Annotated in this window: 51 protein-coding genes and 1 pseudogene (1 of these 52 cut by a window edge); 22 read left to right on the forward strand and 30 right to left on the reverse strand. The window is 64.1% G+C overall.

All coding sequences use genetic code 11. The annotated features are described in order from the left end of the window. Together HYN69_RS06760 and HYN69_RS06765 are read right to left on the reverse strand one after the other, a co-directional pair. Positions 1-1557, reverse strand: partial view of a 7TM-DISM domain-containing protein gene (locus tag HYN69_RS06760; RefSeq protein WP_108435067.1) — the 5' portion only. Its footprint begins 342 nt before the window's first position; the window shows 1557 of its 1899 coding nt (coding positions 1-1557); it begins with the start codon at positions 1555-1557; the stop codon falls past the left edge of the window. A 119-nt stretch (positions 1558-1676) separates the two neighbouring features. Then, positions 1677-2768, reverse strand: coding sequence for an LLM class flavin-dependent oxidoreductase (locus HYN69_RS06765; protein ID WP_108435068.1), 1092 nt, complete (start codon positions 2766-2768; stop codon positions 1677-1679). Between the two features lie 119 nt (positions 2769-2887). Here HYN69_RS06765 and HYN69_RS06770 point away from each other — a divergent pair, with 119 nt between their 5' ends. The 8 genes from HYN69_RS06770 (at position 2888) to HYN69_RS06805 (ending at position 13792) form a co-directional block, all read left to right on the forward strand. Then, on the forward strand, positions 2888-3442 hold the full coding sequence (locus HYN69_RS06770; RefSeq protein WP_108435069.1) for a winged helix DNA-binding protein: 555 nt from the start codon (positions 2888-2890) through the stop codon (positions 3440-3442). A gap of 161 nt (positions 3443-3603) precedes the next feature. Further along, on the forward strand, positions 3604-4971 hold the full coding sequence (locus tag HYN69_RS06775) for an NAD(P)-binding domain-containing protein (RefSeq protein ID WP_108435070.1): 1368 nt from the start codon (positions 3604-3606) through the stop codon (positions 4969-4971). A gap of 386 nt (positions 4972-5357) precedes the next feature. Next, positions 5358-7124, forward strand: coding sequence for an APC family permease (locus tag HYN69_RS06780; RefSeq protein ID WP_108435071.1), 1767 nt, complete (start codon positions 5358-5360; stop codon positions 7122-7124). A 427-nt stretch (positions 7125-7551) separates the two neighbouring features. Further along, a complete protein-coding gene (locus HYN69_RS06785) occupies positions 7552-8688 on the forward strand; it encodes an aminomethyltransferase family protein (RefSeq protein WP_108437074.1) in 1137 nt (378 codons plus the stop codon). A gap of 80 nt (positions 8689-8768) precedes the next feature. Continuing rightward, a complete protein-coding gene (locus HYN69_RS06790) occupies positions 8769-9389 on the forward strand; it encodes a dimethylamine monooxygenase subunit DmmA family protein (RefSeq protein ID WP_108435072.1) in 621 nt (206 codons plus the stop codon). After that, positions 9386-10351, forward strand: coding sequence for a PDR/VanB family oxidoreductase (locus HYN69_RS06795; RefSeq protein ID WP_108435073.1), 966 nt, complete (start codon positions 9386-9388; stop codon positions 10349-10351). Before HYN69_RS06790 ends, HYN69_RS06795 begins: the two co-directional genes overlap by 4 nt. A 12-nt stretch (positions 10352-10363) precedes the next feature. After that, positions 10364-11407, forward strand: a complete 1044-nt coding sequence (locus HYN69_RS06800) for a heme-dependent oxidative N-demethylase family protein (RefSeq protein ID WP_108435074.1) — start codon at positions 10364-10366, stop codon at positions 11405-11407. 21 nt (positions 11408-11428) lie between these two features. After that, on the forward strand, positions 11429-13792 hold the full coding sequence (locus HYN69_RS06805) for a DUF1989 domain-containing protein (RefSeq protein ID WP_108435075.1): 2364 nt from the start codon (positions 11429-11431) through the stop codon (positions 13790-13792). A 4-nt stretch (positions 13793-13796) separates the two neighbouring features. Here the strand turns inward: HYN69_RS06805 and HYN69_RS06810 are convergent, their stop codons facing one another. The 8 genes from HYN69_RS06810 to HYN69_RS06845 form a co-directional block, all read right to left on the reverse strand. After that, on the reverse strand, positions 13797-14129 hold the full coding sequence (locus HYN69_RS06810) for a rhodanese-like domain-containing protein (RefSeq protein WP_108435076.1): 333 nt from the start codon (positions 14127-14129) through the stop codon (positions 13797-13799). Positions 14130-14178: 49 nt separating this feature from the next. Continuing rightward, a complete protein-coding gene (locus HYN69_RS06815; protein WP_108435077.1) occupies positions 14179-15546 on the reverse strand; it encodes an FGGY-family carbohydrate kinase in 1368 nt (455 codons plus the stop codon). Beyond that, entirely contained in the window at positions 15543-15857 is a 315-nt protein-coding gene (rhaM, locus tag HYN69_RS06820) for an L-rhamnose mutarotase (RefSeq protein WP_108435078.1), read from the reverse strand. The genes HYN69_RS06815 and rhaM overlap by 4 nt, the downstream gene beginning before the upstream one ends. Beyond that, positions 15857-16765 carry an ABC transporter permease gene (locus HYN69_RS06825; RefSeq protein ID WP_407925256.1) on the reverse strand — a complete coding sequence of 303 codons (909 nt, stop codon included), beginning with the start codon at positions 16763-16765 and terminating at the stop codon, positions 15857-15859. The genes rhaM and HYN69_RS06825 overlap by 1 nt, the downstream gene beginning before the upstream one ends. 76 nt (positions 16766-16841) lie before the next feature. Beyond that, positions 16842-17816 (reverse strand): ABC transporter permease, encoded by a 975-nt coding sequence (locus HYN69_RS06830; RefSeq protein ID WP_108435080.1) that lies wholly within the window; start codon positions 17814-17816, stop codon positions 16842-16844. After that, positions 17813-19327: a sugar ABC transporter ATP-binding protein gene (locus HYN69_RS06835; protein WP_108435081.1), complete on the reverse strand. Its 1515-nt coding sequence runs from the start codon at positions 19325-19327 to the stop codon at positions 17813-17815. The genes HYN69_RS06830 and HYN69_RS06835 overlap by 4 nt, the downstream gene beginning before the upstream one ends. Positions 19328-19393: 66 nt before the next feature. After that, positions 19394-20383, reverse strand: a complete 990-nt coding sequence (gene rhaS / locus HYN69_RS06840) for a rhamnose ABC transporter substrate-binding protein (protein ID WP_108435082.1) — start codon at positions 20381-20383, stop codon at positions 19394-19396. Positions 20384-20426: 43 nt separating this feature from the next. After that, positions 20427-21236, reverse strand: coding sequence for a DeoR/GlpR family DNA-binding transcription regulator (locus HYN69_RS06845; protein WP_108435083.1), 810 nt, complete (start codon positions 21234-21236; stop codon positions 20427-20429). Positions 21237-21417: 181 nt separating this feature from the next. Here HYN69_RS06845 and HYN69_RS06850 point away from each other — a divergent pair, with 181 nt between their 5' ends. The 5 genes from HYN69_RS06850 to HYN69_RS06870 all read left to right on the forward strand — a co-directional run bounded on the left by HYN69_RS06850 (position 21418) and on the right by HYN69_RS06870 (position 27137). Beyond that, complete coding sequence (locus HYN69_RS06850; RefSeq protein ID WP_108435084.1) at positions 21418-23520, forward strand: bifunctional rhamnulose-1-phosphate aldolase/short-chain dehydrogenase; 2103 nt, start codon at positions 21418-21420, stop codon at positions 23518-23520. A gap of 6 nt (positions 23521-23526) precedes the next feature. Beyond that, on the forward strand, positions 23527-24801 hold the full coding sequence (rhaI, locus tag HYN69_RS06855; protein WP_108435085.1) for an L-rhamnose catabolism isomerase: 1275 nt from the start codon (positions 23527-23529) through the stop codon (positions 24799-24801). A 152-nt stretch (positions 24802-24953) separates the two neighbouring features. After that, positions 24954-25718 carry a motility protein A gene (locus tag HYN69_RS06860; RefSeq protein WP_108435086.1) on the forward strand — a complete coding sequence of 255 codons (765 nt, stop codon included), beginning with the start codon at positions 24954-24956 and terminating at the stop codon, positions 25716-25718. Then, on the forward strand, positions 25718-26911 hold the full coding sequence (locus HYN69_RS06865; RefSeq protein ID WP_108435087.1) for an OmpA family protein: 1194 nt from the start codon (positions 25718-25720) through the stop codon (positions 26909-26911). Before HYN69_RS06860 ends, HYN69_RS06865 begins: the two co-directional genes overlap by 1 nt. Before the next feature lie 4 nt (positions 26912-26915). After that, positions 26916-27137, forward strand: a complete 222-nt coding sequence (locus HYN69_RS06870; protein ID WP_159082386.1) for a hypothetical protein — start codon at positions 26916-26918, stop codon at positions 27135-27137. Here the strand turns inward: HYN69_RS06870 and HYN69_RS06875 are convergent. The 5 genes and pseudogenes from HYN69_RS06875 to HYN69_RS06895 all read right to left on the reverse strand — a co-directional run bounded on the left by HYN69_RS06875 (position 27134) and on the right by HYN69_RS06895 (position 31956). Beyond that, entirely contained in the window at positions 27134-28600 is a 1467-nt protein-coding gene (locus HYN69_RS06875; protein ID WP_108435089.1) for an aldehyde dehydrogenase, read from the reverse strand. The genes HYN69_RS06870 and HYN69_RS06875 overlap by 4 nt on opposite strands. Before the next feature lie 10 nt (positions 28601-28610). After that, positions 28611-29644: pseudogene (locus tag HYN69_RS06880) on the reverse strand (LLM class flavin-dependent oxidoreductase). Beyond that, complete coding sequence (locus tag HYN69_RS06885; RefSeq protein WP_108435090.1) at positions 29641-30573, reverse strand: flavin reductase family protein; 933 nt, start codon at positions 30571-30573, stop codon at positions 29641-29643. The pseudogene HYN69_RS06880 and the gene HYN69_RS06885 overlap by 4 nt, the downstream one beginning before the upstream one ends. Further along, complete coding sequence (locus HYN69_RS06890) at positions 30570-31382, reverse strand: alpha/beta fold hydrolase (protein WP_108435091.1); 813 nt, start codon at positions 31380-31382, stop codon at positions 30570-30572. The genes HYN69_RS06885 and HYN69_RS06890 overlap by 4 nt, the downstream gene beginning before the upstream one ends. Then, a complete protein-coding gene (locus HYN69_RS06895; protein WP_108437075.1) occupies positions 31354-31956 on the reverse strand; it encodes an amino acid synthesis family protein in 603 nt (200 codons plus the stop codon). Before HYN69_RS06895 ends, HYN69_RS06890 begins: the two co-directional genes overlap by 29 nt. 100 nt (positions 31957-32056) lie before the next feature. Between HYN69_RS06895 and HYN69_RS06900 the strand changes: the two genes are divergently transcribed. Then, positions 32057-32728, forward strand: coding sequence for a GntR family transcriptional regulator (locus HYN69_RS06900; RefSeq protein ID WP_108435092.1), 672 nt, complete (start codon positions 32057-32059; stop codon positions 32726-32728). After that, complete coding sequence (locus HYN69_RS06905; protein WP_108435093.1) at positions 32728-33012, forward strand: DUF1330 domain-containing protein; 285 nt, start codon at positions 32728-32730, stop codon at positions 33010-33012. The genes HYN69_RS06900 and HYN69_RS06905 overlap by 1 nt, the downstream gene beginning before the upstream one ends. 90 nt (positions 33013-33102) lie before the next feature. Here the strand turns inward: HYN69_RS06905 and HYN69_RS06910 are convergent, their stop codons facing one another. The 10 genes from HYN69_RS06910 to HYN69_RS06950 form a co-directional block, all read right to left on the reverse strand. Beyond that, the gene (locus HYN69_RS06910; RefSeq protein ID WP_108435094.1) at positions 33103-36165 is read right to left on the reverse strand and encodes an efflux RND transporter permease subunit; all 3063 of its coding nucleotides are present in this window, start codon (positions 36163-36165) and stop codon (positions 33103-33105) included. Beyond that, positions 36162-37298 carry an efflux RND transporter periplasmic adaptor subunit gene (locus HYN69_RS06915; protein WP_108435095.1) on the reverse strand — a complete coding sequence of 379 codons (1137 nt, stop codon included), beginning with the start codon at positions 37296-37298 and terminating at the stop codon, positions 36162-36164. The genes HYN69_RS06910 and HYN69_RS06915 overlap by 4 nt, the downstream gene beginning before the upstream one ends. 106 nt (positions 37299-37404) lie before the next feature. Then, positions 37405-37797, reverse strand: a complete 393-nt coding sequence (locus HYN69_RS06920) for a TadE/TadG family type IV pilus assembly protein (RefSeq protein ID WP_108435096.1) — start codon at positions 37795-37797, stop codon at positions 37405-37407. Then, entirely contained in the window at positions 37794-38246 is a 453-nt protein-coding gene (locus HYN69_RS06925) for a TadE/TadG family type IV pilus assembly protein (protein WP_159082387.1), read from the reverse strand. The genes HYN69_RS06920 and HYN69_RS06925 overlap by 4 nt, the downstream gene beginning before the upstream one ends. Positions 38247-38250: 4 nt before the next feature. Further along, positions 38251-39492 carry an AAA family ATPase gene (locus tag HYN69_RS20520; protein WP_159082388.1) on the reverse strand — a complete coding sequence of 414 codons (1242 nt, stop codon included), beginning with the start codon at positions 39490-39492 and terminating at the stop codon, positions 38251-38253. Positions 39493-39523: 31 nt separating this feature from the next. Next, positions 39524-40336, reverse strand: coding sequence for a Flp pilus assembly protein CpaB (cpaB, locus tag HYN69_RS06930; RefSeq protein ID WP_159082389.1), 813 nt, complete (start codon positions 40334-40336; stop codon positions 39524-39526). Between the two features lie 55 nt (positions 40337-40391). After that, the gene (locus HYN69_RS06935; RefSeq protein WP_159082390.1) at positions 40392-40946 is read right to left on the reverse strand and encodes an A24 family peptidase; all 555 of its coding nucleotides are present in this window, start codon (positions 40944-40946) and stop codon (positions 40392-40394) included. 95 nt (positions 40947-41041) lie between these two features. Beyond that, the gene (locus tag HYN69_RS06940; RefSeq protein WP_108435100.1) at positions 41042-41218 is read right to left on the reverse strand and encodes a Flp family type IVb pilin; all 177 of its coding nucleotides are present in this window, start codon (positions 41216-41218) and stop codon (positions 41042-41044) included. A 192-nt stretch (positions 41219-41410) separates the two neighbouring features. Then, the gene (locus tag HYN69_RS06945) at positions 41411-43423 is read right to left on the reverse strand and encodes a hybrid sensor histidine kinase/response regulator (protein WP_108435101.1); all 2013 of its coding nucleotides are present in this window, start codon (positions 43421-43423) and stop codon (positions 41411-41413) included. 1 nt (position 43424) lies between these two features. Further along, positions 43425-44162 (reverse strand): LuxR C-terminal-related transcriptional regulator, encoded by a 738-nt coding sequence (locus tag HYN69_RS06950; protein ID WP_108435102.1) that lies wholly within the window; start codon positions 44160-44162, stop codon positions 43425-43427. A 396-nt stretch (positions 44163-44558) separates the two neighbouring features. Between HYN69_RS06950 and HYN69_RS06955 the strand changes: the two genes are divergently transcribed. The 5 genes from HYN69_RS06955 (at position 44559) to HYN69_RS06975 (ending at position 49982) form a co-directional block, all read left to right on the forward strand. Further along, positions 44559-45971, forward strand: coding sequence for a CpaF family protein (locus HYN69_RS06955; protein WP_108435103.1), 1413 nt, complete (start codon positions 44559-44561; stop codon positions 45969-45971). After that, a complete protein-coding gene (locus tag HYN69_RS06960; protein ID WP_108435104.1) occupies positions 45968-46957 on the forward strand; it encodes a type II secretion system F family protein in 990 nt (329 codons plus the stop codon). Before HYN69_RS06955 ends, HYN69_RS06960 begins: the two co-directional genes overlap by 4 nt. Positions 46958-46977: 20 nt before the next feature. Continuing rightward, entirely contained in the window at positions 46978-47913 is a 936-nt protein-coding gene (locus HYN69_RS06965) for a type II secretion system F family protein (protein WP_108435105.1), read from the forward strand. A 3-nt stretch (positions 47914-47916) separates the two neighbouring features. Then, on the forward strand, positions 47917-49233 hold the full coding sequence (locus HYN69_RS06970; protein WP_108435106.1) for a pilus assembly protein TadG-related protein: 1317 nt from the start codon (positions 47917-47919) through the stop codon (positions 49231-49233). Positions 49234-49301: 68 nt separating this feature from the next. Further along, entirely contained in the window at positions 49302-49982 is a 681-nt protein-coding gene (locus HYN69_RS06975) for a VOC family protein (protein WP_159082391.1), read from the forward strand. Here HYN69_RS06975 and gph read toward each other — a convergent pair. The 3 genes from gph to HYN69_RS06990 form a co-directional block, all read right to left on the reverse strand. Continuing rightward, positions 49975-50610, reverse strand: coding sequence for a phosphoglycolate phosphatase (gph, locus tag HYN69_RS06980; protein ID WP_108435108.1), 636 nt, complete (start codon positions 50608-50610; stop codon positions 49975-49977). The genes HYN69_RS06975 and gph overlap by 8 nt on opposite strands. An 11-nt stretch (positions 50611-50621) precedes the next feature. Beyond that, positions 50622-51986, reverse strand: a complete 1365-nt coding sequence (locus tag HYN69_RS06985) for an NAD(P)/FAD-dependent oxidoreductase (RefSeq protein WP_230426518.1) — start codon at positions 51984-51986, stop codon at positions 50622-50624. A gap of 209 nt (positions 51987-52195) precedes the next feature. Then, on the reverse strand, positions 52196-53419 hold the full coding sequence (locus HYN69_RS06990) for an acyl-CoA dehydrogenase (protein ID WP_108435109.1): 1224 nt from the start codon (positions 53417-53419) through the stop codon (positions 52196-52198). A gap of 95 nt (positions 53420-53514) precedes the next feature. On the opposite strand from HYN69_RS06990, the gene HYN69_RS06995 reads away from it, so the two are divergent. Together HYN69_RS06995 and HYN69_RS07000 are read left to right on the forward strand one after the other, a co-directional pair. Then, positions 53515-54414 carry a LysR substrate-binding domain-containing protein gene (locus tag HYN69_RS06995; RefSeq protein ID WP_108435110.1) on the forward strand — a complete coding sequence of 300 codons (900 nt, stop codon included), beginning with the start codon at positions 53515-53517 and terminating at the stop codon, positions 54412-54414. 84 nt (positions 54415-54498) lie between these two features. Then, positions 54499-55749: a tyrosine-type recombinase/integrase gene (locus HYN69_RS07000; protein ID WP_159082392.1), complete on the forward strand. Its 1251-nt coding sequence runs from the start codon at positions 54499-54501 to the stop codon at positions 55747-55749. On the opposite strand, the gene HYN69_RS07005 is transcribed toward HYN69_RS07000, so the two are convergent. Next, positions 55743-56297 (reverse strand): recombinase family protein, encoded by a 555-nt coding sequence (locus HYN69_RS07005; RefSeq protein WP_108435112.1) that lies wholly within the window; start codon positions 56295-56297, stop codon positions 55743-55745. The genes HYN69_RS07000 and HYN69_RS07005 overlap by 7 nt on opposite strands. Positions 56298-56456: 159 nt before the next feature. Next, positions 56457-56774 (reverse strand): hypothetical protein, encoded by a 318-nt coding sequence (locus HYN69_RS07010; protein ID WP_108435113.1) that lies wholly within the window; start codon positions 56772-56774, stop codon positions 56457-56459. Between the last annotated feature and the right edge of the window lie 229 nt (positions 56775-57003).

Raw genomic sequence — 57003 nt, forward strand, 5'->3', positions numbered from 1 at the left:
CGCAAGGTCGAACAGCACCCGGTCCGACCAGAGCATCATCGGCATCAACTCGAACGTCCATGTGTCGGGCGGGGCCAGCGTGGCCGCCATCTCTTGCATTGCAAGGCCGGGGTCAAAGGCTTCGCGGGTCACGTTCCAATGCCCCGCCTCTGCCCGAAAGGCAAAGAGGCACCTTTCGATCACCGCTCCGAGCGCATCGACCGACCGTTCGACCCGCGCTGCGTCGGCGCCCACCTCGCCCCCGGCCAGGGCATGCCGCGTCCGGTCTGCCACGGTGCGGGCCAGACGGTCGATGGTCTTCACCAGTTCGAGCTGTGTGTCGCGGTAGCCGCGTGCCACGGCAAGTTCGGCCGAAATGCGGGCGAGCGACACTTCGCGTTCCAGCATCCGGTCATTCGCGGCGCGGTTCTTCAGCCACAGGATCGCAAGGACCAGTGTGGCGTTGACCAAGGCAAGCGCCTCGACGCTATAGGCGTAAAGGATCGCGCTATCGACCCAACCCAGCCGCGTGCCGATGTTGGCGACCAGAGCGGCAAGATAGGGCACATAGACATAATATAGCCGATGCCGGGGAATGGCCGCGTTGCCGCGCAGCGTCAGCAGCATGGCAACAAGCATCGGAACCATCGCCAGATACACGGCATAGGCCACGCGCAACCCGGTCAAACCCGGCGCGAACACGCTCAGGAACGGAACACTTGCCGATACAAGCAGCAGCACGAAATGGGCGTGCATCAGCAGGCGCGGCGGGTCATAATCGCGCAGGAAAAGGTAGTGGAACGAGACGATGCTGAACAGCGCCACGCCGCAAAACGCAGTGTAGATCGTATCGAGCCAGAACCCGCGTTGCAGGCCGATCACCAGTGGTCCGTAGCCTGAAATCCAGTAGATATAGGCTGCAAAGATCGTGCTCATCGCGACAAAGCTGAAAGCCGCCAGCGAATGGAGCGGTTCCAGCCGTGTGAAGGCCAGAAAGATGGCGATGAATTGCAGCGCCAAAAGGCCTGCGTAGAACGCCGCCGTCCTGACGGTTTCGCGCATGTCTATGCTTGCGGGAACCGAGGTGATGGCGATCGCGGCCGCCGAAGCGGTGGTGATGCGCGCGTAATAGGTCACCGGTCCCGGCAAGGGGTCGATGTCGAAACCATACCAGCCGATGGTCTGCGACGCAGCACCCGTCGGCGTGCCAAGCTCGCCATTGCGCGATACGTGCCAGCCCCCGTCGGGCATGGGGGTGTAAAGTTCGATCAGGTCGGTCGAAAGCGGACGGAACCGCAGGTTCTGCGGCGGCGGATCGCCCCTTGGAAAGGTGATGCGGACCCAATAGGCCGCCTTGGTGAAGCCACCGCCAAAGGACGAGGCCACGGGGCGGAACAGGTACTGCTGCACATCGTCGATGGTCCGCGTACGGTCAGGGTCGACCAGCACGCCATAGGTCGGCCCGTCGGCCTGCGCCCGCGCCGGGGTGCCATGCCACAAAAGCGCGACCGCGCACAGGATCACCGCAGACGCGCAGCCCAGCCAGCCAAAGCGCCTGTCGCGACTCCTGTTTTGCATTTCGCCTCGTGACCGGAACCCGATGCCGCAGACTAACCCGTGCGGCCGGCTTTGACACCCGCGTAGTTAACCCAAGTCGCTTCGGCCCGCCCGCGCTATCGGGACGGGCCGGACCTGTCTTAACGGATGCCTGCCGCTTCCAGCTTGGGCAAGACGGTGTCGCGGAAATAGGGGAATTCCTCGACGTAATCGACAAAGGACAGCGTGGTGCCGGCAAAGCCCGTGGCATGCAGTTTCAGGATGCCTGTCGCCACCTGATCGGGCGTGCCGACAAGGGGAAAGCCGCCGTGGCCCATGGCAAACAGATGCTTGATCTGCGCCAGAAGGTCATGCGGAAAGCTGTGGGCATGGGCAAATTGCAGGTTCACCAGATTGTCCACCGCTTCGGTATCGGCATTGTCGACGGCGGTGAATTTCAGGAACTCTTGCGCCTCGGCTTCGGTCGGGCGGCAGATGACATGGGCGAATGTCAGCACATTCACCTCGCGCCCCTTGGCACGGGCCTGCGCTTTCAGCTCTGCGATCTCGTCTTTCGAGCGATTCAGGTCGATGGCAGGGGTGAACAGGAAATTGGCGTTGTCGGTGGCGAATTCGCGCCCCTGCGGGCTGCCTGCGGCGTTGATGATCGGGACCGTGCCGCGCATCGGCTTGGGGTCGCCCTTTATCTTGTGGGCCTTGAAATACTTGCCCTGCCAGTCGAAATGCTGGTCGGAGGTCCAGAGCTTCTGGACAAGGTCGAACCATTCCTGCGCATAGGCGTAGCGGCTTTCGTGGTCATCGGGCAGGGTCAGGCCAAGTGCTTCGTATTCCGGCTTGTTCCAGCCTGCGACGATGTTCAGCCCCGCCCGCCCGTGGCCGATCTGGTCGATGGTGGCGATCTGCTTGGCCACCACCGCCGGATGGTTCGCCGCCGTGTGGATCGTGGCGAAGATGGCGATGTTCTTTGTCGCGGCCAGCAGGCCCGCCGCCCATGTCATGGTTTCCAGCACGCCGCCGTGAAAATCGGTCTCGCCGCCGTAGCCGATCCAGCGGGCGATGGGCAGCATGAAGTCGATCCCCGCCTCGTCCAGCATCTTGGCGAGTTTGAGGTTGTTGTCCCATGAATTGTTCCAGCGCCCTGCGATCTTGGTCGGGGTCATACCGGACGAGCAGTTGGACGAGAACGTGCCAAGGCGAAAGCGGTCGCCCGACAGCATCGGGTGGTTTGGCATTGCGGATATCCCTGTTGGTGGAAGTTTGGTTATATTTTATGTTTGAAAGTCTATCGTAAAATCCATTTGCGTCAACGGTCCGCTGCGGTGACAGTCGCGTGGCACAAGGAGCGACGGGCATGGCGGCGAAAAGCGTTGAAACTCAATCCGATGCGGCCGTGCCGGGGATCGACTGGCACTGGCATCTCGCGGCAAGTGCGGTCGAGGTGGACACGACCGAACTGGAATTCGCGCTGATGCGGACGTTCGAGGGATTCGGTCGCTGGCAGTCGGAATGTCTGGCTTCGGTCTGTGACCTCGCGGCGACGGGGCCGGAGAATGCGCTTTTGCACATCATCCGCATGAACGAGCGGCCCAAGACGATAAAGGATCTGGCGCGGCTGACGAACCGCGACGATGTGCCCAACATCCAGTATTCGCTGCGAAAGCTGATCGGCGCGGGGCTTGTGCTGCGGCGCGGGGCAGGGCGGTCGGGTGTGACCTACGAGGTGACGGAAACCGGGCGGCAGGTGACGGAAGATTACGGCGCGCTCCGGCGGCGGCTGTTGATACAGGCGGTCGGCAACGTGCCCGGCTTTGCCGACCGTCTGGCCGAGGCGACGCGCACGCTGAACCTGCTGTCGGGCATATACGAGGAAATCGCCCGCGTCGCGGCCACGCATCGCCGCAGCTAGCCGCGCCTTCCCCTTTCGGTGCGCGCCAAGGATGCGGCCAATCCTTCGGATATTCCCTGTGCCGGAATATTACCCAAGGGAAAAATATTTGACACATAATATGTCCCCGCTCTAGCCTTATGTCCGCAAGGCAAAGCGTTTGCCGGTGGGGTGTGTCGGACATGACGAACAGAACGGAGACAGCAGTGAAGAAGCGGGTGGCGATCATCGGGGCCGGACCATCGGGTCTGGCACAGTTGCGGGCTTTCCAGTCGGCGGCGGCCAAGGGGGCCGAAATTCCCGAAATCGTGTGTTTCGAAAAGCAGGCGAACTGGGGCGGTTTGTGGAATTACACGTGGCGCACGGGACTTGATGAACACGGCGAACCCGTGCACGGGTCGATGTATCGCTACCTGTGGTCGAACGGGCCGAAAGAGGGGCTGGAATTCGCGGATTATTCCTTCGAGGAGCATTTCGGCAAGCAGATCGCCAGCTACCCGCCCCGCGCGGTGCTGTTCGACTATATCCAGGGCCGCGTCGAAAAGGCCGGTGTGCGCGACTGGATCCGGTTCTGCACTCCGGTCCGTTTCGTCAAATACGACGAGGCTTCGGGAAAGTTTACAGTCACCGCGCATGATCTGAAAAAAGACAGCATGTATGACGAGGTGTTTGACAACGTCATCGTCTGTTCGGGCCATTTCTCGACGCCGAACGTGCCGGAATACCCCGGTTTCGCGCAATTCGGTGGCCGCGTGCTGCACGCGCATGATTTCCGCGACGCGATGGAGTTCAACGGCAAGGACATCTTGATCCTCGGATCGTCCTATTCGGCGGAAGACATCGGGTCGCAGTGCTGGAAATACGGCGCGAAATCGATCACCGTCGCCTATCGCAACGCGCCGATGGGCTTTAACTGGCCCGACAACTGGAAAGAGGTTCCGGCGCTTGTGCGGGTGGACGAGACCACCGCCTATTTCAGCGATGGCACCAGCAAAAAGGTCGATGCGATCATCCTGTGCACCGGCTACAAGCACCACTTCCCCTATCTGCCCGACGATCTGCGCCTGAAAACCGCGAACCGTCTGGCCGCCGCCGACCTGTATAAAGGCGTGGCGTGGGTGCATAACCCCAAGCTGTTTTACGTCGGCATGCAGGACCAGTGGTTCACCTTTAACATGTTCGACGCGCAGGCCTGGTGGGTGCGCGATGCGATCATGGGGCGGATCGAGATCCCCAAGGACAAGGCCGTGCTGCTGGCCGATGTCGCCCGCCGCGTGGCCGAGGAAGACGCAGGCGCAGACGCGCATGACGCGATCCATTACCAGGGCGACTACGTCAAGGAGTTGATCGCCGAGACGGATTACCCGTCCTTTGATGTCGACGGCGCCTGCGAGGCTTTCTTCGAGTGGAAGGAACACAAGAAGAAGGGCATCATGACCTTCCGCGACAACGCCTACCGGTCGGTCATCACCGGCACCATGGCGCCGGTGCACCACACCCCGTGGAAGGATGCGCTGGAAGACAGCATGGAAGCCTACCTGAAAAACTGAACCGTCAGCCTGTGCAGGACAGACCATTTTGCGGGCCGCACCTTCGGGGCGGCCCGCTTTCTTTTGCGATTCGTCGCTAGCGCGATCTAAATTCCAGTCGAATCGACCCGTTGAACAGCAGGGCGACGTGCGGTCCTGCCCGCTTTCTTGGCAAGTTCGGCGCGATTTCAAGGGCCTTGGTGAAAAATTTTGCCCCTTGGTGAAAAAACGCTTTGCCGTTGGAAACTCCTCGCACAATCTGGCGCGGGGAAGCGTTCCGGGAAACCGTGGACCCGCCAATACAAAACCGTCCCGTCCGACCGGAGGGGGCAAGCACCGCAGACCTGAAGACCGGATGCAACCGGCCAGACAACTGCGGGCCAACAGGGAACAAGGGAGTTCAATATATGTCATCCGAACCGAACGCCGGTGGGTTGCACCGCGCGCTTGACTGGAAGGGCGCCTTCTGGGTCGCCGCAGGTGTGCCGCCGCTCGTGCTGTTCTCGCTCGGCGGGATCGCGGGCGTGGCGGGTCAGGCCGCCTTTGCCGTCTGGATCATCTCGATGTGCATGGGTTTTGTGCAGTCCTTTACCTATGCCGAAATGGCGGGGATGTTCGGCAATAAATCGGGCGGAACGTCAGTCTATGGCGCGACCGCATGGCTGCGCTATTCCAAGCTGATCGCGCCCTTGTCGGTGTGGTGCAACTGGTTTGCATGGTCGCCCGTGCTGTCCTTGGGCTGTGCCATCGCGGCGGGCTATATCCTGAACGCCTTGTTCCCGATTCCGGCGGCGGAAAGCCAGCTCGTGCTCGACTGGGTTGCGGCCAATCTGGCGAATTATACCGCCGAGACGGCTTCGGTCGTCGATTACATCGCGGCCAATGCCGGCACCGCTCCGGCTGACGCCATCACGGCCGTTGCCACGGCTGACGCCGTGACCGCACTCACCCCCGCCTTCCGCGTGTGGGAGGCTTTTGCGATCAACGTCCCCGGTCTGGGAACGCTGCACATCAACTCGACCTTCGTGATCGGCGTGATCATGATGTCGATCATCTTCGCGATCCAGCACAAGGGCATCGCCTCGACCGCTTCGGCGCAAAAGGTGCTGGCGATCGTGGTGCTGGTGCCGCTTCTGCTCGTCGGGATCGTGCCGATCTTCACCGGCCAGATCGACTATATGAACGTCACCGACATCGTGCCGCCGACCGCCGCCTATTCGGGCGTGAACGGCGCGTGGGACATCGGCGGCTGGACGCTGTTTCTGGGCGGTCTTTATATCGCCGCGTGGTCGACCTATGGGTTCGAGACCGCCGTCTGCTACACGCGGGAACTCAAAGATCCCAAGACCGACACGTTCAAGGCGATCTTCTACTCGGGCCTTTTGTGCGTGGTGTTCTTCTTCCTTATCCCCTTCTCGTTCCAGGGGGTTCTGGGCCACGAGGGCATGCTGGCCACCGGCATCGTCGACGGCACCGGCATCGCCGAGGCGCTGGGGGGCATGCTCGGGTCGAACAAGATCGTCATCCAGATCTTCGTCGTCCTGATGATCGCCGCCCTGTTCCTTGCGATCATGACCGCGATGGCCGGATCGTCGCGCACGCTCTACCAAGGGTCGCGCGATGGCTGGTTGCCGAAATACCTGTCCAAGGTGAACGACAACGGCGCACCGACCGGCGCGATGTGGACCGACTTCGGCTTCAACGTCATCCTTCTGGCGCTGGCCTCGGACGTGGGCGGGTATTTCTACGTTCTGGCGATCTCGAACGTGGGCTACATCCTGTTCAACTTCCTCAACCTTAACGCAGGCTGGATCCACCGTATCGACAGCCCGCATATGGAACGCCCTTGGAAGGCGCCGACCGCGCTGATCTGGTTCAACGGCGGTCTGTCCTTCGTCAACGCGCTGTTCCTTGGCGCAGGGGCCAAGGTCTGGGGCTATTCCAACGCGCTCTGGTCGGGGCTGATCTTCGCGGCACTGATCATTCCGGTGTTCATCTGGCGGCACTATGTCGTCGACAAGGGCCATTTCCCGAAAGAGGCGATGGAGGATCTGGGCCTGACCGATCACGGCGACCTCGGCCCGCGCCGCGCCGGGATCTGGCCCTATGTCGCGCTGGTCGCCGGGGCCTGCGTGGTGCTCTGGGCCAACTGGTTCTTCGTGCTTCCGGGCTGAACCTTTTGCAAACGGACCGGAAAGGGCGGCCTCTGGCCGCCCTTTTCCATGGCCGAAGACGGGGGGCTTTCCGCCCCCGCAGGGCCGCGTGCCGCGTCCCTTCCCCCCGAGGATATTTGGACCAGCATGAAAGCCAGCCTGTCTTTTTTCGCTTTCATGCTGGCCCGAATATCCCCGGGTGAGGTCCGGAGAGGGCAGGCAGCCCTCTCCGGCGGGAGGGGCAGGGCGCAGGCGGGAATCACATTTTCCCCGCGGGCGGCGGCTTTGCCGAAATCGCGGGTAGCGATAGCGCAACCAGCGACGGGAACCTGTCATGCAGCGGCAAAAATTTTCCCTCTAAGGAAAAAGTTTTGCACAAGAATGTTGATTTCTGTCCGGCTTCGGGAAACACTCCGGTCCAAAGAGAACCTGAACAGGGGGGATGGACATGACGAATTCTTGGCGTTTTTCGACGCTTGGCGACCGGCACCGCGCTTTGGGGTCGAACCTCGAGGACTGGTCCGGCATGGGCACGGCCTGGAGCTATGACGGTGATCCGGACGCCGAATATATGGCGATCCGCACCAAGGCGGGGTTGATGGATGTGTCGGGCCTGAAAAAGGTGCATATCACCGGACCCGCAGCCAGCCATGTGATCGAACGCGCCACCACGCGGAACATCGAAAAGCTGATGCCGGGCCGGTCGGTCTATGCGACCATGCTGAACGATGCGGGCAAGTTCGTCGACGATTGCGTGATCTACCGCACGGGGCCGAACGCTTTCATGGTCGTGCACGGATCAGGCGGCGCGCATGAACAACTGACCATGGCCGCGACGGGCCGCGATGTCTCGATCCGCTTCGACGACAACCTGCACGACCTGTCGCTGCAGGGGCCGCTTGCGGTGGATTACCTTGAAAAGCACGTGCCGGGCATCCGCCAATTGCCCTATTTCGCGCAAATGCAGACCAGCCTGTTCGGCAAGCCCGCGATGATTTCGCGCACCGGCTATACCGGCGAGCGGGGGTATGAGCTATTCGTGCGGGGCCAAGATGCGCCGATGATCTGGGACCGCATTCTGGAAGAGGGCAAGTCGATGGGGATCATCCCTTGCCGCTTTACCACGCTCGACATGCTGCGGACGGAAAGCTACCTGCTGTTCTTCCCCTTCGACAATTCGGAAATGTACCCGTTCGAGAATGAAGGCCCCGGCGATACGCTGTGGGAGTTGGGGCTCGATTTCACTGTGTCGCCCGGCAAGACGGGGTTCCGTGGCGCGGAAGAGCATTACCGGCTCAAGGGCCGCGAACGCTTCAAGATCTGGGGGCTGAAGCTGGAAGGCACCAACGTGCCGGGCAACGGCGCGCCGGTGTTCCAGAACGGGCAAAAGGTCGGTGTGGTGACGCAAGCGATGTATTCGCCGCTGAACAAGCACAACATCGCCATCGCCCGCCTGCCGGTCGATTGCGCGAATAACGGGACCAAGCTGGTGGTCAACTGCGCCACCCATGGCGAGATCCCTGCCACCACCCATTCGATGCCCTTCTATGACGTCGAGAAAAAGCGCCGTACCGCCAAGGACTGAGCGTAGGGTGCGCGGTCTCCGCGCACCTTTCCCCGCTTACCAAAGATGCGCCGTAAAGGCGCATCCTACGGATTGACCAGATGACCAAAACCTTCTTCGAACCCTCGATCCGCAGCCGCCCCGTCTATGGCGAATTGACCCCGCGCGCGGGCAAGGCGCATCTTTTCGTCGCCGATGGCGAAGGGGCGGGGGCGGTGTGCGATCTGTTCGCCAAGGCGGGCGCCGGGGCGGCCGACCTGATGGCGCGGTCGCATATCATCTATATGCCGGGGCCGTTCGGTGCGGATATGACGCCTGCGTTGCAGGCGCTTGGCGCCGCGCAGTTCCGCCGTTGCCCCAGTTGGGGTGCGGCGCAGTCGCGGGTGCGAAAGGTGCTGGCCGATGCCCATATGGGCCTGCAAATCTATCTGGCGGGCACCGAAACCCTGATCGGGCTGGCGCAGCGCGAGGCGATGGAGGCGGGCCTGCCCTTTGAGGCGGTGCAGACCGAACATCGCGGCTCGCTTTCGCGCCGCGTGCAATGCGTGCATTGCAAGGGCGTGACCGAGAACGTCACCACCGACCCCTTCGTGTGCAGCCATTGCGGGTTGAACCTGTTCGTGCGCGACCATTACTCGCGCCGTCTGGCGGCGTTTCAGGGGGTTTGTATCGATGCGGAAGAGCCGGGCAACGTGCCTCCGGCGGTGGAGCGGTTCAAATGACGGTCGGCACCCCGAAACTCGACGTGACCGTGGCCGAGGTGGTCGAGGTGAACCCGCTGATCAAGCGCTTCCGCTTCGTGCGCGCAGACGGGGGCGTGATGCCGCCGTTTTCGGGTGGCGCGCATGTCGTCGTTGAAATGGACGATCACGGCACGCGGCGGATGAACCCCTATTCGCTGATGTCGGACCCTTCGGACCGGTCCGGTTACAGCATTTCGGTGCGGCGTGACGATGTGGGGCGGGGCGGGTCGCTGTTCTTGCACAACCACGTGCGGGCCGGCATGCGGATGCAGATCAGCCATCCGGTGAACCTGTTTCCTGTCGATGCGCGGGCGAAAAAGCACCTGTTTCTGGCAGGTGGCATCGGGATCACGCCCTTCATCGGCATGATGGCCCAGTTGCAGCGTCAAGGGCAGCGGTTCGAGTTGCACTACGCCGTGCGAAGCCCCGCGCTGGGGGCCTATTGCGATCATCTGACCGCCACCTATGGCGAGCGGGTGCATGTCTATTACGACGAGGCGGGGCAGGTGGTCGAACTGGACAATCTGCTTTCCGGTCAACCGCTTGGCACGCATCTTTACATCTGCGGCCCCAAGGGGATGATCGCATGGGCCCATGCGCGGGCCGAAGCGGCGGGTTGGCCGAAAAACACCGTCCATTCCGAAGAATTCCTTGCCCCTCCCGTAGGCAATCCGTTCGAGGTGCAGTTCGCCCGTTCCGGCAAGACCGTCACCGTCGGGGCGGCGCAATCCATCCTCGAGGCGATGGAGATGGCGGGGGTGGATGCGCCCTACCTTTGCCGTGGCGGGGCCTGCGGGCAATGCGAGACGGTGGTGCTGGCCTGCGACGGGCATATCCACCATCACGACCACTGGCTGTCGGACGAAGACAAAGCCAGCAACACCAAAATCATGCCATGCGTGTCCCGCTTCGAGGGCCGCGCCCTCGTGCTCGACCGCTAACCGGAGGCCGTCATGGGCTTGGACTTCAACGACGAAACCTTCCGCAACGATTTTACCTTCAAGAACTCGCCCCGTGCGATCCGGCGGTTTCCGTTCCCCTTTGACCGGGACGATTACATGTATTCGGTCAATATGGAGCCGCATGTGCCGGGGCGTCCGGGGTCGGTGTTCGAACATATGTTCGATGTCGATGAACATTACGTGGCCGAGATGCGCGACCGCGCACAGGTGCTGGCCGACGATCCGCTGCGTTGCCAGTCTTTGCCGCATATGACGCTGGCGGGCTGGGACTTGCTGGAACTGATCATGGAGAGCAAGGCGCGGGACTATCCGCAGTGGTTCGAGTTGCACAAGAACGGCAACCATTGGCACTGGATCAACCGCCCCTTGCAGATCGAACAGAAGTTCACCTTTCTGGACGAGACCACGCTGCCTTGCGGGCCGATGGAGTACATTACCCGCCAGGCGCAGGGCGATTTCACGCTGCAAGACCAGCGCGACGACAACCTGTGGATCGAGGCGGGAATGGTCACGACCCAAGCCGACTGGTCGCTCGATTTCGATATCGGGATGAGCTTTCACGAATGGCATGCGCCGGTGCCGAAAGCGCATCAGATGGGCGTGTTCGACCGTGCGCTGAAGTTCCTGCTGAAACTGCAACACGGTGCCCCTGTGCGGCGCTTCAACTGGACGATGACGGTCGATCCGTTGCTGGATACCAGCCCCGAGAATTACCATATCTGGGGGCCGACCAAGACCACGCTGACGCGCGAGAATATCGGGCATCGCCAGCATTTGCGGGTTGAATTGCAGACGCTGCACCGGCTGCCGCGGTCGAACGCCATCGCCTTTCCGATCCGTTGTTATCTGATCAAGTTCGAAGAGCTGGTGACGGTGCCGAAATGGGCGCGCCGCCTGCACCGCGTGGTGCGCGACATCGACCCCGAACTTGCGACCTACAAGGGTTTCATCCGGAACCGTGAGCTGATGGTAGAATACCTGTCGCAATTCGACGATGGCGCGCCCACGTCTGCGGGCTGGTGGCCCGACGCATGACCGCCGCTTAGGGGAAAACAGATGCTCGACTATCCAAAGGTGAACCCAGGCCCGCCGCGGCCGAGCCGGATTTTGACCCCTGCGGGGCTTTTGCCGCAGACGGGGGCGGAGCGCTACGAGGTGCAGGGGGCGGGGGCGATCCTGCTGCCGCTGTCGGCGGGCGACCGTTTCACGCTGGTCAATGCCGAAGGCGGGCAGGTGGCCGAGTTGGTGGCCGCCGACAAGCAGGGGCGGATCGACGCGGGGATCATCGCGGCTGCATCCAATTCCGATGCGCGGGGGCTGAAGGCGCTTTTGGCGTCGGGCACCGGCAGCGGGCTTGGCGGTTTGCGGCTGGGGATCGAACGGCGGGGGATCGACCTTGCCAAGGCCGGCGCGGTGACGCTGTTCGGGGCCGAAACCCCTGCCGGAACCGAGGAAAGTTTCACCGTCACCCGCGACGGCGTGCTGATCGTCGCAGCACCCGGCCAGATGGACCCTGACGGGCAGGATACGGCGACGCCGCTCGTGCTGAAAATCACTCGCGCCACGCTGAAACTGGCAGGCCAGTTCGACCTGCCCGACCCCTTGGCCGACCCCGTGCTTGACCTGCGCGTCAAATCGGCCACCGCCGAGGCCTATTTCGTCAAGGCGGGCGATTACATCCAGGTGATCGACGTCGATGGCCGCCAATGCACCGATTTCCAGTGCTTTGCGGCGCGAAAGCTGGACAAGGGGATCGAGCATGCGCTTGACGTGACGACCTCGCGTACGCTGATGGGCCATGCCTATTCCATGCCCGGCCTGCATTCGAAGTATTACGATCAGGACATGCTGCCGCTGGTCGAGGTGGTGCAGGATACCGTGGGCCGCCACGACGCTTTCGCCATGGCCTGTGCGGCGAAATATTACGACGACATCGGCTATCCCGGCCACGCCAACTGTTCGGACAATTTCAACGGCGCCCTCACCCCGCATGGGGTTGCCGCGCGCCCCGGCTGGATGGCGGTGAACCTGTTCTTCAACACCGGCATCGACGCGCATGGCGTGATGTATTCCGACGAGCCATGGTCCCGCCCCGGCGATTATGTGCTGTTCCGCGCGCTGACCGATCTGGTCTGCGTCAACTCGGCCTGCCCGGACGACACCTCGCCCTCGAACGGCTGGTATCTGTCCGACATCCACGTCCGCACCTATTCGGGCGCGGAAACTTTCAGCCGCGCGATTGCCCACCGCGCCACGCCCAATTCGGAGCCGAAGATGAGCAAGGACACGGCATTTGCCGCACGCACGGGCGCGTTGACCCGCAACGTGGTGGAATACAAGGGCTACTGGCTGCCGCAGGAGTATTCGTCGCATGGCGCGATCGAGGAATACTGGGCATGCCGCGAAAAGGCCGTGGTGCTGGACCTGTCACCGCTCAGGAAATTCGAGGTGACGGGGCCGGATGCCGAAGCTTTGATGCAATACACGCTGACCCGCGATGTTAAAAAACTGTCGGTAGGGCAGGTGGTCTATTCGGCCATGTGCTACGAACACGGCGGGATGATCGACGACGGCACGCTGTTCCGTCTGGGGCGCGACAATTTCCGCTGGATCGGCGGCGATGATTACGGCGGCATCTGGCTGCGCGAACAGGCCGAAAAGCTGGAGTTGAAGGTCATGGTGCGGTCTTCGACCGACCAGTTGCACAACCTTGCCGTCCAAGGCCCGAACAGCCGCGAGATCCTGCGGCGGATGATCTGGACCGCGCCGCATCAGCCGACGGTCGAGGAGTTGGGCTGGTTCCGCTTCACCGTGGCGCGTATTGGCGGACCGGAGGGCGCTCCGGTCGTGGTGTCACGCACCGGCTATACCGGCGAGTTGGGCTACGAGGTGTTCTGCCACCCCAAGGATGGCACGGCGGTTTACGATGCGGTCTGGGAACATGGCCGCGATCTGGGGCTGAAACCGATGGGGCTTGCCGCGCTGGATATGGTGCGGATCGAGGCGGGGCTGATCTTTGCGGGCTATGATTTTTCCGACCAGACCGACCCGTTCGAGGCTGGCATAGGCTTTACCGTGCCGCTGAAGTCGAAGACCGACGATTTCATCGGCCGCGACGCGCTGATCCGCCGCAAGGAAAACCCGCGCTGGAAATTCGTGGGGCTGGATATCGACGCGGCCGTGAACGTGGGCCACGGCGATTGCATCCACATCGGTCGCGCGCAGGTGGGCGAAGTGACATCGTCGATGCGCTCGCCCATCTTGGGGAAGAACATCGCGCTGGCGCGGGTCGATGTGGCCCATGCCGAGGCGGGAACGGCGGTCGAGGTTGGCAAGCTCGACGGCCACCAGAAGCGGCTTCCGGCCGTGGTCGTGCCCCTGTCGCATTACGACCCGAAGAAGACGCGACCGCAGTCGTAGGGGGCTAGCGTTCGACCTCGCCGCCTGCGGCGCACCAGTCGGCGAAACCGCCGATGTTGTGGGCGGCGTAGCCAAGTGACGCAAGCAGATCCGCCGCCCGTCCGGCGCGGGCCCCCGCGGCGCAATAGACCGCGACGGGCTTTGCCGGATCGAGCAGCGGGTCATGGTCCGGTGCCTGCCGGTTGGCCCGCAGCGGAATCATGGCCAGCGGAATATGCACCGCCCCCTTGGCAAGGCCGCTGGCCTGCACTTCGGCCAATTCGCGCACGTCGAGCAGGGTGATCTGTCCGGCATCCGCGAGCTCGCGGGCTTCGGCAGGGGTCAGCGGGGGCATCATGGCGCGTCCTTTGCGATGTTCGTGGCGGCTGTCGCCATATATATTCTTTCTATTGAATATGTAAACCCCGACCGGCGACATCGGCCCGCCAAAGCCCTGCGAGCTGCCGAAGCACTGCATCAGGCATCGGCGGCACTTCCGGCGCGGCGTGCTGCGCGCTGCCGCCAAAAAGCAGTGCCGCACCTATCGCCGTGCCGGTTTGCGACGGAGAGGTGACGACGGCGCGCCCCGTGGCCGTCGCCAGCATGGCGGTATACCAGCGGTTCCGGGCGAAAGGCCCCTCGACCAGCACCGGCCCCTTTGCACCGGTCATCGACAGGCATTCGGCGGTCATCAGCGCGAGGTAATGGCCGATCGCCACCTCGCACACGTTGGCATTTTGCGGCTCGGCGGGTCGCCATTCGGCCAGCGCCTTGGGAAATGGCCCGCTGCCCTGCTGCACCGAAGGCAAAAGCCGCACCCCTGCGCCAAGCACCGCCGCAAGATCGGCATCGGTCGCGGCGGAAGGCTGGCGCAACGTCTCATACTCGCGCCCTCCCATGAAACGGGCCGAGGGCACGGGCTGGCCAAAGGCGTTCACGTTGACCAAGGTATCGCGGGCCGGATCAAGCGGGACAGCATCGCCCCCGACCGCCATGGAAATCACCCATGTGCCGGTCGAGACCACCGAAAACGGCGCGGGCCGGTCGATCAGGTGCGGCAAAAGCGAGGCGTTGCTGTCATGTATTCCCGTGGCCACCCGCGTCGTCAGGGGCAGGCCGGTCGCCTGCGCCACCCCGCGCGTGATGGTGCCGAGGATTTCGCCCGAGGCCCGCGTGGGGGCGAGTTTGCCCGACAGCCCCAAACGGTCGACCAAGGGCGAAAAGCATCCCGCAAACGGGTTCCATAGGTCGGTATGGCAGCCGATGCTGGTGACATCACTCGCCACCTCGCCGGTCAGCCGAAAACCCCAGTATTGCGGATAGGTCACGATATGCGCGGTGCGGTCGTGCAAGGCAGGGTCGGTTGCGAATTGCCAGTGAAGCTGCGCGCCAAGGTTCAGCCCCATCGGCAGGCGGGGCGATCCGGTCACGTCAAAATCGGGCCGCAAGGCGTTGTATTCCTGCGCGAATGTGTCTGGTCCGCTATGTTCGTAATCGAGCACCGGGGCGGCCAGCGACCCGTCTGTTGCCAGCAGCGCCGCCGCCGCGCCATGGGTGGTGACCGAAATCGCGTCGATGCCGTGGCTTGCGTGAAAATCGCGCAAACCTGCCAGCAGGAACTGCCAATGCCCCTCGGTGTCGAAATGCGGATAGGGCGGGCCGGCCAGCACGCTGTTGGGGCGCGTGACCACCGCGATCTCGCGCCGCGCTTCCAGATCGACCAGCGCCAGCTTGGCATTGGTCTTGCCGATGTCGATGACGGCGATGCGGGTCATGGCATGTGAAAGACGGTTTGCAGCGGCATGGCCAGCGGCTCGTTCTTTGTGTTGGTCAACATGATATCGGCCATATGCGCCCACCAGCGCTGCATCACCGGTGATTTGGGCAGATCGTCCATCGAATGGTCGTCGGTCCGCCAGAGCACGCCGAAAAGGATCAGCGTATCAGGGTCGAGGTGGATCGAATAATCGCTGATCCCCGCCTCGCGCAGCAAGGCCACCAGTTCGGGCCAGATCTCGTCATGGCGCTTGCGGTATTCGGCCTCGCACCCCGGATAGAGGCGCATGGTAAAGGCGTATTTCTGCATCATGTCCCCCTGCGGCGCAGCAGGCGCGGAATGGCGATGACTGCGATAAGCAGCAGGCCAAGGAAGATCGACATCACGATCCCCGGCACGTTGAGCAGGCCGAAGCCGAATGTGACAAGCCCCATGATGATCGCGGCGAGCACCACGCCCGCGATCGTGCCCGACCCGCCAAGGATGCTGACCCCGCCAAGCACGACCATGGTGACCACCTCAAGCTCCATCCCCGTGGCGATGGAGGGGCGGGTGGAGCCAAGCCGCGAGGTCAGGCAGACGGCGGCGATGCCCGATGTCAGGCCGGTGAGCAGGAACAGGATGAAGCGCACGCGGTCCACGCGGATGCCCGAAAACAGCGCGGCGGTGGGGTTGTTGCCGATGGCATAGACCGACCGGCCAAAATTGGTGCGGTGCAGCAGGATGTAGAAGGCCAGCGCCAGCACGGCGAACAGCACCAGTTCGAAGCTGAACACCCACCAGACATAGCCTTGGCCGAACCACGCAAAATGCTCGGGGTAGCCGGTAAAGGCCTGATCGCCCAGCACGATATAGCTGATGCCGCGAAACAGGCTCATGGTGCCGATGGTGACGACGATGGATGGCAGCCCAAGCCGTGCGACAAACACCCCGTTCAGCGCCCCGCACAGCACCCCCGTAGCAATGCCCACCGCCACCAGCGCGGGCGTGCCGAAACCGGCGGTCATCGCCACGCCCATCGCGGTCGACGCAAGTGCTATGATGGATGCGACCGACAGGTCGATCTCGCCCGCGATCACCAGCATGGCCATGGCGAATGCGATCATCGCCTTTTCGGTAAAGTTGAAGGTCGCGTCCGACAGGTTCCACGCATTCAGGAAATAGGGTGACGCAAAGGCGTTGGCGATGAACACCGCCACGGCGACGACGATCAACAGCGCCTCCCACGACCGCAGCGCGCGGGACAGGGGCGAGGTCAGCCGGTCTGGGATAAGGCGGGGGTGAGGGTGTCACTCATGCGCGGGCCTCGGCGGATCTGAGGATGATGCGGCCACGGGCGCGGCCCTGGCGGGCGTTGAAGGCGACGGCGATGATGATCGCGCTGCCCGAGATGGCAAGTTGCCAGAAGGGCGAGATGCCGACCACGGGCAGGGCGTTCTTGATGACGCCAAGGAACAGCGCGCCCAGCACGCAGCCAAGGATCGTGCCAGCGCCCCCCGCGATGGCGACCCCGCCGATCACGCAGGCGGCGACCACGTCAAGCTCGAACCCGCCCGCGATGTCGACGTAAGCCACGGCGTAGCGGGCGACCCAAAGGTATCCGGTCAGCCCCGCCAGCGCCCCCGACAGCACAAAGGCCACGGCCTGCGTGCGGCCCACATCGATGCCGGTATAGACGGCCGCATGGGGGTTGCCGCCCACGGCATAGAAACTGCGCCCCAAGGCGGTGCGGTTCACCAGCACGGCGCCCCCCGCGATGACGGCGATGGCGATCCATGACATCACATGCAGCCCGAGGATTTCGGTGCGCGGCAGGTCTTTGAAACCGGCGGTCATCTGGTGGGCGTTGATCCATTTTCCTTCGGAAATCAGAAAGATGATGCCGCGATAGATGGTCATGGTGCCAAGCGTGACCACGATGGGGGGAATGTCGACCTTCCACACAAGCAGGCCGTTGACTGCGCCCAAGGCAGCACCAAGCACGATTGCCGCCAGCAGGATCAGCGGCAAGGGCAGGCCCGCCCCGTTCAGCATGGCCGCGACCATGCCGCACAGCGCCAGCGTGGCCGCCACCGACAGGTCGATGCATTTCGTCAGGATCACGATCATCTGCCCGATGGCCAGAATGATCAGCGGCGAGGTGTCGTTGAACACGCCTGCCAGATTGCGCGGCGCGACAAAGGCCGGAAAGCGCGTGGCGATGACCGCGACCAGCAACAGGATGGCAAGGGCGAGCAATATCTCGCGCGATTTGAGAAAACGTGTCATGCGGCCTCGGCTATGCCCGCAGCGGCGCGGACCAATCTTTCGGGGGTCATCTCGGGGCCTTTCAACTCGGCGGCGATGCGGCCTTCGCGCATGACGATCACGCGGTCCGACATGCCGAGGATTTCGGGGATTTCGCTGGAAACCATGATCACGGCCAACCCTTCGGCGGCAAGCTCGGCCATGAATTCATGCACCGCCGCCTTCGATCCGATGTCGATGCCCTTGGTCGGTTCATCCAGAATGATCACCCGCGGCTTGGTCGCCAGCCATTTCGCGATCACCACCTTTTGCTGGTTCCCGCCCGACAGCAGCCCCACATCCTGATCGAGGCTGGCGGCCCGCAGATCGAGCCTGCGCGTATAGTCACGCGCCAGCTTGAATTCCTGCGCCAGCCGCAGAAAACCGCTGCGTGACGTGCGCGACAGCGAGGGCAGGGTGATGTTCTGATAGATCGGCAAGCCTTTGACCGCGCCCTGCTTGCCCCTGTCTTCTGGGACATAGACGATCCCTTGGGCAATCGCCTCGGCGGTCGAGCGGATCACGGCGATGCCGTCACCGATGCGGCAGGCCCCTTTGGAGGGTTTGGTGATGCCGAACAGCGCCTGCATCACCTCGGACCTGCCAGCCCCGACAAGGCCGTAAAAGCCAAGGATTTCGCCGCGATGCAGGGTAAAGCCGATGTCTTCGAATTCTGTCGGGTGGCTGTAGCCCGATACGGTCAGCACGGGTGCGCCGATGTTATGGGCGCGGTGCGGGAAGATCTGGTCGACCGACCGGCCCACCATCATCTGCACCAACTGCCCTTCGGTCACATCCTCCATGCGCCCCGCGCCGATGAAAGCCCCGTCGCGGAACACGGTGTAGCGGTCGGCGATGCGGAAGATTTCATCGAACTTGTGGCTGATGAACAAGATCGCCTTGCCCTCGGCCTTCAGCCGTTCGACCAGTTCGTAAAGCTCGTGGATTTCCTTGTGGCTCAGCGCGGCGGTCGGTTCGTCCATGATGACCACGCGGGCATCGATGGACAGCGCACGCGCAATGGCGACAAGGTGTTTCGAGGCGATGCCCAACTCGCGCAGGGTCAGGCGCGGGTCGAGGTCGGCGCCGATGCGTGCCAGCAGGGCGCGGGCCTCGGCCTCCATCTTGGCCCAGTCGATCAGGCCAAAGCGGTTGAGTGGCGCGTGGCCGATGAAGATGTTCTCGGCCACGGTCAATTCGTCGAACAGCACGGTTTCCTGATGGATCGCGGTCACGCCCAGACGCGCTGCGGCATCGGCGGTGGGAAAGCTGACGGGCGCGCCGTCGATCTCGATCCGCCCGCCGTCGGGCTGGTAGATGCCGGTCAGCACCTTGACGATGGTCGATTTGCCCGCGCCATTCTCGCCGATCAGCGCCGTTACTTGCCCCGCGTAAAGGTCAAGCTGCACCTCCGACAGTGCACGCACGCCCGGAAAGCTTTTCGATATGCCGGAAAGGCGCAGCACGAGCTGCGGTGGGGTGGGGGCGGTCATGGGGAATTCCTGCGAAGAAAAGGGCTCCGGGCCGCGCGGGAGCGCAGCGGCCCGGAGGGGTGCCGATCAGAAGATCGACTTGAACTCTTCGATGTTCGACTTGTCGTAGGTGAAGGGGTCCGACATGGCCGCTTCGTTGTTGTCGTCAAGCGTTGCCGCACCCATCCGGCCCATCGGGATCGATGCGCCCGGTTCAGCCTTGGCACCGTTCGAGATGTTGTAGGCCAGCATGGTCGCCGCATAGCCCAGATCGATCGGGTTCCAGATCGCGAAGGAGACCGTGGCACCGGATTCGACGGCACCGGCCATTTCCGACGGCAGGCCAAGGCCCGTCACGTTGATCGAACCGATCTTGCCGGCATCGGTCACGGCTTGGCTTGCGGCAAGGATGCCCACGGTCGTCGGCGCGATGATCGCTTTCAGGTTCGGGTAGGTCTGGATCAGGCCTTGGGCTTCACGGTAGGATTTGTCGGCAAGGTCATCGCCATAGACGGTGGCGACAAGGTTCACGCCCGGATAGTTCGGCAGCACCTTGGTGGCCTCTTCGATCCAGATGTTCTGGTTGGTCGAGGTTGACGTCGCCGACAGGATCGCCACGTCACCGCCATCGGGCATGTGATCGGCGGCGAGCTTGATGATCGTATTGCCGATCAGCGCGGAAGATGACGGGTTCAGGTGCATCTGGCGGCCGTCCTTGGCCACGCCCGAATCCCACGAAATCACGGTGATGCCACGCTCCATCGCCTTTTTCAGCGCAGGCGCCACGGCGTCGGGGTCGTTGGCCGAAATGGCGATGGCGTCCACGCCTTGGGCGATGAGGCTGTTGATCACCTCGATCTGGCCTTCGGCGGTGGTGTCGGTCGGGCCGGTGTAGATGATCTCTACATCGCCGAGTTCCTTGGCCGCTTCTTCCGCGCCCTTGTTGGCAGCCTCGAAGAAGCCGATGCCAAGCGCCTTGACCACCAGCGCGATGCGCTTGGTTTCGGCGTGGGCTCCGTTGGCGATCAGTGCGGTGGCGAGTGCCGCCGTCGTCAGTGCCTTGCGAAGTATGCTCATGTGTTCCTCCCTGAGCGTTTCAGTCTTTTTTGCGGTCGCGCCCTTATGCCTCCTGCGCGGCCATATTCCTGTCCGAGGCGCCAACCTGCGCCACGATCAGCCGTACATCCGCCGCTTCGAGCATGCTCGCGTCACGGTCGGAAATTCCTTCGTCGGTGATGACGGTGTGGATGCGTGCCAGCGGGCACAAAAGCATGCTCGACCGCTTGGCGAATTTCGTGCTGTCGGCCAGCACGACCAGCTCGTCCGCCTGACCGATCAGCTTTTGCTCGGCCTGTATCAGCAGGGGGTCGCCCTCCATCAGGCCCAGGGGGCCAAGGCCGCGACATCCCATGAACATGCGCCGCGCCCAGAAATGCGACGAGCCGTCATTGTCGAAGGGCGACAGGATGATGTTCTGTTCGCGGTAGATCGCGCCTGCGGGCAGCAGGACGGTGTTCTTGGAATGCTTGAGCAGATGTTCCGCAATGGGAAAGCTGTTGGTGAACACCTGCAAGCGCTTGGCCGTCAGCGGGTGCACCATCTGGAATGTGGTCGTTCCGCCGTTGATGATGATGGGCGAGCCATCGTCGCACAGGTCGACCGCCGCGCGGGCGATGGCGCGCTTTTCCGCGCTGCGGATGCCTTCGTCCATGCTGAAGGGGCGGGCGTTGATGCCGACGAAATTCGGCGGCGCTATGGATTCGGCCCCGCCCCGCACGCGGCGCAGTTTCTTCTGGACATGCATCGTCGCGATATCGCGCCGCACCGTGGCTTCGGACGCGCCAGTCAGCGTGACCAGATCGGCCACGGTCGCCACGGGGCGTTCCTGCACGGCGGACAGGATGATTCTGTGCCTTTCGCTTTCGTGCATTGTGTCCTCCTTGGCTGTCACGCTGCCGTCTATTCCAATCACTGTCAATCATTTTCAGTCACAGCAATCATTTTGCAGCTGCAGCATGATTGAATATGATCGTTTTTGATTGACAACGCGCAGCTGTGGTCACAAACCTTGACCAAAGCGCGGGGCATTGCCGCGCCCAAGGAGGATGCCAATGACCACTGCCGTCGCCGCCAACCGGCTGATGAACCTATGGGATGACGCCCGTGCCGCAGGGATGACCGAGCCTGAAAAGCTGCTCTACCGGTCCAATCTGCTCGGGTCCGACAAGCGGATCACCAATTACGGCGGCGGCAATACATCGGCCAAGGTGATGGAAACCGACCCGCTGACCGGCCAGCCGGTCGAGGTCTTGTGGGTCAAGGGGTCGGGCGGCGATGTCGGGTCCATTAAGATGGACGGTTTCGCCACGCTTTACATGGAAAAGCTGCGGGCGCTGAAGGGCATCTATCGCGGGGTCGCGATGGAGGATGACATGGTGGGCCTGCTGCCGCATTGCACGTTCAACCTGAATGCACGGGCGGCGAGTATCGACACGCCGCTGCACGCCTATGTTCCGAAACAGCACGTCGACCACATGCACCCCGATGCGATCATCGCGATTGCCGCGTCAAGGAACAGCCGCGACCTGACGCAGGCCATTTTCGGCGATGATATCGGCTGGCTGCCGTGGAAGCGCCCCGGTTTCGAGCTTGGGTTGTGGCTGGAAAAGTTCTGTCTGGATAATCCCGATGCCAAGGGCGTGGTGCTCGAATCGCATGGCTTGTTCACTTGGGATGACGATGCGAAAGCCTGCTACGCGCTGACGCTGGAAATCATTCAAAAGGCGATGGACTGGTTCGCCGTGGAAACCGCTGGCAAGACCATTTTCGGCGGCGCTGCCGCGCAATCGCTGCAAGCGGATGCCCGACGCGCGGTTGCCGCCCGCCTGATGCCCGCGATCCGTGGCATGGTCAGCGCCGACCACCGCATGGTCGGCCATTTCGACGACCAACCCGCCGTGCTGGAATTCGTCAACTCGGCCAAGCTTAAACCGCTGGCGGCCCTTGGCACGTCTTGCCCCGACCATTTCCTGCGGACCAAGATTTGCCCGCTGGTCGTGGGCTTCGATCCGGCGAAACCGGATGTGGACGCCACGCTTGCGGCACTGGCAGGGCAGGTGGCCGAATACCGCCAAGGCTATGCCGCCTATTACGAACGGTGCAAACACCCCGACAGCCCGCCGCTGCGCGACCCGAACGCGGTGGTCTATCTGGTGCCCGGTGTGGGGATGCTGACATTCGCCAAGGACAAGGCCACGGCGCGGATTTCGGGCGAGTTCTACGTCAACGCGATCAACGTGATGCGCGGCGCGGATACGGTTTCCGAATATTGCGGGCTGCCCGAACAGGAAGCCTTCGATATCGAATACTGGCTGCTGGAAGAAGCAAAGCTGTCGCGGATGCCCAAGCCCAAATCGCTGGCGGGCCGCGTGGCATTCGTCACGGGGGGCGCGGGCGGGATCGGGTCGGCCTGCGCGGAACGCTACCTGCGCGAGGGCGCTTGCGTCATGCTGGCCGATATCGACGAGGCGGCGCTGAAAGCCACGGCCGAAAACCTGTCGAGCCGCCACGGGCGCGACGTGGTGCGGACGGTGGTGATGAACGTGACCGACGAGGCGGCGGTGCTGGCGGCCTATGCCCATACGGCGGTGGAATTCGGGGGCTTGGACATTCTGGTGTCGAACGCCGGTATCGCCTCGTCCGCGCCGATCGAGGAAACCTCGCTGGCGCTGTGGAACAAGAACATGGATATCCTTTCGACGGGATATTTCCTTGTCAGCCGCGAGGCGTTCAAGACGTTCCGCGCGCAAGGTATCGGCGGGGCGGTGGTGTTTGTGGCGTCAAAGAACGGCCTTGCCGCCAGCCCGAACGCATCGGCCTATTGCACGGCCAAGGCCGCCGAAATCCATCTGGCGCGCTGCCTTGCGCTGGAAGGGGCCGAAGCGGGCATCCGCGTGAACGTGGTCAACCCCGATGCGGTCCTGAAAGGGTCGAAGATCTGGTCGGGCGAATGGCTTGACCAGCGGGCCAGCACCTACAAGACCGACAAGGACGGGCTGGAAGAGATGTATCGCCAGCGGTCGATGCTGAAGCGGTCTGTCCTGCCCGAAGACATTGCGGAAGCGGCCTATTTCCTCGCCTCGGACCTGTCGGCCAAATCTACGGGCAATATCCTGAACGTGGACGCGGGCAACGTCCAAGCCTTCACACGGTGACATGACATGATCGACGCGAACATCATCGAAGCTGAAAACGCAATCTGTATCAATGCCTTGCAATCCGATTATGATGCATTGGGTGAGCAGTTGTCCCGCCGTGGCATCGACATCTCGGCCATCAAGGCCAAGGTCGCAGGCTACGGTGTGGCGGTGCCAAGCTGGGGCGTCGGCACCGGCGGCACCCGCTTTGCCCGCTTTCCGGGGGAAGGCGAGCCGCGCCATATCTTCGACAAGCTGGAAGACTGCGGCGTGATCCAGAGCCTGACGCGGGCCACCCCTGCGGTGTCGTTGCATATCCCGTGGGACAAGGCCCCCGCTGCCGACCTGCTGGGCAAGGCGACCGAGTTGGGACTGCGTTTTGATGCGATGAATTCGAACACCTTTCAGGACCAGCCGGGGCAGACGCACAGCTACAAGTTCGGCTCGCTGTCGCACGCCGACCGCGCCACGCGCCAGCAGGCGGTGGACCACAACATCGAGTGTATCGAGATCGGGCGCGCGCTGGGGTCAAAGGCGCTGACGGTCTGGATCGGGGATGGGTCGAACTTTCCGGGCCAGACCGATTTCACGCGGCAGTTCGAACGCTACCTCGATGCGATGAAGGCGGTTTACGCCGCCCTTCCCGACGATTGGCGCGTGTTTTCGGAACACAAGATGTTCGAGCCCGCCTTTTATTCGACGGTGGTGCAGGATTGGGGCACCAACTATCTGATCGCCAAGGAATTGGGCGACAAGGCGATGTGTCTGGTCGACCTTGGCCACCACGCGCCCAACGTCAATATCGAGATGATCGTGGCCCGCCTGATCCAGTTCGGCAAGCTGGGGGGATTCCATTTCAACGATTCCAAATACGGCGACGACGATCTGGATACCGGCAGCATCGATCCCTACCGCCTGTTTCTGGTCTTCAACGAACTGGTCGGGGCCGAGGGCAAGGCAGGCTTTGCCCCCGCCCATATGCTTGATCAAAGCCACAACGTCACCGATCCCATCGAAAGCCTGATGGTTTCGGCGATGGAGGTGCAGCGTGCCTATGCTGCGGCGCTGCTGGTCGACCGTGGGGCGCTAGCGGGGTATCAGGACGCGAACGATGCGCTGATGGCGACAACGACGCTGAAGCACGGCTTCCGCACCGATGTGGAACCGATCCTTGCCATGGCGCGGCTGGAAGCGGGCGGCGCGATAGACCCTGTCGCCACCTACCGCGCCAGCGGCTACCGCGCCCGCGTGGCGGCGGTGCGCCCCAAGGTCACGGGCGGCGGCGGCGGGATCGTCTGACTCCGCCAAGGCGGGGGGCAATCTGCCCCCCGACGCGCGCCAAGGCGCGCCCCCCCCTTCGTATTTCCGCCACGACGAACGCGTTTAAGGGCATGCCGCTACAACTGGCACGAAGTTTGCCGTTTCCCTTGGCAAGGACAAAGGGGCGCGGCATGGATACGGCAACCACGATTGGCTTTTTCGGCGGAATTCTCGCCGTGGTGGGCACGATGCTTTCGGGCGGGCACATCATGCCCTTCGTGTCGATGCACGGCTTTACCATCGTATTCGTCGGCGGCTTCTTCGCTGTGATGTATACGGCGCCGATGGAAGTGTTCCTCGGCTCGTTCAAGGCGATGGCCACGGCGTTCAAGAAACACAACACCGATATTGGTGCCCTTGCTGTCACTATGTCGGAACTTGCGACCATTGCCCGAAAGGACGGGCTGATGGCGCTGGAAGGCAAGGAGATGCCGCACAAATTCCTCGAACGCGGCATGCAGATGCTGATCGACGGGGCCGACGAGCAGAAACTTTCCAAGCAACTGGCCAACGAGATTGCCGCGATGAAGGTCCGCCATTCCGCCAAGCAGGATGTGTGCAAGGCTTGGGTCGAGCTTGGCCCCGCTTACGGCATGATCGGCACGCTGATCGGTCTGGTCGAGATGATGGGCAACATGTCCGACCCCACGACCGTGGGCAAGGGCATGGCGACCGCGCTGGTCGGCACGATGTACGGCGCAATCGCCGCAAACGTCTTTTTCGGCCCGATGGCCACCAAGTTGAAGAACAACACAACGCGCGAAGTCGCCTATTGCGAGGCCGCCATCGAAGGTCTGCGGGGCATCGCCCGCGCCGAGGCGCCGCGCGTCATCCTCGACGGTCTGGCCGCGCGCCTGCCGCCCGCCGAGCGCGCCAAGCTGGCGGCGGCCGCGTAATGGCCAAGGCTCCTGCAAAGGCGGCGCATGGCCATGCGGCGCATGGCCACGACGACGACCACGGCCACGGCGGCGGCGGCGACCATGACGATCACGGCGGCGGGGGCCATTGCCCTCCGCCCTGGATCATCACATTTGCCGATATGGCCGTCTTGCTGATGGCGTTTTTCGTCATCATGCTGATGACGGCGACTACGGACACACCGAAGTTCAACGCCTTCGCATCGGTGATGCGCCAGACCTTTGGCCGCGTGCCGCTTGACCCAAATGACGCCGACAAGGGTGGCACCTCGATCATCGATTTGCATTTCGGCCCGCAATCGGGTGAACAGACCAATGATCCACCCGCCACCACGCCGCAATCGGGCGACCCGAGCATTCCCGACAGCGGCAAGGCCGAGGGCACCGGCAATCCGGGCGGTGCGTCGGGTGAGGGCGCGGTCGATGCGGCGGCCAAGGCTTTGGCGCAGGCGATGCAGGATGCGGTCGCAAAGGGTGCGCTGACGGTGGAAAGCGATGCCGGATCGGTCACGGTGCGCCTGCCTGCGGGGGCGAGCAAAGAGGATGCCGCAAAGATCGCGCAGGCTCTGGCCGACGGCGCTGCTGCGGCAGGTGCGGCAGCAGGTGCCCCCGCCGAGGGCGCCGAAACCGGCGCGCCCGCCACGGGCGACCAGTCGGGCGGCGTGGCAGTCGGTGATGCAAGCGGCGGCGCACCGGCCAACGGTGCGGGCGTGGGCATGATCCGCGCGAAGATGGCGGCGGTCAAGCTGGGCATGGCGCTCGAAGAACAGATGGCCGACGGCGATGTGCAGGTCGAACAGCGCGACGGCGCGGTCGTGGTCACGGTTGGCGCAGGGGGGGCGTTCACGTCGGGTTCGGCGGATATGACCTCCGAGGCGCAGGCGATCATCGCCAAACTTGAAGAGATGTCGGTCAAGGCCAAGCGGATCGTGGTCACCGGACATACCGACAACGTGCCGCTGTCGGGGTCGACCTACCGCGACAACTGGGATCTCGCCTCGGCCCGTGCGGCCAGCGTGGTGCGCGAGATCATCGAAAGCGGCGTTGTGCCCGATGCCGAGGTGGTGGCCGTCAGCAAGGGCGACACCGCCCCCGTCGCCGACAACGCGACCGAGGAAGGCCGCCAGAAGAACCGGCGGATCGAGATCGAGATCGAATTCGACGAGGAGTGAGACAATGAGCCGAGCCACCTGCCTGACCTGCCGTATGATCCGCCGCTTCGTGCTCGCCTTTGGCGCGGGTGTTCTGGTGATGTGGCAGGTCACCGGCCAATTGCCCGCCCAAAGCGCCGACAACGGCATGTGGCGCGGCTTCATGTTCGTCGCGATGTTCTTTCTGATCGCCGGCGTCTTCTTTCGCATGCGCGAGATGAAGAACCGGATGCGCCGCCGCGCCTAGCGCATCACGAAAGGGTCGGGGATCGGCGCGTCCGAGGTGCGTAGCCACACGGTCTTGACCGTGGTGTAATCCAGCGCCGCGGCCAACCCGCCCTCGCGGCCGTGGCCCGACAGGCCCGACCCGCCGAAGGGCGCGATGGGCGATACGGCGCGATAGGTGTTGACCCAGACCACCCCCGCCCGCAGCCCGCGGATCATCCGGTGCGCCCGCGTCAGCGAGGCCGTGAACACGCCCGAGGCAAGCCCGTATTGCGTGGCGTTGGCGATTTCCAGCGCCTCGTCCTCGGTCTCGAAGGCCACCACCGACAGGACCGGACCGAAAAGTTCCTGCGTGACCGAAGCCGCATCGGGAACCGAGCTGCAATCGAGGATCGTGGGCGGGTAGTAAAAACCCGCGCCTTCTGGCGTTTGCCCGCCCGTCACCAGCCTTGCCCCCGCCGTCAGGCTTTCGGCCACCAGCCGTTCGATCCGGTCGCGCTGCCGCAGGGTGCAGAGCGGGCCGACTTCGGTGGTCATCTCGTCCGGGGCTGCGATGCGGATGGCCTCGGCCTTGGCTTTCAGCTTCGCAAGGAAGGCGTCCTTGACGCTGGATTGCACCAGAAGCCGCGATCCCGCGACACAGCTTTGGCCTGTGGCTGCGAATATCCCCGACACTTGCGCGTTGGCCGCACTGTCCAGATCGGCGTCGTCGAACACGATAAAGGGCGATTTGCCACCCAGTTCGAGCGAGGTCGAGGCGAGGTTTTCCGCCGATCCCCGCACCACCGCCCGCGCCGTTTCCGGCCCGCCGGTAAAGGCGATATGGTCAACCAAGGGGTGCCGCGTCAGTACCGCGCCACAGGTCGGTCCAAAGCCGGTGATCACGTTGAACACGCCTGCGGGAAACCCTGCCTCATGCACCAGCCGCGCGAATTCCAGCATGGGGGCAGGGCCGTCTTCCGAGGCTTTGAGCACCACCGTGCAGCCCGCCGCCAGCGCAGGGCCGATCTTGACCGCCGAGAGGAAAAGCTGGCTGTTCCATGGAACGATCGCGGCCACCACGCCAACGGGTTCGCGCCGCGTCCAGACCTCCATGTCGGGCTTGTCGATGGGCAGATGCGCGCCTTCGATCTTGTCGGCAAGCCCTGCGTAATAGCGGAAGTAATCCGCGACATAGGCGATCTGCGCCGATGTCTCGCGGATGATCTTGCCGGTGTCGCGGGTTTCCAGCGCGGCCAGTCGAGGGGCGGCGGCCTGCACCAGATCCGCCAGCTTCATCAACAGCTTGCCCCGCGCAGTTGCCGTAAGCTTCGGCCAAGGCCCGCTGCGAAACGCCCGATGCGCGGCGGTGACGGCCGCGTTCACCTCGGCCTCGCGCGCTTCGGGCATCTCGGCCCATGGCGTGCCCGTGGCCGGATCGAGGCTTTGGAACGTCGCCGCCCCGTCGCGGAACTGTCCGTCGATGTAAAGCTGGAAGCGGTCCAAGGTCTGTCCTTCAGGCAAAGGCGGGCATCACGTCCGCGATGAAGCGTTCGAGCGAGGCGCGTTTGCGCGCGAAACTCATCCCGCTGTCGATCCAGAGCGAGAATTCGTCATAGCCCAGACTTTCGATCTTTTTCAGCCGCTCCACCACCTCGGGCGCTTGGCCGATCAGCAGGTTGTCGCGCATCACTTTGGGCGAATAGACCGGATGGGCCGCCATTTCCTCGGGCGTGATCTCGGCGATCATGCCCTGATGGATGGGCCGCTTGTTCACAAACCACGCGCCGAAATAGTTGTAGAACGCATTCAGCTCATCTGCCGCCAGATCGGCATCGGCGGCGCTTTCCGCGACATAGCCGTGTTGCAGGATCATGATCTTGGGGCGCTCCACCTCGGGGTGGTTGGCCACGGCGGCGTTGAAACGCTCCATCAGGCTGACCACCTCGTCATGGGCCATATGCAGCGGCGTGACCTGCACGTTGCAACCTTGACCCACGGCGAAATCATGGCTGTTCGGATCGCGCGCGGCGACCCAGATCGGCAGGTTCTTTTGCAGCGGTTTCGGGGCCGAGGTGGTGGCCGGAAATTGCCAATACTGGCCTTCGTGCGCGTAATCTCCCTCCCACAAGCCTTTGATCGCGGGGATCAGTTCCCGCATCCGCCCGCCCGCGTTCCATGCGTCGAGCCCGGGCATCACGCGTTCATATTCATAGCTATAGGCCCCCGCGCGATGCCAAGATCAAGCCGCCCGTCCATGATGATATCGGCCATCGCGGCCTCGCCCGCCAGCTTGATCGGATGCCAGAAGGGCGCGATCACCGTGCCGGTGCCAAGACGCACGTTTTTCGTGCGCCGCGCCAGATCGACAAGGTTGAGCAGCGGGTTCGGCGCGATGGTGAAAGACATGCCATGATGTTCGCCCGTCCAGATCGCATGCATGCCCCCTTCGTCGGCGATGCGGCAGAGTTCCAGCATTTCCTGATAGAGCCGCGGTTCGGGATCGGCGGGGCTGACCCGTTCCATATGGACGAAAAGCGAGAATTTCATGGCGTTTTGCCCTTTGCGACCAAGGCGACCTGACCCGAATTCTGGTCGCCGAAATAGATGCCGTAATTGCCGACGCGGGATTCCTCGGCCAGACGTTCCAGAAGCACGCGCATAGCCGGATCGGTGACGTCTTCCAGTGCCTTTGGGTCCAGATCGACATAGCTTCCGGTTGCCGCAACGCCACCCGTGGCGGGGCAGAGAAAGCTGATATGCTGATGGCCCCGCGCCACGTCTTCGTAGACCGAATAGATGAAACCGGGTGCTGCCTCGACTCCCGTTGCTGCGATCAGCCCTGCGAGTGTGGCCGAAACCCCGTCGCGTCCGACGCGGGCGGTGGGCAGGGTCAAGCCGCCGGTGCCGTCATCGGCCAGCAGCACCTGCCCGCCCTGTTCGATCACGGCAGACACCACCACTTCCGGCCCCGTCGCAAGACGTGTCGCGGTGTCGGCGGGGGTGAAATAGCTGCCGCGATAATAGCCCAGACCCGGGGCAGGGGTCGCCGCAAAGCCCAGCACGCGACCGATCAGGATGGCGTGGTCGCCCGCCTCGATGCAGTGGTGCAGCGCGCAGTCGAACCACGCCGAGACATTGCCGATCAGCGGCGAGCCGTTGTCGCTGTCCTTCCAGTAGACGCTGGCGAAACGGTCCTCGACCGGGCGGGCGAAGGTGTTCGATATGTCCTTTTGCCCTTCGGACAGGATGTTCACGGCAAAGCCGCCCGCGCCGGTAAAGGCCGCGTAATTGGCCGAGGACCGCGCGATCGACACCAGCAGAAGCGGCGGGTCGAGCGAGACCGACGAAAAGGAATTGGCCGTAAAGCCAAGCGGTTGGCCCGCCGCATCGCGGCAGGTCACGACCGTGACGCCGGTCATGAAGCTGCCAAAGGCATCGCGCAGGGCGCGGCGGTCGAATTGTGGTGTGTCCGTCATGCCCTTACCCCGTCGCGTTCGATCATCAAGGGCGTTTTCAGCCAAGTCTGCAACGCCGCCGTCACCTGATCGGCCGCTGTCAGGTTCACCATGTGGCGGTGCCCCCTGATCACAACGGCGCGGCCCCTCGGGGCGGATGCGGCCATGGTGCAGGTCATGTCGGCGGTGGAATTGGCGTCGTTGTCTCCGGTCAGCACCAGCGCGGGGCAGGTGATGCGGTGCCAGTCGTCGGCATAGACATCGTCGCCACGGGCAAAGGCCCCGTAAGCTGCGGCGTAGCCTTGCGGATCGACGGCGTGCAGCCAGCCCGCCACCTGCGCCCGGATCGCGGCATCGGCAGGGCCGAACCAGCGCGACAGCGGCGCATCCGCATCGTAAGCGCCCCTCGCGATGTCTTCGGCCCGCGCCTCGACCGCCGCCCGCGCCTCGGGCGTGCGGCGGTGCACGCCGTTCAGCACCGCGACGCGGCGGATCAGTTCGGGGCAGTCGACCGCCAGCCCCGTGGCGATCAGCGCCCCCATCGAATGGCCCGCCACGTTCACGCAGCCTAGCGCCAAGGCCTCGATCACCCGCGCGGCCCAGGCGACATAGTCCTTTAGCCCCGCACCGGCGGGCAGCAGCGACGATCCGCCATGACCCGGCATGTCGATGGCGATCACGCGCCAGTTTTGCGACAGGTCTGCAATCTGCGGGGCCCATGCCCGCGCATTCATGCCCACCCCGTGGATCAGCACCAAGGGTTCGCCCTGACCCAAATCCATCGCGGTGACGGTTGCCCCGTCAGACAGCCGCAGGGTTCGATGCGTCATTGCCCAGATCCTTGAGGTCTTGGTAACGGTCGCCGATGCGGTGGTGCGGACGGCCCCCGATCGAAGCGCCGAGCGCCACCACGATCTCGTCGGCGGCGGGCGCATCGGGAATGGCGAAATGCACTGTCAGGTAATGGCTGCGGCGGCCTTCGTCGTTCTTGTCCATCAGCGGGATCATCACAGGCGTGTTCGCGCCGCCCCGTATGTTGGTGAAGGCGAGATAGGTCTTTGCCCCCACCGCCTGCCGGTAGTGGTTGCCAAAGCGCAGCGTGTGGATCAGGGCGGATGCATGTTCCACCTCGCCATCCAGACCCACGATTGATGCCTTGCCGTAGCCTTCGATCCTGTCACCGCCCCCTGCCGCTTCAAGGATCATCCCCGTCAACAGCGCACCGAGTTCGGGGGCGACATCATGGATTTCCGGCTTCAGATTCTCGACAAAGCCACGCCCGGCCCAAGGGTTCTTGACCACCGCAGCGGCGGCGATCAGCTTCAGCGGCACGGGCGCTGCACGGCCCCCTTCGATCAGGGTGGTTTCGACGTGAAGCAGCGTCTTGCGGATTTGGGCGGGCATCGGAACCTCTGCGATCTTGCTTGTGCCTATCTTGGTATACCATAAGACCATATGTCAATCATTCATTGCAAGACCACCGCCGAACCGCTAGCTTCGCGCCATGGAAGATGTGCGCGACCTTCGCATAAACGAAATGCCGCAACGCTTGCGCGAGGTGGTGCTTGACCGCATGCGCGCGGCGATCATCGCAGGGCGCTTCAAAGGCGGCGAACGGCTGGTGGAACGCACGCTTTGCGACCAGTTGGGCGTGTCACGGTCGGTGGTGCGCGAGGTGATCCGCATCCTTGAGGCCGAGGGTCTGGTGGAAAGCGCGGGCCACAAGGGGCCGGTCGTGGCCACGCTCGACCGCGATCAGGCGCGGCAGATCTACGACATCAGGCTTTTGCTGGAATCGGGGGCTGCGGCAGCCTGCGCGCGGGTGGCGGATGACCGTGTGACGGCCGATCTGCGCGCCTCGCTTTCCGCGTTGCAAGCCGCTCAGACAGGCGGCGAGCTTGCGCTGTTTGACGCCACCACGCGGTTTTACGAGGTGATCTTTCGCGCCGCAGGCCACCATATCGCATGGGAGATCGTGCAGCGTCTGAATGGCCGGATCAGTCGCCTGCGGGCGCTGACGCTGGCAACGACCGACCGCCACGTGTCGGGTCAGGCCCGCATGGTGCGGATTGCCGATGCGATCATCGCCGGCGATGCCGAAGCCGCCGCGCAAGCCGTGCGCGACCATCTGACCGAAGCGGCCAGCATCGCGCGCCGCCTGCTGCCGGAGGTGTGATGCCCGCCTATTGGATCGCCCATGTCACCGTGACCGACCCTGACCGCTACAGCGGCTACCAGTCCCTTGCCCCCGCCGCCTTTGCCGCGCATGGCGCAAGGTTTCTGGCGAGGGGAGGCGAGGCCGACTGTCTTGAAGGGCCATCCTTCGACCGCCATGTGGTGATCGAATTTCCCACGCTTGAGGCCGCCCGCGCCTGCTATGCCAGTGCAGAGTATCGCGCAGCGAGGTCGGCCCGCGACGGGGCATGCCACGCCATGGTCGTGATCGTCGAAGGATTGTAACCGCACGTTGCGCCGCCAACGAATTTTCTGCGAAAATTCAGGCGACCGTATCGGGTTCAGCCCTGATTTTTCGCAGAAAAATCGTTGGGCTCAATGCGCCTCGACCGGTTCTTCCGCCACCTGTGCCATCTCGCGCCGCGAGATCAGCGTATAAAAGGCCGGCACGACGAAAAGCGTGAAGATCGTCCCCACCGTGATCCCCGAAAAGATCACCAGCCCCACCGAATAGCGCGCCGCGGCCCCCGCGCCGCTGGCGACGATCAAGGGGATCACCCCCAGCGCCATGGCCGCCGTGGTCATCAGGATCGGGCGCAGACGCACCTTGGCCGCAGCCACGATCGCATCGCGCCGCGAAAGCCCGCGTTCGCGCCGTGCCTGATTGGCGAATTCCACCAGCAGGATGCCGTGCTTGGTGATCAGACCGATCAGCGTGATCAGCCCTACCTGCGTGTAGATGTTCAAGGTGCCAAGCCCGAGGTTCAGCGGAATGATCGCTCCAAAGATCGACAGGGGCACCGACATCAGGATGATCAGCGGGTCGCGGAAGCTCTCGAATTGCGCGGCCAGCACCAGATAGATCACCACGATGGCCAGCGCAAAGGCCAGCATGATCGTATTGCCTTCGGTCACTTCCAGCCGCGACTGGCCGGAATAATCGATGAAGAACCCGTCGGGCAGCAGGGGCTGCGCCGCGTCTACCAGCGTCTGCAAGCCGTCGCCTGTCGACACACCCGGAATGGGCAGCGCCGAGAGGGTGGTGGAATTGAGCTGGTTGAACTGCTCGATGGCCGAGGGAGCCACACCCGTCGACACCGTGATCACCGCCGAAAGCGGCACCATGGCCCCCGTGGTCGAGCGCACATAGAAATCGCCTAAGCGTTCGGGGTTGTTGCGGTATTCTTCGGGCACCTGCAAGATCACGTCATAGCTGTTGCTGTCACGGTCGAACTGCGCGACGGCCCCGCCGCCCACCAGCAGGCCCAGCGTGCGCCCGATGTCGGATGCGGGCAGGTTCAGTGCCGCCGCGCGGTCACGGTCGATCTTTACCGTGATCTGCGGCGCGTTATAGGCCAGCGAGTTCTGCACGATGATGAACTTGCCCGAAGCCTGCGCCTTGGCCTTGATTTCCTCGGCCACCTCGAAGATGCGCTCCGAAGGGCCGGTCGATTGCAGGATCATGCTGATCGGCAAGCCACCGCCCGCACCGGGCAGCGAGGGCGGGGCGAAGACAAACGCCTGCACCCCCGCGATGGGCGCGATGCGGCCTTGCAGGTCGGCCTGAATCTCGGCCTGCGAGCGGTCGCGTTCCGACCAGTCCTTGAACGCCCAAAGCGCGATGCCGGAATTGGTCGCCCCGCCGAAGCCGACGATGGAAAAGTTGGCCGAAAGCTCTGGCAAATCCTTGGTCAGGTCGCGCATCTGGTCGATATAGGTGCGGGTATAGGCCGAAGTCGCATAGGGCGGCGCGTTCACGAACGAGAACAGCGCGCCCGAATCCTCTTCCGGCGCCAGTTCGGACGAGGTTTTCACGAAGAGATACCCGGTCAGCGACACCAGCACCGCCACCATCAGGAATGTCACGGGCCGGTAGTCGAGCGATGATGACACCCGCCGTTCATACCAGTTTGCCAGCCGGTCGAAGGCGCGGTCGACCACGATCTGGAAGCGCGAATGGTTGCCCGCAGTCAGCACCCGCGCGGCCATCATCGGCGTGATCGTCAGCGCGACCACGCCCGAGATGATGACAGCCCCCGCCAGCGTGACGGCAAATTCGCGAAACAGCGATCCGGTCAACCCGCCGGTAAAGGCAAGGGGCGCAAAGACCGCCGCAAGCGTTACGGTCATGGCCACGACCGCGCCGAAGATTTCCTTCATCGACAGGAACGCCGCCTGCATCGGGCGAAACCCTTCCTCGATGTGGCGGTGCACGTTTTCCACCACGACGATGGCGTCATCGACCACCAGACCGATGGCGAGCACCATGGCGAGCAGCGACAGAAGGTTGATCGAATAGCCGAACAGGAACAGCACGAACAAAACGCCCGTCAGCGACAGCGGGATGGTCACGATGGGCATCAGCACCGACCGGAACGACCCGAGGAACAACAGGATAATGACCACCACGATCGCCACGGCTTCGGCGATGGTCTTGAACACCTCGTCGATCGACGCCGAAATCTGCTCGGTGCTGTCATACATCATTGTCAGTTGCATGCCGTCCGGCAGGCTGGTCTGGATCGCGGGCAATTCGTCGATCACGGCTGCCGACATATCCAGCGGGTTCGCCCCCGGAGTGGGATAGATGCCGATGAAGGTGCCGGGCTGACCGTTGAAGTTCACGATGGTGTCGGACGATTTCGCCGCCAGTTCCACCCGTGCCACATCGCCCAGACGCACCACCTCGTCGCCGCTCGCCCGCACGGGCAGGGCGGCAAAGGCCTCGGGCGTTTGCAATGTGGACTCCAGCGTGATCGCGGTGGCCACGTATTCGTTCTGCGTCTTGCCGGGGGCCGACAGGAAGTTGGAGGAATTGATCGCCCCCAGAATCTCGGCCGCCGTCACGCCACGGCTTGCCAGTTTGACCGGATCGATCCAGACCCGCATCGCATAATTCGCGGCACCCACCACCTCGATCTGGGCGACACCGGGAATCGTCGACATGCGCGGGCGGATCACCCGTTCGATGTATTCGGTGATCTGTTCCGACGTCATGTTCGGGTTCTGCATCGCCAGATACATCGTGGCGAAGGTCATCCCCGTGCCCTTGACGATGGTCGGGTCCTCGGCTTCCGCGGGCAGTTGGCTTCGCACCTGCTGCACCTTCGACATCACCTCGGTTAGCGCCACATCGGGGTTGGCCCCGAGCCGCATGTTCACCGTGACGGTCGAGGATGACGGGCGCGAGGACGAGGTGACGTAATCCACGTTCTCGGTCGTCGCCACCGCCGCCGCGATGGGCGAGGTGATGAAGCCCTGTATCAGCTCGGGCGCAGCACCGGGATAGATGGTCGAGATGGTGATGACCGTCTCGTCCACCTTGGGGTATTGCCGGATCGACAGCCCGTTCAGCCCCTGAAAGCCCAGAAGCAGGATCAACAGGCCCAGCACCGTCGACAGGACGGGCCGCTTGATGAAAATGTCGGACGGGCTCATTCGCTCGCCTCCACTGCGGCACCGCTGGCGGATGCGGCGGGGTTCACCGAATTGTCCACCGCTGCCGGTTGCCCGTTCGACAGCCGGTTCTGCCCCGCCGTCACCACCTGATCGCCCGCCTTCACGCCAGAGGCGATTTCGACCAGCCCGCCCGAACGGCGACCGGTCTGCACAAAGACCTGGCCCACCTCGAGCGCCGGTTCGGCCCCCTCGGCTGTGCCTTCCTTGGGGCGTACGACATAGACGTAATCGCCGTAAAGGCTGGCGCTGACCGTTGTCTGGGGCAGGGCTATCACACCCGTCTCGGCGGGCAGTTCGACAAGGATTCGCACGAACTGGCCGGGCGTCAGCTTGCCACCCGGATTGGCGACCGACCCGCGCAGTGCCACAAGCCGCGTCGCCGGATCGACCCGCGGGTCGATGCCGGTCAGTGCGCCGTCAAAGGCTTCGTCCAGCCCTTCGATCCGGACGGTGATCTTCTGGCCCAGCTTCAGCTTCGGCAGGTCCTGTTCGGGCAGGTTGAAATCGACCCGCATGCTCGAGATATCCTGCAAGGTCGCAACCACGGTTCCGGGCGTCACATATTGGCCCAGATCGACCCGCGCGATGCCGATGGTGCCCGCGAAGGGTGCTGTGACCACGCGCTGCGCGAGCACAGCTTCGGCCCGCGCAAGCTGCGCCTTGGCGGCTTGGGCTGCGGCTTCGGTCTCGTCGCGCGACGCGCTGGTCGCCGCTCCGCGCTGCGACAATTCCCGCGTGCGGGTCAGGTTGGTTTCTGCCAGTTCCGACTGCGTGCGTGCGGCTTCGACATCGGCGCGTTCCACCACATCGTCAAGCCGCAGCAATTCGGCCCCTGCGGCCACGTCGCTGTTGGCGGTAAAGCTGATCTTGTTGATCACGCCTGCGGTTTCTGTGGTCAGTTCCACCCCTTGCGCCGCGTTCACCGTGCCGATCGCCTCGATCACCGGGGTCCATGTCACGGGCTTTGCCTCGATGGTGGACACGGTGGCCGTCTGCTGGGGCATATTGGCGAAGATCTGTGCGATCATCTTGTCGCGGAACAGGTTGAAGCCGACAAGTCCGCCGCCGATCAGGGCGAGAAGAACGACAGCGATGATCAGGCGCTTGATCATTGGGGCAGACCTTATGTGGTAAATGCAATGACTTGATTGCATTTACACTTAACGCCGCAATGTCAAGGAATGGTCCGGCTTTGAACTACTCTTTCGTATAGGATGCTTAGCTTGCGGGCACGATCCGCTGCACGGTGCTCATGCCATTCCTGCCGGAAAAGCCGGGGGTCAGAAACCGCAAGGGCAGGGTGACGGTGATCTGGCGGTAGGGTTTGGCACCCAAGGTGATATCGGTCAGCCGCAGCGTCATGCGATCGTAGCGCAGGGCGGGAAAGCCCGCCTCGATCCGGGCTGTCACCTGCGCCTCGGTCGCGGCCTTGTCCAGAAACACCACACGGGCGGCGGCATCGGCGGCATGGGCCAGACGGCTTTGCGCGTCGATGTTGCGGCCAAAATCGATCAGCGCCATGCAGAAGATCACGAAGATCAGGCTGACGATTGCGAATTCGACCGCCGCAGCCCCGCTTTCGTCGCGGCCAAAACGGTGCAGGCGGGTCATCGCACCTCGACCTGCAAGACGGGGGCCAGATCGAAGCGCGCAAACAGGATGCCCTGATAGGTCTTGGTCGCGCTGATCCGGTAATAGGCGTTGGTGGGCAGGCTGCCCGTGCAGATCGTGCTGCAAGCCGTTGCCGTGGCGGGTGAGCCGGGGCAGGCGCAAAACCGCGCGGCGTCGAGTGTCACGCTTTTGTCCGTTCCGGCAAGGGTCGTGAAATCGGGCGATGCCGCAGCCTGCATCGCGGCTAGTACGGCGGGCGCGCCCGCATCCGCCATCGCCGGTTGCGCGCCCGACCGCAGAACATGATCGATCGCCGCGCGTTCCTTAAGCGCATTGCCCAGATCGATTGACGCCAGAAGCATCATCAGAAGCGTTGGCGCGATCAGCGCGAATTCGATCACCGCCACGCCCGAGATGTCTTGCCGGAACCGGCGCAGTGCAGCAAACACCGGCCTATCCCCTGCGAAACAGCCGCGCCAGAAGCGGCTTTCCTGCGGGCTTTGCCGCAGCAAGGGGGCCGGACAGGGCGCGGACAAGCGGGCGAAGGCCCCGCGACACCGCCTTGCCCGCGGGGGTGGACACCAGCACCTTGCCGCGGTTGGTGGCCTGGGCAAAGGCCTTTGGGTCAAAGGGCAGCGTCGCCGCAAGCGTGATCCCCAGCGTGCGGGCGAAATCCTTGGCCGTGATCTCTTGCCGCCGCGCCATTCCGAGACGGTTCAGCACCACCATCGGCGCAGGCTCGTCCGGTCGCAGCGCGGCGATCAGGTCCAAGAGTTTGCGCGTGTTCCGCAGCCCCGCCAGATCGGGCATGGTGGTCAAAACCACATGGTCGGCAGAGATGACCGCGTGGCGTGTGACGTTGCAGCCAAAGGGCGGCAGGTCCAGCACCACGGGTTGGCCGCCCGTGCGGACCAGATCGGTCAGATGGTCCAGCACCGCGGGCGCGGGATCGGCCGCCAGCGCGGCCGCGTCGCTTGCCGTAAGCACCCGCAGATGCGTGTCGTAACCGTCGAACAGCCCGTCGAGCAATTGTGCGTCAAGACCGGTTCCTGCCGCCAGCGCCTCGGCGATGCCGTGCGTCCCGTCAAGCGCCAAGGACAGCCCCGCCGTCCCGAAATCAAGGTCGAGGTCGAGCAGACTGGCCACCCCCTGGCGCGATTGGCCCATCATCCAGCCAAGGCCGAGCGCGACGCTCGACGATCCGGTCCCGCCGCTGGTGCCCAGACAGGCCGTCACCGCCCCCTTCGCCACAGCACCGGGGGCGGCGGTAATGTCCGAGAGACAGCGCAGCACCTGATCGGCCCGCACCGGGCGGGGCAGATAGTCGGAAACCCCCTGCCGCAGCAGGGCACGGTACAGCGCGATGTCATTGCTGCCGCCGATCACCAGCAGCCGCGTTTCCGGCTCGCACAGTTCGGCCAGCGCGTCGATCTGCGCGAGCAGCGGCTCCATCGCGGCATCGGTTTCGATCACCAGAAGCTGCGGCGCGCCACCGGCACCGCAGGCCGACATCGCAGCAGCCATCCCGCCATTCTGCACCGTCATCGCAACCCGCGCCATCAGGCGGCTGGCCTGCACCTGCCGCAGCGCCGAGGCGGATTCGGGCGTTAGCGTGAAGGCCGCAAGCGTCAGCGCAGGCAAGGGCGCAAACAGAGCGGTGTCGAACTTGATGAAATCGTTGGAAAAAAGCGTCATTATGGCTTCCCGGTATCATAGTGCCACGACATCACTCGACCTGATAGCTTTGCGACACGCCGCCGCGCGTCACGCGGATGGTGCGCGATGTGGCGGCACCCTCGGCTTGCGGGGCAGGGGCGGCGGGCGCGCTGACCGGATCGAGGGCGACGATCGTTTCGTCCTCGGCTGCGCGCAGGATCAGCGACAGGCGGCCTGCCGCTTCGGCCCCGACGATCCGTTCGGCATCTGCGGGCGACAGTTCCAGCGTGGCGGTCTTGCCAACGACGGCATTTCGTTGTGCATCGTCGCCGGTCTGGTCGATGGCCAGAACCCGCACGTTCTGCAGGATGGTGCGTACGCTGACCCCGTTCTCGCAGGTACCTGCCGCATCGCAGGCCAGCGCCAGAAGTACATCGACGCGGTTGTTGGGCAGGATGAAGCCGCCCGCCGTGCGATCGGCCGAGACCGGGATCGCCACGGCCCGCATGCCGGGGGTCAGCACGCCCGACAGAAAGCCGCTGTTTGTGTGGCCGACCTGATCCTCGATCACCGGCGTGCCCGCCCTGAGCGGCACGCGCAGCACGGTTCCCGCCAGTTCGGCCGCCGCCGCAGGCCGCGACGAATAGCGGATAAACGCGTCATTCGCCGCCGCGGAGGGCCAGACCTGCCAGCGCATATCCTCGGGCTTCAGTGCAGCCCCTGCGGGCAGATCGGTCGCGGCGACCAGAACATCCACCGTCGCCATGACCGGCGCGCCCGTGTCGCTGTCGGCATTCGCCTCGGTCGGCTGCACGACATTGACCAGATAGGCCGCCGTGCCCCCCGCACCGAGTGCAAGGACCAGAAGGATCAGGCGCAGCATGGCAGCCTCCACGAATCCAAAAGCGGGCACATCACGCCAATTATCACGGGGCGCATCACAGGGCCCCCGCCCAGAACGTCGCCGGAAACACCGTCATCGTCCCGAGCAGGATCGCCAGCGCATAGGGTATCTCTGTCCGTACCAGCGGCAGGATGCGGGCCAGCCGTCCGGTTCCTTGCAGCGGGCGGGCCAAAGCGCGTGGGAGCAGCCGCAGCGTCACCAGCGCGAGGGCGATGGCAGCCCCTGCCAGCATCGTCGCCATGAGGAAGGGCACGACTTGCCCCGCGCCGATCCACAGCGCGGAAACGGTCATCAGCTTGCTGTCGCCTCCGCCAAGCCAGCCGACCGCGTAAAGCGCGACCGTTGCAAAGAACACCATCGCCGCCGCCCCGAGGCTGAGCGTCATGTCGCGCGGCGCAAGCCCCGCCAGCGGGGCAAGCAGACCCCAGCCCAGAAGCAGCGCCGCGACCAGCCCGTTCGGAATGGTCAGGGTCCGCAGGTCGCGATGGGCCGCGTAAAGCAGGGCCGACAGGAAGAACACCGAAGCCAGCATCGCGGTGACAGCGTCAGTCGACAGGCCGTTCGGTTGCCAAAGGCGGATCACGTCCATCGTCGGGGTCCTTGCGCGGGAAAGGGTCTGTCTGGTCGCTGTGCGGGGCGCCTTGGTCGCCCCGCACGGCATCGGATAGGCTTACCTCGTCAGGTTTAGCCGGTCGCCCCGCCCAAGGCGTTGGCGATCGACTCGAAGGTGCCGGTCAGGTTCGATCCCATCGTCGTGATGGCGGTGATGATGACGACCGAAACGAGGGCGGCAATCAGGCCGTATTCGATCGCGGTCGCGCCGGATTCGGTTTTGATAAAGCGCGTAATCAGGGTTTTCATGGTCCGTCTCCTGGTTGGTCGGGGCTACGGGCCGGGGGGTCCGGTCCTTCCAGGGCGGGGCAGGCTTGGCCGTTGCGCCCTGGTGGGTGAACCATCGTCGGTTGCGGCCTGTCGCGCCATTCGGGCGGGTGCTTTAGGCCACCGTCGCGGCTGCCATAGGCCATTTGGCCTAAGTGCCTGCGCTGCAGCGGATCAAATGTGCCGCAGATGCGCCGTCAGTATCGGCAGGGCGGCGCGGACGGCCCTTGCCTCGCAGGCCAGCGCATGATGCGCGCCCGCCAAGTCGCCGCCTGCATCCAGCGCCTGCTCCAGACCGGCAGCAGCCTCGGCCAGCGCGGCCAGCCCGAGTTGCCCCGCCTCGGATACCAGCCGGTGGGCGTTCCGGCGCATATCAGGCGACGCAGGGTCCGCGTCGATCCAGCCAAGGCCCCCGGCCATCGCCGAAAGCCGTTCAGCGGCCCAATCGCACCCCAGCAACCCTGCCAGCGCATCCAGCCCGGCCACATCTGCCGACCCCGGCTGCACAGCCCTTGCAGGCCCCGCCCCGATCAACGCCGCCCCGATCAACGCCGCCCCGATCAACGCCGCCACGCTGCGCGACAGGGCGTCGATGGCAAAGGGCTTGGCCAGATGCGTGTCCGCTCCGGCGGCCCGCATGGCCGCGACCTGCCGGTCGAGCGCATTGGCCGACAGCGCAAGGATCGGCACCCGTCCCATCGGCGCGGGCAGGGCGCGGATGGCGGCAGTGGCGGCGATGCCGTCCATGCGCGGCATCTGCATGTCCATTATCACCAGATCGAACCCGCCCGCCTGCGCCGCCGCAACACCTTCGATCCCGTCGAAGGCCGCCGTGCAGACGATTCCGTCGCGGCGCAACACGGCCTCGATCAGATGCTGGTTCTGGCGGCTGTCTTCGACCACCAGAACCCGCGCGCCCTGCCGCAAGGGCGGCTCTGCCCTGCGCGGCGTCGGGGCGGCAGCCGCCGCCGCCTTGGCCAGCGGCAGGGTGACGCGAAAGGTCGAACCTGCTCCGGGCGCGCTTTCCACCGTGATGCGCCCCCCCATCCGTTCCGCCAACCCTGCGCTTATGGCCAGCCCCGGCCCCGATCCGGCATGGGCACGCATCAGCGAACTGTCGATCTGGCTAAACCGCTTGAACAGGTTCGGCATGTCGCTTGCCGCGATCCCGATGCCGGTATCGCTGACCGCGATCTGAAGCCAGTCGCCCTGCCGTGCGACATCGACCACGACCCGACCCGATGGTGTGAATTTCACCGCGTTGTTGGTCAGGTTCAGCACGACTTGCATCAAACGCGCTTCGTCCGCGACCAGAACGCGCGGCACATCGGGCGCGACATGCGCGATAAGCGCCAACCCCTTGGCCCCCGCCACGGGGCGCACCATACCCAGCACGGGGTCGATCATCGCCGCCACGTCGAACGGGGCGTCAAGCAGATCGATCCGCCCCGCCTCTATCTTGGACAGATCGAGCATGTCTTCGATCAGCCTGCCCAGAACGCAATTGGCATCGCGCAGTCGGTCAAGCTGGTCGCGCTGGGCGTCGTCCAGCGGGCCGGCGGCCAGAAGATCGCTATAGCCGCGGATCGCGGTCAAGGGGGTTCGGATCTCGTGGCTGATGCTGGCAAGGAAATCGGATTTCGCCGCATTCGCAGCCTCGGCCCCGGCCTTGGCGCGGCGCAATTCGGCCTCGGTCCGGTCGCGGGCCGAAAGATAGGCCAGCATCCGCAGCACCACGGTAAAGAGCAACACGACGATGGACGCGAGCAGAAGCGACAGCACCTGCGAAAGCCAGGCACTCGCCTTGCCCCAAAGCGCGATGCCGGAGCCAAGTTGCTGCGCGCCCTTGGCGGCCAGCGCCGAAGCCGCGTCCGACTGCTCGGCCAGCGGTGCCCCGACCGGCAGATCGCTCGCTGCCGCCTGCGCCGCCTCGGTTGCGCGTGCAAGGCTGGCCCGTGTTTCGTCGCTGTCATCCAAAGCGACAGCGCCAAGAGCCTGCGAAAGCGCGAAAAGCGCCTGCTGCCCTGCCGCCGCCGCGTCGATGCTGTGCTCGATGGTCGCGGAAAGCTCGCCGAAGCGGAACAGTTCCAGCGCGGCCGAGGTGGTGATCAACCCCACCGCCGACAGGGCCACGATCACAAGGCGCAGCCCGGTCAGCCGCAGCCCGCCAAGCAGGGCCTGCCGCATGTCACACGCCCAGCAATCGCGTTCCGGCCACGGCGGCAGCGGACCGGTTGGCCACGCCCAGTTTGGAAAACAGCGCCGCCATATGCACCTTGACCGTTCCGGCCCCGAGGTTCAGTTCGCGGGCGATCTCTTTGTTCGACTTGCCGTGCACCAGCATTTCCAGCACACGGCTCTGGCGCGGAGACACGGCAGGGGCAGGGGCAGGGGCAGGGGCCACGGCGGGCTTTGCTGCCCGATCCCGCTCTGTCGCAGCCGCGATTTCGGGGCCGATGTCGGCCAACAGGCGCGGCACATAGATCCGCCCGTCAAGGATCTGGCCAAGGGCTTGCGACAATTCCTGCACGCCCGATGCCTTGCACATATAGCCATGCGCCCCCGACGACAGCGTTTCCAGTATATCCTCGCGGCGGCGCGAGGCCGATACGACCGCGACCTTGGCGACATGGCCACAGGTTTCGCGCAGGTGGTGCAAAAGCGCGGGCCCCGACATTCCGGGCATGTTCAGATCGAAAAGCGCGATGGTCACATGATCCTCGTCCCCGATCGCGGCCATCGCAGCCTCAAAGCTGCCGGTCTGGATCACGCGGGCTATGGCGCAGTCCCGGATCAGGATGGCGGCCAGCGCGATGCGGAAGAACTCGTCGTCATCCGCGACCACGGCGACCCGTTCGGCGGGCGCGGCACCGGCAAGCGCACCCGGATGCAGGGCTTGTGTCGCTGCTATATGACCGCGTTCCATTCTGGCTCCCCTTCAACTTTCGACCCGAGCGGCGCGATCAGACCCGCTTGCGCTTGGGATCGAAATTATCAGGCTGCGTTTTTTTTAGTCCCGTAAAGGAGTTCTTCGCCGAACCAATCCCGACAGCAGACAGGGGCATCCATAGGTTGGCGCGGCGCTATAGCCCTATCGACGGGGTGTTGCGGCCCGCCTTTCGGTCAGGTCGCGATTTCGCCGCATTTCGCCGAGCCTCCGCCACAATGCATCGCTTTTTGCGCCGGTTGTTTCGCAACCTGCATCGCCGATTCGTCCGGTTCCGCCGGATTAGGCCATCAGGCCGAATGGCCGGCCCGCAGGACTTGCGGCACAAGCGGCATCACGGGCGCAGTCTTGCGCGCCAGAAGCGTCGAGGCCCCCATGTTCGGAAAACGCCAGCGTCAGGCCGAAGTGCCCCCCTCTGTGCCGCAGCCCGCCGCGCGCATCGCCCCCCGCGTTGCCGCGCGACCGCCGCAGCCTGACCCCGCCCCGCTGCTGCGCGCTCAGGAATTCGAAAGCCTGCGCCGCGCCGTGTTCGCCGCGCTGATCGACACCATCGACATGAAGCGCATCGGCCAAGAGGATAACGACGTGGCCCGCCGCGAGATCGGCTTTCTGGTCGCCGATATTCTGGCCGCCAAGAAGGCGGTGATGACGGCAGCCGAACAGGATGTGCTGCTGACCGATCTTTTGAACGACATCCTCGGCTTCGGCCCGCTCGAACCCTTGCTCGCCCGCGATGACATTGCCGACATCATGGTGAACGGCTGTCGCCCGATCATGATCGAGGTGAAAGGCAAGCTTGTCGAAACCGAGATCCGTTTCCGCGACGAAACCCAGCTTCTCAACATCTGCCAGCGCATCGTTTCGCAGGTGGGCCGCCGTGTAGACGAATCCTCGCCCATCTGCGACGCGCGCCTGGCCGATGGCAGCCGCGTCAACGTCATCGCCCCGCCTTTGTCGATAGACGGCACCACGCTGACCATCCGCAAATTCAAGAAAGACAAGCTGACGCTCGACCAGTTGGTGACATTCGGATCGATCACCGCCGAGGGGGCGGAGCTTTTGCGTATCATCGGCCGCGTGCGCTGCAACGTGCTTATCTCGGGCGGAACGGGGTCGGGCAAGACCACGCTGCTGAATTGCATGACATTTGCCATCGACAGGACCGAACGCATCGTCACCTGCGAGGACGCCGCCGAATTGCAACTGCAACAGCCCCATGTCGTGCGGCTGGAGACCCGCCCCAAGAATCTGGAAGGCGAGGGCGAGGTCACGATGCGCGATCTGGTCAAGAACTGCCTGCGGATGCGCCCCGAACGCATCATCGTGGGCGAGGTGCGCGGCGCCGAGGCGATAGACCTGTTGCAGGCGATGAACACCGGCCATGACGGGTCGATGGGCACGGTCCACGCCAATTCCCCGCGCGAGGCGTTGCAGCGTCTGGAAACCATGATCACCATGGGCGGATCTACCCTGCCGCCCCGCACCCTGCGCGAGATGATCGCAGGGTCGGTCGATGTGGTGGTGCAAGCCTCGCGCATGCGCGACGGCAGCCGCAAGATTACCCACATCACCGAAGTGCTGGGGATGGAGGGCGAGGTGATCATCACGCAGGACCTTTTCCTCTATGATATCGAAGGCGAGGACGCGCAGGGCCATATCCTTGGCCGCCACCGCACCACTGGCGTCGGCCGTCCCGGTTTCTGGGACCGCGCGCGCTATTTCGGCGAAGCGAGGAACCTGACCGCCGCCATTGAGGCCGCCGAAAGAGCGCCGGGGGCGCGGGCATGAGCGTGCTCCAGATCGCCGTCTTCTGCTTTATCTCGGTCAGCCTGTTCGCGCTGATCTTCGGCTGGACCACACCCTCTGACGCCACCCGCCTGCGCGAGAGGATGGACCGGCTGGGCGGGCGTAACGATGCCGAGTCGCTGGACAGTCTGTCGCTCGAGGACCAGCGCAGGAAGCGCCGCGTGCGCGAGTCGCTGCGCGAACTGCGCGCCCGCGAGATCGGCCGGGCGCGGCGGCGGGCGAAGCCCACGCTGACGGGGCGGCTGCGTCAGGCGGGGCTGGACTGGACCCGCAAATCCTATGTCACAGGCTCGGCTGCCGTCTCCGTGCTTGCCGTCGTTGCGGCTTTGCTGGTGCTGCGCCTGTCTGTCCTGCCCGCGCTGGGCTTTGGCGTCGCGGCGGGGCTGGTGCTGCCGCATCTCTACGTCAGCCACAAGCGGGCGCAGCGGTTCAAGAAGTTCTCGGCCGACTTTCCCAACGCGATAGACATCATCGTGCGCGGCGTGCGGTCAGGGATGGCGCTGGCGGACGGGCTGAAAACCATCGCCGCCGAAATGGACGAACCCGTCCGCAGCGAATTTGCCACCGTGGTGCGTGACCAGACACTCGGCGTGCCGCTGGATGAAGCGGTGCAACGCCTTGCCGACCGGATGCCGCTTTCGGAAACCTCCTTCTTTGCCATCGTCATCGGCATCCAGTCCAAAACCGGCGGCAACCTGTCCGAGGCGCTTTCGAACCTGTCCAAGGTGGTGCGCGGGCGCAAACACATCGCCGCCAAGATCCGCGCGATGAGTTCGGAAGCCATTTCCTCCGCCGCGATCATCGGCTCGATGCCGCCCTTGGTGATGGGCGTGCTGTTCCTCGTCAGCCCGGATTACCTGTCGGTGCTGTTCACCACGGGCATGGGCAACCTGATCCTTGGCGGATCGCTGGTCTGGATGGGGATCGGCTGCATGGTCATGCGCGGCATGATCCGTTTCGATTACTGAACGTAAAGGGAACCGCGCCTATGCTTGCCGCCCTTACCGCTAACCCCGCCCCGCTGCTGGCGTTTGTCGCGGTCAGTTCCGCCGCCTTGGCGCTTCTGATGCCCTATCTGCGGCGCGACACGCTGGCCTTGCGGCTGGCGATGGTGGCGACCGAAGCCGAGGCCCTGCGCCGGGGCACGCGCGGCGAGACCCGCGAGTTGCGGGGCTTTGCCGCGCTGTTTGACGCGCTGTCGCGCCGCTTCGATCTGTTGCGCCGCCTGCCGGGCAGCGAGGCGGCGGCCAAGCTGCAAATGGCGGGCATGCGCGGGCCATCGGCACTGGCGACCTATCTGGGGATGCGGTTTCTGGGCGCCGTCGCGCTGGGCCCGCTGACGTTTCTTTACCTGCGTATGGTCATCAAGATCGACCAACCCTTGCCCGTCATCGCCCTGATGGGGCTGGGCGGCAGCCTGTTCGGCTTTCTGCTTCCCGCGATCCTGCTGCAAAACCGCGTCATCAAGCGCCAGCAATCCATCCAGCGGGCCTGGCCCAACGCGCTGGACCTTTTGCTGATATGCGTCGAATCCGGCATGGGGATAGATCAGGCGCTGCGAAAGGTCGCCGACGAGATCGGCATGGACAGCGTCGATCTTGCCGAAGAACTGACCCTGACCGTCTCGGAACTGTCCTACCTGCCCGACCGCCGCATGGCTTATGAGAACCTCGCCGCGCGGACGGGGCTGGAAACCGTCCGCTCGGTCATCGCCTCGCTCAAACAGGCCGAACGGCACGGCACCTCGCTTGGCGCGTCGCTCAGGGTGCTGGCGCAGGAAAACCGCGACCTGCGGCTACAGGCGGCGGAAAAGAAGGCGGCGTCCTTGCCACCCAAGCTGACCGTGCCGATGATCCTGTTCTTTCTGCCGGTGCTGTTTGCGGTGATCATCTCGCCCGCGATCATGCAAGTCATGGCGCTTTGACCGATGCGCGCCTGCCTTTACCGCATCCTGCAAGCCCTGCGTGCCTATCGCCGCGACCGGCGTGGCGCGGTCGTGATCCTGGCGGCGATCCTGTTTCCCGTGGTGATCGGCGGGCTCGGCCTTTGGGTCGAAACCGGCTATTGGTACGGGATGCAGCGCCGCGTCCAACACATCGCCGATGTGTCGGCCCATGCCGCCGGTGTACGCATCCGCGCCGGTGACACCAAGGCCGAAGCCACCGCCGCCGCCCGCTACATCGCCACGCAATCGGGCTTTCCGGCGGCAGGCAGCCTGACCGTCAACATCCCCCCCGCAAGCGGTGCGAGACAGGGCAACCCCGACGCCATCGAGGTCATCCTGACCGAAAGCCACAGCCGCTGGTTCACCGCCCTTTTCGCGAGCGGCGAGGTTGCCCTGCGCGGTCGCGCCGTCACCGTGATCGAGGGGAACGCCACCGCCTGCCTGCTGGCCCTGTCGGGCAGTGCCAACGCGGCGGTGTCGGTGACAGGCTCGACCAACGTGTCGCTGACCGGTTGCGACATCGCGTCGAACTCGGTCTCGGCCACAGCGTTTTCGATGGGCGGCCTCGGCTCGTCGCTGACCACCGGCTGCGTCAACGCAGTCGGCGGCGCGATACCCAACGCAAGCCTTACGCTCACCACCTGTGCTGCGGTCAGAACCAACGCCCCGCGCGCCCGCGACCCCTATGCCAGCCTCGCCGAACCCGCCATAATCGGCGCCTGCAACGGCAAGAACGTCGGCAACAACAAGACCCCGACCACCTTGACGCCCACCGATGTCCACCCGATTGGCGGCGGGCTGAAATCGATGCGCTTCTGTTCCGGCTTCGACCTGCGCGGCGAGGTCACGCTGATGCCCGGCCTTTACATCATCGAAGGCGGCGGCCTTTCGGTGAACGGTGGCAACATCACCTCGACCACGGCCGCAAAGCTGAGCGGGGCAGGGGTCACCTTCTACCTTGCCAATTCGACCGCCGATCTGAAACTCAACGGCAACGTCACGCTGAACCTTGCAGCCCCGACATCTGGCCCCTTTTCGGGTGTGTTGTTCTTCGGTTCGCGCAGCGCCACCACGGCCAGCAACGTGATCAACGGCTCGTCCGCCTCGGTCATGCAGGGCGCAATCTATACGCCGGCCTCTGCCGTACAGTTCTCAGGCAATTCGGCTGGCAGCAACGGTTGCACGCAAGTCATCGCCTCGACCATCACCCTGACCGGAAATTCTGCCCTGAAAGCCACCTGCGCCAGTGCCGGAACCCGCGCGCTATGGGCGTCCGAAACCGTGCGCCTGACCGAATAGCCAAGCTATCGCTTGAAGCGCGGGACGGGTTCTGCCAAGGGATCAGCAAAGGCGACATGGGGGCAATCATGGCCAGCGGCATCGAGATCATACCCGAACTTTGCGTGCGCGACACCGCCGCCGCACGGGCCATGCTGACCGGCATCTTCGGCTTTGCAGGACAGGGCGATCTGCTGGCCCTCGGCGAGCAGCGCATCGCGCTTGTGCAGGGCGCGGGCGACATCGGCCACGGCGGCATCGACCATCTGGCCCTTGCGGTGTCAGATGTGCCCGCAGCCCTTTCGGCGCTTCAGGCCAGGGGCGCCGTGCTGGAAGAAACCACCCCGAACGGCCCCGGCCATATCGCCGAATTCTGGGACGCCGGCATCGCCTATGTCTTCCTGCGCGGTCCCGAAGGCGCGCGGATCGAGCTGTGCTCGCGCCTTCCCGCCGACACTCGCACGGGCCTGCCAAGCCATGACCATATCGGCATCCCCTGCACCGACATCGCGGCAAGCGTGGGCTTTTTCAGCGGTCTCGGTTTTGCCACGGTCCATTCGGTCAGCCTGCACCGCCCCGATGGCGTAACCGAGGTCCGCTTCCTTTCGGCAGGCCGCTCGGTCGTCGAGCTCTATGAGCCGCCCGCCTTGCGCGGTGCGAAAAACCCGTTCACTGCCAACAGCTTCTGGCGCGGTCTTCGCCTGATCGGGTCTGGCCTCGCCGCGGGCGAGCGGACCGGACCGGACGGCTTGCGCCTGACGCTCATCTGACCAGCGCGGGCATGTCCTGCCAGTGATCGAATGCCGCCCGATGCGCCAGATCGGCGACCGGCGTGCTGCGGTAGCCCCCGCTGAACAGCAGCAAGGGCACCCCCGCCCGATGCGCGGTTTCGGCATCGACCTCGCTGTCGCCCACGAACAGCACCGGTCCGCCGCCGATCTGCTGGATGGCAAGCGCAAGCGGGGCGGGGTCTGGTTTGCGGACGGCCAAGGTGTCGCCGCCCACGATGACCGAAAACCGCCCGCTCCAGCCCAGATGCGCCAGCAGTGCCCGCGTCGGCCCCTCGGGCTTGTTGGTGCACAGGCCAAGCGGCAGATCGGCCAGCGCATCCAGCGCGGCCTCGACCCCGTCATAGGGGCGCGTCAGCCCCCCCGGATCATGCTCGTAACGCGCGATGAACCGGCTGCACAGATCGGCGTGGCGCGTCGCAGGCAGGCCCGTCGCGGCAATGACCCGTGTTATCAGCACCGCAACGCCGCCGCCGATGAAACTCCGCACCGTGGCAAAGGCCAAAGGGGCAACACCCTCGGCCGCCAGAAGTTCATTCACGCCCGAATGGATATCTGGCGCCGAATCCACCAGCGTGCCGTCCAGATCGAAGATCACCGCGTCAACCATTCAGCGGCCCGTCAATCTGTTGCCAAGACGTGCCAGCCGTGACGGAGGACCACCCCCCGCCTCGGCCCGGTCGGCGGCGGCGTAAAGCGCATACATGCCCCGCACCCCGACCCAGCGCAGCGGCTCCGGCTCCCATTTCCGCACACGGCGGTTGACCCATGGCAGAGCGGTAAGCTCTGTCTCGCCCCCCAGCACCAGATCGCGCAGCGTGCGCCCCGACAGGTTCGAGGTCGAAACCCCGACCCCGACATAGCCCCCGCCCAACCGATGCGCGTGGCCGGATCGAAGCCCACCGTGGCGCACCAGTCGCGCGGCACGCCGAGCACCCCGCACCAGCCATGGTCGATCCGCGCTCCCCGCGCTGCAGGGAAATGCCGGTGCAAGATCGCTGTCAATCGCCGCACGGTCTCGGCATCCGGTGTGCCGTTCTCGTCGATCGCCGACCCGAAACGATAGGGCACCCCCCGCGCCCCAACGGTGATCCGCCCTTCGCGTGTGCGCTGGCAATAGCAATAGGCATTGGCGAAATCGCCAAGGATTTCATGCCCCTGCCAGCCGATCTTTGACCACACATCGTCGCCCAGCGGTTCCGTCACGATCTGGGCAGAATTCATCGGCAACCACTCGCGCCGCAGGCCGGGCAGCGTGGCGGTGAAGCCCTCGGTGCAGCGCAGGATGGTGCGGGCCTCGATCCGCCCTTTGTCGGTCAGCACCTCGCCCGCACCGAATTCGGTAACGCCCGTGCCCTCGACGATCCGCACCCCCATCGCCTGAACCACCCGCGCGAGGCCCCGCACCAGCTTGGCCGGTTGCACGCGGGCCACGCCTTCCACCAGCATCGCCCCCAGCGTTCCGGGAATGTCCACGCGCGAGCGTGACTGTCCCGCCCCGATCATATGCGCCCGCAGCTCGCCCCAATGCCGCCGATGCGCCACCTCGGCCTCGGCCCGCGCAAGTTGCGCGGGCGTGGTCGCCACCATCAGCTCGTCGGTGCGCAGGATGTCGGCGTCGATCGCTTCGGCCTCGGCAACGCGGATCACCTCGTCCACCGTGCCGTTCATCGCCTGAACCATGGCCCGAACGGCGCTTTCCGAAGACTGCGCGAGGTATTTTTCGTGGCTCCAGGCAAAGCCGCCCGACAGCCAGCCGCCATTGCGCCCCGAAGCGCCAAAGCCCGCGAATTCCCTTTCCACCACCAGAATGTCCAGCGATGGATCGGCCTGTTTCAGGTAATAGGCGGCCCAAAGCCCCGTATAGCCCGCGCCGATGATGCAGACATCGCAAGCCGTATCGCCTGCCAGCGCGGGGCGGCGGTCGGGCAGGCCTATATCGGCATACCAGAAGGAAACATCACCAAGGCGGGCGGGCTGAGTCATGCCGTCAGCCTATCGGTCGTTTGCGGCCTGTCACGGGCAAAAGCGACACAGCGCGTCGCAGCCGATTTCTGACGCAGAAATCGCGACGAAATCTGACGCAGATTTCGGCGCAGGCCCCGCCCGGTCGCATCAAGGGCGACCGCGTGGGGCCATGGCCGGAAAATGCGTCATTTTCCGACGCGGAATTTGCGTCAAATTCCGCTTTCGCGTCAGAAGAACGCCTGAAGCCCCGTGATCGCCCGCCCGAGGATCAGCGCATGCACGTCATGCGTGCCCTCGTAGGTGTTCACGGTTTCGAGGTTCACCATATGCCGCATGATCTGGTAATCTTCTTGAATCCCGTTGCCGCCATGCATATCCCGCGCCCAGCGCGCCGCATCCAGCGCCTTGCCGCAGTTGTTGCGCTTGATGATCGAGATCATCTCGGGCGCTGCATTCGCCTCGTCCAAAAGCCGCCCCACGCGCAGGCTCGCTTGCAGGCCCAGCGAAATTTCGGTCAGCATATTGGCCAGCTTCAACTGGTAAAGCTGGGTCTGCGCGATGGGCTTGCCGAACTGTTTGCGGTCCAGCCCATACTGGCGGGCGGCATGCATGCAGAACTCGGCCGCCCCCATCACACCCCACGAAATACCATATCGAGCGCGGTTCAAGCAGCCGAACGGGCCCTTCAGCCCCTCGACATTCGGCAAAAGCGCATCTTCGCCGACTTCGACATCCTTCATCACGATCTCGCCGGTGATGCTGGCGCGAAGCGACAGCTTGCCCCCCACTTTCGGCGCGGAAAGCCCCTTCATGCCCTTTTCCAGCACGAAGCCCTTGATCTTGCCGCCATGCGCTTCCGACTTGGCCCAGACCACGAAGACATCGGCGATCGGCGCGTTGGAGATCCACATCTTCGCGCCGTTCAGCACATAGCCGTTCGCGGTTTTCCTCGCGACGGTCTTCATCCCCGCAGGGTCAGACCCTGCGTCAGGCTCGGTCAGGCCGAAGCAGCCGATCCATTCGCCACTTGCCAGTTTCGGCAGGAATTTCTGCCGCTGGGCCTCGGTGCCGTAAGCATAGATCGGATACATCACAAGGCTCGATTGCACCGACATCATGCTGCGATAGCCGCTGTCGACCCGCTCGACCTCGCGCGCGATCAACCCGTATGCCACGTAAGACGCGCCAAGCCCGCCGTATTCTTCCGGCACCGTCACGCCCAGCAGCCCCATTTCGCCCATCTCGCGGAAGATCGCCGGATCGGTCGTCTCGTCACGGTAGGCCGCGATCACGCGCGGTTGCAGCTTTTCCTGCGCGTAAGCCCGCGCCCCGTCGCGCAGCATCCGCTCTTCTTCCGTCAGCTGGTCGTCCAGCCGGAAGGGGTCTTCCCAGTCGAACCGCCCCAGATCGGGCGCGTCCTTGGCTTTCAGCACGGGGGAATCAAGGCTCATGGCGGCGGCTCCTGAAATGGTGTTCTGTCGTTGTATGCGCGCGGACTTCGTGAGAAGATAGCGAAAGATAATCGATAGATGTTGAGAAAAACGCAATGTATGCGCGGCGGAACCTGCCATCGCTCTCGGGCCTGCTTGCGTTGGAAGCCGTGGCCCGCCTTGGCACCGCCACTGCGGCGGCGGCCGAGCTGAACCTGACGGCGGGCGCGATCAGCCGCGCGCTGAAAGAGGTCGAAGCCACCCTTGGCCAAACGCTGCTCTTGCGGGACCGTCAGCGCCTGCGCCTGACCCCTGCGGGGTCGGAATACGTCAGTCAGGCCCGCCATGCGCTCGACACGCTCGGCGGTGCGGCCGAGCGTTTGCGGTCCAGCGCGGGCGGTGCGCTCTCGCTCGCCATCCTGCCCGCTTTCGGGATGCACTGGCTTGCCCCGCGCCTGCCGCTGTTTCGCGCGATGCATCCCGAGGTCGCGTTGTCGCTTTCGACCCGGCTTCGCCCCTTCGACCTTTCCGCCGAAGGCTTCGATGCCGCCATCCACTACGGTCGCGCCGATTGGCCCGCAGCCGGACACCTGCGCCTGATGCAGGAACAGGTGCTTCCCGTCTGCGCCCCCGGCTTCCTGCCAACCCCGCCCCGCGCGCCCGCAGACATCCTGTCGCACGCCCTTTTGATGATCGAAAGCCGCACCGGCGACTGGGGCCGCTGGTTCGCTGCCCAAGGCATCGCAGGACAACGCCCCGCGGGCATGATGTTCGACCAGTTCGCCACCATGCAGCAGGCCGCCATCCACGGCCTCGGCATCGCGCTGTTGCCGACCTTTCTGATCGCCGACGACCTGACCGCAGGCCGCCTGATCGCCGCATGGGGCAGCCCGACCCCGTCGAACGGCGCCTATTGGCTGGTCTGGGCAAAAGACCGCCCGATGCGCCCGCCGTTGCAGGCCTTTCACGACTGGATCGCGGGGATGGTAGGCCCGGAGGGACGGGTGACTGACTGACCATACTTGCCTTTAATGCGTTGATCTATATGCGGTCTTGGTGCAGTGTGCCTCACAATATGCCACACAATTGGATGAGATACCGTGAGAACCAAGAACCACCATCTTCTCAACAGAAAGGGCAACTGGACGTTCAAGATACGCATTCCCTCGGACCTTGCTCAATCCTACACCGACCGTAGATCAGGATTTCTCGAAGAGTCCCTTAAAACGAGTGACGTTGAGCAAGCACGGGTGATGCGCGACCAACGACTTAAGCGTTACGATCGGCTTTGGACCGAGATGCGGCTGAAGAACGGTAAGGACGTTATTGGTTCATTCACAGCTCATGAGAGTCAAACACCCGATCAGATCGAAGCGACCATCGACCACCTTGCCACTCAACTTGATGACATGGCTATGAAGCGTAGCGCAGGGGGCCACTTCGATGACCTTGATGACGCACGGGAAGAGGTGATTGAGAGCGTTGAAGGGGCCGCGCTGTGGCGCAAGATTCAGGTGCTGCGCGGTGACCTGACTCCTCTCGCCCCACTCTGTGAAGCCTGGCTGGCCACCAAGGGGAAGAAGAGCGCAAAGACGCTGTCCGACTACCGCCTTGCCTTGCGCTTGTTGGTCGATGAGTTCCCCCACAGAGAGAGCGTGACATGGGCGAAGGCCCGTAATTTCCTTGCCCGGCTGATGGGCGAGAAGGCAAAGGGGACGGTTGAGAAGTACACCATCGCTTACAAGGGCGTCTGGGAACACAACGGATGGGCCACAGAGGCTTCTATGTGGTCCGTGAAGAACATGGACAGCGCAATTCCGACTCTCAAAGTTCGGTCGTATACCGATGACCAGTTCGTGAAACTGATGGACGGTATAAGGGCCAAAGGGAAACGGAAACTGTGGCTGGCGGTCAAGATCGCCGCGTACAGTGGTGCATCGCTCAGCGGTATCGTCGGTATGGAACTGAGGGATTGGGACACGGATCGTCCCAGCCTCTTCCTCCCTGAGACCAAGAAGGAATGGAGGTCTAGGTCCATCCCTTGCCACCCAGCAATTATAGCGGATGTCGAGGAATGGGTTGGGGGAAGACTCGCCAATCAGACGATCACCAACCAGTTCTCGGAGATGAAGACCGAACTAGGTTTCGGCAAGGAACATCACTTCCACTCCTTCCGCCACTCGGTCGCCAATCGGCTTGAGAACGCGAGGGTTAGTAGCCGAGAGGTCAAGCGGTTGATGGGTCACCTGATCGGGAACATCACCTTCGACACGTACAGCGCCGAAGGCTTGGGCTATGAGGTGTTGAACGAAGTGGTCAGGGCAATCCGTTGGCCAGAGGTGACCTACTGATCGCCCATGACCCTGTACACGCTGGCACGGCCCATCCCAAGGCGCTGGGCGATCTCTGACGCTCCTACGCCTTCTGCCCTGAGGCGCTTGACCTCTTCCGCTTGCGCCCGTGCCGTGGGCTTACGGCCCTTGTACTTGCCCTCTGCCTTGGCCTTGGCGATGCCCTCGCGCTGACGCTCCAGCATGATCGACCGTTCAAACTCAGCCACACCGCCAAGGATGGTCAGCATCAGCTTGCCCGTGGGTGTTGCGGTATCGATCCCCATCCCAAGGATGCGAAGGCTTGCCCCCTTGGTGGTGATACGCTCCAGCACCTCGAACAGATGAGCAACGGAGCGGGCGAGGCGGTCCAGCTTGGTAACCACCAACACATCCCCTTCGCGCAGGAAGTCCAAGGCTTCTGCCAGCTTCACACGGTTGACCACATCCACAGAGGAGACCTGTTCCACGAACAGCTTATCAGACCCTGCCTCGGTCAATTCCCGTTGTTGTGCCTCAAGCCCTGCCGTCTGGTCAGTGGTCGAAGTCCTTGCGTAGCCGATGATCAATGCCGCCTCCTGTCTCACATGAATCTAAGACGTTGTGGCGTGACTGTCTCGAAATGTCAAACACCATTTCAGTGAGACGCATTTGCGCCGACATGAGACATCCCACAGGACCAAGCCCAATGAGACAGAACAGCCAAGGATGACCCAGTGAGACTAGCCTTACCGTCCTACATCGGCCTTCTTCGCTGATAGCAGGGAAAGGTAGTACCGCCTATGCGCCCGCTGCTTCAGCGCAATGGGGCTGTAGCCGATGAGAAAGCCAATCACACAAGCCAAGGTCCAGTAGCGACCGACGATAAGACCCTCCGTGTCAATTCCCATCACCATCAACAGGACGAAGGCAGCGAACCAAACGACAGCCAAGCCCGCAATACCCGTGACCACAGGATTCTGGTTTGGATAAGGCGATGCAATATCGGCAAGGCGCTTTACCTCGGCCAGCTCCTCATCGGTCAGTCTTCGCTGTGAACCACTCATGTTCGCCCCGTTTCGATAATCAACAGGTATGACGTAGCGGTACGAACGAGATGTGTAAACGAACGAAAGGTGACCACCCACGGGGGGGTACTGCGCGGTATGCTATATCTGATTTGCCTTCTCGGATTCTGACCACCAACATCCGGGATCGATTCTGCGCGGCCATAAGCGGCCCAAAGACAGGGTGTCGTGGGCTGGGCTAGCGCAGGGTGGCCAAATCTCCTAGACG

Origin of the sequence: Gemmobacter aquarius (assembly GCF_003060865.1) — a bacterium.
Classification (GTDB): Bacteria; Pseudomonadota; Alphaproteobacteria; order Rhodobacterales; family Rhodobacteraceae; genus Paragemmobacter; species Paragemmobacter aquarius.

Excerpts from the sequence above, each read along its gene's own strand:
- HYN69_RS06765 (WP_108435068.1), bottom strand. The coding sequence starts at position 2,768 with ATGCCAAACCACCCGATGCTGTCGGGCGACCGCTTTCGCCTTGGCACG.
- HYN69_RS06770 (WP_108435069.1), top strand. The coding sequence starts at position 2,888 with ATGGCGGCGAAAAGCGTTGAAACTCAATCCGATGCGGCCGTGCCGGGG.
- HYN69_RS06775 (WP_108435070.1), top strand. The coding sequence starts at position 3,604 with ATGACGAACAGAACGGAGACAGCAGTGAAGAAGCGGGTGGCGATCATC.
- HYN69_RS06780 (WP_108435071.1), top strand. The coding sequence starts at position 5,358 with ATGTCATCCGAACCGAACGCCGGTGGGTTGCACCGCGCGCTTGACTGG.
- HYN69_RS06785 (WP_108437074.1), top strand. The coding sequence starts at position 7,552 with ATGACGAATTCTTGGCGTTTTTCGACGCTTGGCGACCGGCACCGCGCT.
- HYN69_RS06790 (WP_108435072.1), top strand. The coding sequence starts at position 8,769 with ATGACCAAAACCTTCTTCGAACCCTCGATCCGCAGCCGCCCCGTCTAT.
- HYN69_RS06795 (WP_108435073.1), top strand. The coding sequence starts at position 9,386 with ATGACGGTCGGCACCCCGAAACTCGACGTGACCGTGGCCGAGGTGGTC.
- HYN69_RS06800 (WP_108435074.1), top strand. The coding sequence starts at position 10,364 with ATGGGCTTGGACTTCAACGACGAAACCTTCCGCAACGATTTTACCTTC.
- HYN69_RS06805 (WP_108435075.1), top strand. The coding sequence starts at position 11,429 with ATGCTCGACTATCCAAAGGTGAACCCAGGCCCGCCGCGGCCGAGCCGG.
- HYN69_RS06810 (WP_108435076.1), bottom strand. The coding sequence starts at position 14,129 with ATGATGCCCCCGCTGACCCCTGCCGAAGCCCGCGAGCTCGCGGATGCC.
- HYN69_RS06815 (WP_108435077.1), bottom strand. The coding sequence starts at position 15,546 with ATGACCCGCATCGCCGTCATCGACATCGGCAAGACCAATGCCAAGCTG.
- rhaM (WP_108435078.1), bottom strand. The coding sequence starts at position 15,857 with ATGCAGAAATACGCCTTTACCATGCGCCTCTATCCGGGGTGCGAGGCC.
- HYN69_RS06830 (WP_108435080.1), bottom strand. The coding sequence starts at position 17,816 with ATGACACGTTTTCTCAAATCGCGCGAGATATTGCTCGCCCTTGCCATC.
- HYN69_RS06835 (WP_108435081.1), bottom strand. The coding sequence starts at position 19,327 with ATGACCGCCCCCACCCCACCGCAGCTCGTGCTGCGCCTTTCCGGCATA.
- rhaS (WP_108435082.1), bottom strand. The coding sequence starts at position 20,383 with ATGAGCATACTTCGCAAGGCACTGACGACGGCGGCACTCGCCACCGCA.
- HYN69_RS06845 (WP_108435083.1), bottom strand. The coding sequence starts at position 21,236 with ATGCACGAAAGCGAAAGGCACAGAATCATCCTGTCCGCCGTGCAGGAA.
- HYN69_RS06850 (WP_108435084.1), top strand. The coding sequence starts at position 21,418 with ATGACCACTGCCGTCGCCGCCAACCGGCTGATGAACCTATGGGATGAC.
- rhaI (WP_108435085.1), top strand. The coding sequence starts at position 23,527 with ATGATCGACGCGAACATCATCGAAGCTGAAAACGCAATCTGTATCAAT.
- HYN69_RS06860 (WP_108435086.1), top strand. The coding sequence starts at position 24,954 with ATGGATACGGCAACCACGATTGGCTTTTTCGGCGGAATTCTCGCCGTG.
- HYN69_RS06865 (WP_108435087.1), top strand. The coding sequence starts at position 25,718 with ATGGCCAAGGCTCCTGCAAAGGCGGCGCATGGCCATGCGGCGCATGGC.
- HYN69_RS06870 (WP_159082386.1), top strand. The coding sequence starts at position 26,916 with ATGAGCCGAGCCACCTGCCTGACCTGCCGTATGATCCGCCGCTTCGTG.
- HYN69_RS06885 (WP_108435090.1), bottom strand. The coding sequence starts at position 30,573 with ATGACGGACACACCACAATTCGACCGCCGCGCCCTGCGCGATGCCTTT.
- HYN69_RS06890 (WP_108435091.1), bottom strand. The coding sequence starts at position 31,382 with ATGACGCATCGAACCCTGCGGCTGTCTGACGGGGCAACCGTCACCGCG.
- HYN69_RS06895 (WP_108437075.1), bottom strand. The coding sequence starts at position 31,956 with ATGCCCGCCCAAATCCGCAAGACGCTGCTTCACGTCGAAACCACCCTG.
- HYN69_RS06900 (WP_108435092.1), top strand. The coding sequence starts at position 32,057 with ATGGAAGATGTGCGCGACCTTCGCATAAACGAAATGCCGCAACGCTTG.
- HYN69_RS06905 (WP_108435093.1), top strand. The coding sequence starts at position 32,728 with ATGCCCGCCTATTGGATCGCCCATGTCACCGTGACCGACCCTGACCGC.
- HYN69_RS06910 (WP_108435094.1), bottom strand. The coding sequence starts at position 36,165 with ATGAGCCCGTCCGACATTTTCATCAAGCGGCCCGTCCTGTCGACGGTG.
- HYN69_RS06915 (WP_108435095.1), bottom strand. The coding sequence starts at position 37,298 with ATGATCAAGCGCCTGATCATCGCTGTCGTTCTTCTCGCCCTGATCGGC.
- HYN69_RS06920 (WP_108435096.1), bottom strand. The coding sequence starts at position 37,797 with ATGACCCGCCTGCACCGTTTTGGCCGCGACGAAAGCGGGGCTGCGGCG.
- HYN69_RS20520 (WP_159082388.1), bottom strand. The coding sequence starts at position 39,492 with ATGACGCTTTTTTCCAACGATTTCATCAAGTTCGACACCGCTCTGTTT.
- cpaB (WP_159082389.1), bottom strand. The coding sequence starts at position 40,336 with ATGCTGCGCCTGATCCTTCTGGTCCTTGCACTCGGTGCGGGGGGCACG.
- HYN69_RS06935 (WP_159082390.1), bottom strand. The coding sequence starts at position 40,946 with ATGGACGTGATCCGCCTTTGGCAACCGAACGGCCTGTCGACTGACGCT.
- HYN69_RS06940 (WP_108435100.1), bottom strand. The coding sequence starts at position 41,218 with ATGAAAACCCTGATTACGCGCTTTATCAAAACCGAATCCGGCGCGACC.
- HYN69_RS06945 (WP_108435101.1), bottom strand. The coding sequence starts at position 43,423 with ATGCGGCAGGCCCTGCTTGGCGGGCTGCGGCTGACCGGGCTGCGCCTT.
- HYN69_RS06950 (WP_108435102.1), bottom strand. The coding sequence starts at position 44,162 with ATGGAACGCGGTCATATAGCAGCGACACAAGCCCTGCATCCGGGTGCG.
- HYN69_RS06955 (WP_108435103.1), top strand. The coding sequence starts at position 44,559 with ATGTTCGGAAAACGCCAGCGTCAGGCCGAAGTGCCCCCCTCTGTGCCG.
- HYN69_RS06960 (WP_108435104.1), top strand. The coding sequence starts at position 45,968 with ATGAGCGTGCTCCAGATCGCCGTCTTCTGCTTTATCTCGGTCAGCCTG.
- HYN69_RS06965 (WP_108435105.1), top strand. The coding sequence starts at position 46,978 with ATGCTTGCCGCCCTTACCGCTAACCCCGCCCCGCTGCTGGCGTTTGTC.
- HYN69_RS06970 (WP_108435106.1), top strand. The coding sequence starts at position 47,917 with ATGCGCGCCTGCCTTTACCGCATCCTGCAAGCCCTGCGTGCCTATCGC.
- HYN69_RS06975 (WP_159082391.1), top strand. The coding sequence starts at position 49,302 with ATGGCCAGCGGCATCGAGATCATACCCGAACTTTGCGTGCGCGACACC.
- gph (WP_108435108.1), bottom strand. The coding sequence starts at position 50,610 with ATGGTTGACGCGGTGATCTTCGATCTGGACGGCACGCTGGTGGATTCG.
- HYN69_RS06985 (WP_230426518.1), bottom strand. The coding sequence starts at position 51,986 with ATGACTCAGCCCGCCCGCCTTGGTGATGTTTCCTTCTGGTATGCCGAT.
- HYN69_RS06990 (WP_108435109.1), bottom strand. The coding sequence starts at position 53,419 with ATGAGCCTTGATTCCCCCGTGCTGAAAGCCAAGGACGCGCCCGATCTG.
- HYN69_RS06995 (WP_108435110.1), top strand. The coding sequence starts at position 53,515 with ATGTATGCGCGGCGGAACCTGCCATCGCTCTCGGGCCTGCTTGCGTTG.
- HYN69_RS07010 (WP_108435113.1), bottom strand. The coding sequence starts at position 56,774 with ATGAGTGGTTCACAGCGAAGACTGACCGATGAGGAGCTGGCCGAGGTA.